General features: G+C 40.8%; 51 protein-coding genes and 5 pseudogenes (2 of these 56 cut by a window edge). 13 read left to right on the top strand and 43 right to left on the bottom strand.

From position 1 onward, the window contains the following. A protein-coding gene (locus B9Z54_RS10605; RefSeq protein WP_113928365.1) for a YifB family Mg chelatase-like AAA ATPase crosses the window boundary here: on the bottom strand, positions 1-965 show its 5' portion. Its footprint begins 562 nt before the window's first position; 965 of the gene's 1,527 nt are visible here — the first part of the coding sequence; its start codon is at positions 963-965; its stop codon lies off the left edge, out of view. Between the two features lie 11 nt (positions 966-976). Then, complete coding sequence (locus B9Z54_RS10600; protein WP_113928364.1) at positions 977-1,525, bottom strand: transposase; 549 nt, start codon at positions 1,523-1,525, stop codon at positions 977-979. 1,738 nt (positions 1,526-3,263) lie between these two features. Between B9Z54_RS10600 and B9Z54_RS10595 the strand changes: the two genes are divergently transcribed. The 6 genes from B9Z54_RS10595 to B9Z54_RS25685 all read left to right on the top strand — a co-directional run bounded on the left by B9Z54_RS10595 (position 3,264) and on the right by B9Z54_RS25685 (position 5,730). Then, positions 3,264-3,548: a hypothetical protein gene (locus B9Z54_RS10595; RefSeq protein ID WP_113928363.1), complete on the top strand. Its 285-nt coding sequence runs from the start codon at positions 3,264-3,266 to the stop codon at positions 3,546-3,548. 95 nt (positions 3,549-3,643) lie between these two features. After that, positions 3,644-4,060, top strand: a complete 417-nt coding sequence (locus B9Z54_RS10590; protein WP_162785172.1) for a hypothetical protein — start codon at positions 3,644-3,646, stop codon at positions 4,058-4,060. A 133-nt stretch (positions 4,061-4,193) separates the two neighbouring features. Continuing rightward, the gene (locus B9Z54_RS10580) at positions 4,194-4,421 is read left to right on the top strand and encodes a hypothetical protein (protein ID WP_113928360.1); all 228 of its coding nucleotides are present in this window, start codon (positions 4,194-4,196) and stop codon (positions 4,419-4,421) included. Positions 4,422-4,692: 271 nt separating this feature from the next. Next, positions 4,693-4,908: a hypothetical protein gene (locus B9Z54_RS25690; RefSeq protein ID WP_240189895.1), complete on the top strand. Its 216-nt coding sequence runs from the start codon at positions 4,693-4,695 to the stop codon at positions 4,906-4,908. Beyond that, positions 4,838-5,494: an ExeA family protein gene (locus B9Z54_RS10570; RefSeq protein ID WP_345840721.1), complete on the top strand. Its 657-nt coding sequence runs from the start codon at positions 4,838-4,840 to the stop codon at positions 5,492-5,494. The genes B9Z54_RS25690 and B9Z54_RS10570 overlap by 71 nt, the downstream gene beginning before the upstream one ends. 83 nt (positions 5,495-5,577) lie before the next feature. After that, on the top strand, positions 5,578-5,730 hold the full coding sequence (locus tag B9Z54_RS25685) for a DUF5348 domain-containing protein (RefSeq protein ID WP_345840723.1): 153 nt from the start codon (positions 5,578-5,580) through the stop codon (positions 5,728-5,730). Here B9Z54_RS25685 and B9Z54_RS26195 read toward each other — a convergent pair. The 21 genes and pseudogenes from B9Z54_RS26195 to B9Z54_RS10460 all read right to left on the bottom strand — a co-directional run bounded on the left by B9Z54_RS26195 (position 5,712) and on the right by B9Z54_RS10460 (position 24,159). Continuing rightward, entirely contained in the window at positions 5,712-5,840 is a 129-nt protein-coding gene (locus tag B9Z54_RS26195) for a hypothetical protein (RefSeq protein WP_275887805.1), read from the bottom strand. The genes B9Z54_RS25685 and B9Z54_RS26195 overlap by 19 nt on opposite strands. Before the next feature lie 186 nt (positions 5,841-6,026). Then, a complete protein-coding gene (gene galU / locus B9Z54_RS10560) occupies positions 6,027-6,893 on the bottom strand; it encodes a UTP--glucose-1-phosphate uridylyltransferase GalU (RefSeq protein WP_240189892.1) in 867 nt (288 codons plus the stop codon). A 98-nt stretch (positions 6,894-6,991) separates the two neighbouring features. Next, on the bottom strand, positions 6,992-8,038 hold the full coding sequence (galE, locus tag B9Z54_RS10555) for a UDP-glucose 4-epimerase GalE (protein WP_113928357.1): 1,047 nt from the start codon (positions 8,036-8,038) through the stop codon (positions 6,992-6,994). A gap of 84 nt (positions 8,039-8,122) precedes the next feature. Further along, positions 8,123-8,545 (bottom strand): HIT family protein, encoded by a 423-nt coding sequence (locus tag B9Z54_RS10550; protein ID WP_113928356.1) that lies wholly within the window; start codon positions 8,543-8,545, stop codon positions 8,123-8,125. A gap of 13 nt (positions 8,546-8,558) precedes the next feature. Further along, complete coding sequence (locus B9Z54_RS10545; RefSeq protein ID WP_113928355.1) at positions 8,559-9,089, bottom strand: KdsC family phosphatase; 531 nt, start codon at positions 9,087-9,089, stop codon at positions 8,559-8,561. A gap of 5 nt (positions 9,090-9,094) precedes the next feature. Further along, positions 9,095-9,844: a KpsF/GutQ family sugar-phosphate isomerase gene (locus B9Z54_RS10540; RefSeq protein ID WP_345840720.1), complete on the bottom strand. Its 750-nt coding sequence runs from the start codon at positions 9,842-9,844 to the stop codon at positions 9,095-9,097. A gap of 38 nt (positions 9,845-9,882) precedes the next feature. After that, on the bottom strand, positions 9,883-10,077 hold the full coding sequence (locus B9Z54_RS26475) for a hypothetical protein (protein WP_345840719.1): 195 nt from the start codon (positions 10,075-10,077) through the stop codon (positions 9,883-9,885). 11 nt (positions 10,078-10,088) lie between these two features. Then, positions 10,089-10,919 (bottom strand): 3-deoxy-8-phosphooctulonate synthase, encoded by an 831-nt coding sequence (gene kdsA / locus B9Z54_RS10535; protein ID WP_113928354.1) that lies wholly within the window; start codon positions 10,917-10,919, stop codon positions 10,089-10,091. After that, positions 10,912-11,643 (bottom strand): 3-deoxy-manno-octulosonate cytidylyltransferase, encoded by a 732-nt coding sequence (gene kdsB, locus B9Z54_RS10530; RefSeq protein ID WP_113928353.1) that lies wholly within the window; start codon positions 11,641-11,643, stop codon positions 10,912-10,914. The genes kdsA and kdsB overlap by 8 nt, the downstream gene beginning before the upstream one ends. A 24-nt stretch (positions 11,644-11,667) precedes the next feature. After that, a complete protein-coding gene (locus tag B9Z54_RS10525) occupies positions 11,668-12,750 on the bottom strand; it encodes a hypothetical protein (RefSeq protein ID WP_113928352.1) in 1,083 nt (360 codons plus the stop codon). Between the two features lie 929 nt (positions 12,751-13,679). Continuing rightward, positions 13,680-14,165, bottom strand: a complete 486-nt coding sequence (locus B9Z54_RS10515; protein ID WP_162785171.1) for an HAD-IB family phosphatase — start codon at positions 14,163-14,165, stop codon at positions 13,680-13,682. A gap of 2 nt (positions 14,166-14,167) precedes the next feature. Further along, a complete protein-coding gene (locus B9Z54_RS10510) occupies positions 14,168-15,349 on the bottom strand; it encodes a glycosyltransferase (protein ID WP_113928349.1) in 1,182 nt (393 codons plus the stop codon). Between the two features lie 5 nt (positions 15,350-15,354). Then, positions 15,355-16,760 (bottom strand): annotated as a pseudogene (wzy, locus tag B9Z54_RS10505) (O-antigen polysaccharide polymerase Wzy). After that, positions 16,750-18,129, bottom strand: a pseudogene (locus B9Z54_RS26185) (lipopolysaccharide biosynthesis protein); the annotation flags it as partial. The pseudogenes wzy and B9Z54_RS26185, both read right to left, overlap by 11 nt. Before the next feature lie 60 nt (positions 18,130-18,189). Beyond that, a complete protein-coding gene (locus B9Z54_RS10490; protein ID WP_113928345.1) occupies positions 18,190-19,200 on the bottom strand; it encodes a glycosyltransferase family 52 in 1,011 nt (336 codons plus the stop codon). 75 nt (positions 19,201-19,275) lie between these two features. Beyond that, a complete protein-coding gene (locus B9Z54_RS10485) occupies positions 19,276-19,794 on the bottom strand; it encodes a glycosyltransferase (RefSeq protein WP_113928344.1) in 519 nt (172 codons plus the stop codon). A gap of 8 nt (positions 19,795-19,802) precedes the next feature. Beyond that, positions 19,803-20,375 carry a glycosyltransferase gene (locus B9Z54_RS10480; protein ID WP_162785169.1) on the bottom strand — a complete coding sequence of 191 codons (573 nt, stop codon included), beginning with the start codon at positions 20,373-20,375 and terminating at the stop codon, positions 19,803-19,805. 148 nt (positions 20,376-20,523) lie between these two features. Further along, a complete protein-coding gene (locus tag B9Z54_RS10475; RefSeq protein WP_481747790.1) occupies positions 20,524-21,141 on the bottom strand; it encodes a sugar transferase in 618 nt (205 codons plus the stop codon). Between the two features lie 715 nt (positions 21,142-21,856). Further along, positions 21,857-22,624 carry a tyrosine-protein phosphatase gene (locus B9Z54_RS10470; protein ID WP_113928341.1) on the bottom strand — a complete coding sequence of 256 codons (768 nt, stop codon included), beginning with the start codon at positions 22,622-22,624 and terminating at the stop codon, positions 21,857-21,859. A gap of 103 nt (positions 22,625-22,727) precedes the next feature. Then, the gene (locus B9Z54_RS10465) at positions 22,728-23,414 is read right to left on the bottom strand and encodes a CpsD/CapB family tyrosine-protein kinase (RefSeq protein WP_113928493.1); all 687 of its coding nucleotides are present in this window, start codon (positions 23,412-23,414) and stop codon (positions 22,728-22,730) included. 1 nt (position 23,415) lies between these two features. Continuing rightward, positions 23,416-24,159 carry a YveK family protein gene (locus tag B9Z54_RS10460; RefSeq protein ID WP_113928340.1) on the bottom strand — a complete coding sequence of 248 codons (744 nt, stop codon included), beginning with the start codon at positions 24,157-24,159 and terminating at the stop codon, positions 23,416-23,418. Between the two features lie 198 nt (positions 24,160-24,357). Between B9Z54_RS10460 and B9Z54_RS10455 the strand changes: the two genes are divergently transcribed. From B9Z54_RS10455 to tagU (B9Z54_RS10445), 3 genes are all read left to right on the top strand, one after another. Then, on the top strand, positions 24,358-25,164 hold the full coding sequence (locus B9Z54_RS10455) for an SGNH/GDSL hydrolase family protein (RefSeq protein ID WP_113928339.1): 807 nt from the start codon (positions 24,358-24,360) through the stop codon (positions 25,162-25,164). Positions 25,165-25,267: 103 nt separating this feature from the next. Further along, positions 25,268-26,203: a polyisoprenyl-teichoic acid--peptidoglycan teichoic acid transferase TagU gene (gene tagU / locus B9Z54_RS10450; RefSeq protein WP_113928338.1), complete on the top strand. Its 936-nt coding sequence runs from the start codon at positions 25,268-25,270 to the stop codon at positions 26,201-26,203. 318 nt (positions 26,204-26,521) lie between these two features. After that, positions 26,522-27,454: a polyisoprenyl-teichoic acid--peptidoglycan teichoic acid transferase TagU gene (gene tagU / locus B9Z54_RS10445; protein ID WP_113928337.1), complete on the top strand. Its 933-nt coding sequence runs from the start codon at positions 26,522-26,524 to the stop codon at positions 27,452-27,454. A gap of 61 nt (positions 27,455-27,515) precedes the next feature. Here tagU (B9Z54_RS10445) and B9Z54_RS10440 read toward each other — a convergent pair. The 3 genes and pseudogenes from B9Z54_RS10440 to B9Z54_RS25680 all read right to left on the bottom strand — a co-directional run. After that, positions 27,516-28,852, bottom strand: a pseudogene (locus B9Z54_RS10440) (UDP-glucose dehydrogenase family protein). Positions 28,853-28,968: 116 nt separating this feature from the next. Continuing rightward, positions 28,969-29,616, bottom strand: coding sequence for an XRE family transcriptional regulator (locus B9Z54_RS10435; protein ID WP_240189878.1), 648 nt, complete (start codon positions 29,614-29,616; stop codon positions 28,969-28,971). Between the two features lie 102 nt (positions 29,617-29,718). After that, a pseudogene (locus B9Z54_RS25680) lies at positions 29,719-29,769 on the bottom strand (hypothetical protein); the annotation flags it as partial. 280 nt (positions 29,770-30,049) lie between these two features. On the opposite strand from B9Z54_RS25680, the gene B9Z54_RS10430 reads away from it, so the two are divergent. The 3 genes from B9Z54_RS10430 to B9Z54_RS10420 all read left to right on the top strand — a co-directional run bounded on the left by B9Z54_RS10430 (position 30,050) and on the right by B9Z54_RS10420 (position 31,538). Further along, entirely contained in the window at positions 30,050-30,262 is a 213-nt protein-coding gene (locus B9Z54_RS10430) for a hypothetical protein (RefSeq protein WP_113928336.1), read from the top strand. A 281-nt stretch (positions 30,263-30,543) separates the two neighbouring features. Then, positions 30,544-30,846 carry a hypothetical protein gene (locus tag B9Z54_RS10425; RefSeq protein WP_113928335.1) on the top strand — a complete coding sequence of 101 codons (303 nt, stop codon included), beginning with the start codon at positions 30,544-30,546 and terminating at the stop codon, positions 30,844-30,846. Between the two features lie 131 nt (positions 30,847-30,977). Then, positions 30,978-31,538 carry a YcxB family protein gene (locus B9Z54_RS10420; protein ID WP_113928334.1) on the top strand — a complete coding sequence of 187 codons (561 nt, stop codon included), beginning with the start codon at positions 30,978-30,980 and terminating at the stop codon, positions 31,536-31,538. A 194-nt stretch (positions 31,539-31,732) separates the two neighbouring features. Here the strand turns inward: B9Z54_RS10420 and B9Z54_RS24805 are convergent, their stop codons facing one another. The 6 genes from B9Z54_RS24805 to B9Z54_RS10395 all read right to left on the bottom strand — a co-directional run bounded on the left by B9Z54_RS24805 (position 31,733) and on the right by B9Z54_RS10395 (position 39,062). Further along, positions 31,733-31,879, bottom strand: a complete 147-nt coding sequence (locus B9Z54_RS24805) for a hypothetical protein (RefSeq protein ID WP_162785168.1) — start codon at positions 31,877-31,879, stop codon at positions 31,733-31,735. Between the two features lie 87 nt (positions 31,880-31,966). Continuing rightward, the gene (locus B9Z54_RS10415) at positions 31,967-32,542 is read right to left on the bottom strand and encodes a transposase (RefSeq protein ID WP_113928333.1); all 576 of its coding nucleotides are present in this window, start codon (positions 32,540-32,542) and stop codon (positions 31,967-31,969) included. 194 nt (positions 32,543-32,736) lie between these two features. After that, on the bottom strand, positions 32,737-33,276 hold the full coding sequence (locus tag B9Z54_RS10410; RefSeq protein ID WP_148955124.1) for a DUF6241 domain-containing protein: 540 nt from the start codon (positions 33,274-33,276) through the stop codon (positions 32,737-32,739). A 211-nt stretch (positions 33,277-33,487) separates the two neighbouring features. Further along, positions 33,488-35,482 (bottom strand): penicillin-binding transpeptidase domain-containing protein, encoded by a 1,995-nt coding sequence (locus B9Z54_RS10405; RefSeq protein WP_113928331.1) that lies wholly within the window; start codon positions 35,480-35,482, stop codon positions 33,488-33,490. 199 nt (positions 35,483-35,681) lie between these two features. Beyond that, a complete protein-coding gene (locus tag B9Z54_RS10400) occupies positions 35,682-36,692 on the bottom strand; it encodes a C40 family peptidase (RefSeq protein ID WP_113928330.1) in 1,011 nt (336 codons plus the stop codon). Positions 36,693-37,793: 1,101 nt separating this feature from the next. Then, positions 37,794-39,062 (bottom strand): HupE/UreJ family protein, encoded by a 1,269-nt coding sequence (locus B9Z54_RS10395; protein WP_240189889.1) that lies wholly within the window; start codon positions 39,060-39,062, stop codon positions 37,794-37,796. 285 nt (positions 39,063-39,347) lie between these two features. Between B9Z54_RS10395 and B9Z54_RS10390 the strand changes: the two genes are divergently transcribed. Beyond that, positions 39,348-46,469 carry a lamin tail domain-containing protein gene (locus B9Z54_RS10390; RefSeq protein ID WP_113928328.1) on the top strand — a complete coding sequence of 2,374 codons (7,122 nt, stop codon included), beginning with the start codon at positions 39,348-39,350 and terminating at the stop codon, positions 46,467-46,469. Between the two features lie 94 nt (positions 46,470-46,563). Here the strand turns inward: B9Z54_RS10390 and B9Z54_RS10385 are convergent, their stop codons facing one another. From B9Z54_RS10385 to B9Z54_RS10345, 11 genes and pseudogenes are all read right to left on the bottom strand, one after another. Further along, the gene (locus B9Z54_RS10385) at positions 46,564-47,817 is read right to left on the bottom strand and encodes a hypothetical protein (protein WP_113928327.1); all 1,254 of its coding nucleotides are present in this window, start codon (positions 47,815-47,817) and stop codon (positions 46,564-46,566) included. Beyond that, positions 47,783-48,328, bottom strand: coding sequence for a sigma-70 family RNA polymerase sigma factor (locus B9Z54_RS10380; RefSeq protein ID WP_162785167.1), 546 nt, complete (start codon positions 48,326-48,328; stop codon positions 47,783-47,785). Before B9Z54_RS10380 ends, B9Z54_RS10385 begins: the two co-directional genes overlap by 35 nt. 904 nt (positions 48,329-49,232) lie before the next feature. Then, positions 49,233-49,970, bottom strand: a complete 738-nt coding sequence (locus B9Z54_RS25675; RefSeq protein ID WP_113928325.1) for an NERD domain-containing protein — start codon at positions 49,968-49,970, stop codon at positions 49,233-49,235. 138 nt (positions 49,971-50,108) lie between these two features. After that, positions 50,109-50,984, bottom strand: a complete 876-nt coding sequence (gene hutG, locus B9Z54_RS10370) for a formimidoylglutamase (RefSeq protein ID WP_113928324.1) — start codon at positions 50,982-50,984, stop codon at positions 50,109-50,111. 57 nt (positions 50,985-51,041) lie between these two features. After that, positions 51,042-52,322 (bottom strand): imidazolonepropionase, encoded by a 1,281-nt coding sequence (hutI, locus tag B9Z54_RS10365; protein ID WP_113928323.1) that lies wholly within the window; start codon positions 52,320-52,322, stop codon positions 51,042-51,044. Further along, positions 52,322-53,983: a urocanate hydratase gene (gene hutU / locus B9Z54_RS10360; RefSeq protein ID WP_113928322.1), complete on the bottom strand. Its 1,662-nt coding sequence runs from the start codon at positions 53,981-53,983 to the stop codon at positions 52,322-52,324. Before hutU ends, hutI begins: the two co-directional genes overlap by 1 nt. A 14-nt stretch (positions 53,984-53,997) precedes the next feature. Next, positions 53,998-55,514, bottom strand: a pseudogene (hutH, locus tag B9Z54_RS10355) (histidine ammonia-lyase). Beyond that, a complete protein-coding gene (locus B9Z54_RS24800; protein WP_162785166.1) occupies positions 55,507-55,662 on the bottom strand; it encodes a hypothetical protein in 156 nt (51 codons plus the stop codon). The pseudogene hutH and the gene B9Z54_RS24800 overlap by 8 nt, the downstream one beginning before the upstream one ends. A gap of 39 nt (positions 55,663-55,701) precedes the next feature. Next, positions 55,702-56,157, bottom strand: a complete 456-nt coding sequence (gene hutP, locus B9Z54_RS10350) for a hut operon transcriptional regulator HutP (protein WP_113928321.1) — start codon at positions 56,155-56,157, stop codon at positions 55,702-55,704. 1,166 nt (positions 56,158-57,323) lie between these two features. After that, positions 57,324-57,485 (bottom strand): YwzD family small protein, encoded by a 162-nt coding sequence (locus B9Z54_RS24795; RefSeq protein WP_162785165.1) that lies wholly within the window; start codon positions 57,483-57,485, stop codon positions 57,324-57,326. 137 nt (positions 57,486-57,622) lie between these two features. After that, positions 57,623-57,671, bottom strand: the end of a protein-coding gene (locus B9Z54_RS10345) for a hypothetical protein (protein ID WP_113928320.1). Its footprint extends 446 nt past the window's final position; only the last 49 of its 495 coding nucleotides appear in the window; its start codon lies beyond the right edge, outside the window — the gene reads right to left on this strand; the stop codon is at positions 57,623-57,625.

Here is a 57,671-nt window from a genome sequence, read left to right as displayed (position 1 = left end):
GAGCCGCTCTCGAGGGGCTGCCTCAACATATCGAGGGTTTTTTTTGAGAATTCGGCGATTTCATCCAGAAACAGAACCCCTCTATGGGCAAGGGAACTTTCACCCGGTTTCGGATTCTGGTCCCCGCCGATGATGGAAACACCAGATGCGGAATGATGGGGATTACGAAAAGGCGGCTGCCGGGAATGTGCTGCATTGCTGGTACTGAGCTGATAAAGGCTCATCACCTCAAGGCGCGCTTCTTCTGTCAGGGGCGGTAAAATGTAAGGAAAACTTTCCGCAAGCATGCTCTTTCCACAGCCTGGCGGGCCCGACATAAATAAATGATGTTCTCCCGCCGCCGCAATTTCCAAGGCACGCTTTGCATGTGAATGCCCAACAATTTCATTAAAATTAATAAAGCTTTCTGCTACAGATTCCTCTTGGATCACCTGCGGAAAAAAAGGCAGGATGTTCTGCCCAGATAAGTGCTGGATGACTTCGTGAACAGACGAAACATAGACTATGCCCAATCCAGCAAACTCTAATTGGGGCAATGTCTGATCAAAAGGCATATAAAGCCTCTTGATTCCCAGCTTCTTGGCCGCCAATATGGCCGGCAGCATCCCTTCGACAGGCTGAATGCCTCCATCCAGCGAGAGAGCTCCGATAAACGCGTAATCCTCAGAGATCTTCACATGGATTTCCTTCATACTGAGGAGAACGCCAAGAGCCATCGGCAGATCAAACAATGGTCCGTTTTTCTTTTGCTCGGCAGGAGATAGATTAATGATGATCTTTTGGTCGGTTAGGGAGTGTTTCATGGAGTGAAGAGCGGCTGCGACTCTCTCTTTCGATTCTTTTACAGAAGCATCAGGCAGCCCTACAATCACAATAGACTCCATAACTTGCATGGCTTGGACTTCTACCCTCACTCGATAGCCTTCCAATCCTTTCAGGCCGATACTGGTTATTTTGGCAGACAAGAATATCACTCCTATTGGTTTGTATACTTTTTACTTTCAACGAAGTTTTTGTAACTTTCTATAAAGGGATCTTGGAAATAGGATTGTGTTTTAGATGGGTGAACATGGGGACTATCAATGAGGCCTATATAGGATGGGTAGCTGCTCCATGGGTAATGGGAAAGAATTTTCACCATCTTCGCTTCCAGAGGATTACGGTGAATGTACCGGCTGACTTCAAGAAAATAATGGTCCGTTTCAATCAACCCCGACCTGTATCTTCCTTGAAAAAGGTGGCCGTCAATACACAAACGGCGATTAAGGTAAATCGCATAACGTGAGTGAAGTTCTTTCATTATGTCTTTGATGTGATGCTGGCTGGTTTCAATTTGTAGGTGAAGGTGGTTGGTCATCAAGCAGTAGGAATGCAAAACAAAAGGGTACATTGCGCGGACATCTTCGAGGATCGCTAAATACATGAGGTAATCTTCCTCCCTGTAAAAAAGGGCAATACGACGGTTCCCCCGTGCGGTTATATGATACATCGCACCAGGATACCAAACTCTTCTCTTCCTGGACATAAACTCCTCCTTATCATCTCTTCTAAAAGGTAAGGACGAACCCTCCTTAAATAAAAATATACTCAATCAACCAGACACCGTCAAGCCGGAATACTATAACCTTAGCAACAAAAAACAGAAAAAAACATGCCAAAACACCAAAGCAAAACTTTCCTTTAACGCTTTAACTCACCGGGGGTTAGTCGCCGATAATGATATTTTGATAAAAGTGGTTCTTACCCTCGCACTTACTGGCTCAGATGACCGCAAACAGTGGCTCAATCCACCGCACTAGTGGCTCAATCTGTTCGCAATGCTCACAATAAGAAAACATTTATTAAAAAGGAGATTCATAAAAGCTGGACTCCTTTACCAAAGGAACTAATCAAATGGCTGATATACCGTGAGGAGCCTGTTCCAATATATAAATGATAGATCAGTAACCACGCACAATCAGTTTCCTAGAATATTAATCTGTAGGGTTTTTTACTTATTGGAAAATATGTTGGCGCAGCCTGGTAAACTCCTTGGCGGAGAGTGGTAAAAAAGATGGCAAGGGTGATAAAATCTCTTGGGTGTATTCAACAAGCAGGAAACCAACACAATAAAGCGCCAAAGGACAAATCACTTTTGCCCTTTAACGTACTAGGGGTCAGGTCCTAATATCATCTTTATCGAGCAGAAAGTGTTAACTTTATCTTAGCGTTTATACTGTACCTGTGTACCTAACAAAAAACCAAAACGCCAATGCAGCAAAACAAAGCTTCACTTTAGCGCTTTAACGTACCGGGGGTCAGGCCCCAATATTACAGGTGATATAAATAACCCAACATCAGGATTAAATGCTCATGCTGAAGGAGAGGGTAATACGGCAACAGGAAGAGCTTCCCATGTTGAGGGTGGTGCCAGAGATGAATCTGGTAATCCTGCTCTAAACGTAGCGAGCGGGGATAGTTCACATGCAGAGGGCGTTGGTACAATTGCTAGCGGTTATGCGGCTAACAAATCCCACCGACTCTTCCCCAATGTCTTAGCGCTTTTTAATGTTCTCTTTATTAAATCGCACTACTGATATTTAGATGCGCAAAATAGGTAGGTTTTCTTTTTTTTTTGGTATTTTCATAATAGTTAGGAGCCATTTTTCAGTGACCTCTACCTGTCCCTTGGTCCCATGACATCACAAAAACCCCCGGCATATACGATTGCGTATATGCCGGGGGTTTCAATGCCAAGAATCCTGTACATCAACAAATTACTTACACCTAAAACAACAACTTCAACCAACCAAGAAAAGATATCCAAAGAGGTATACTCAACAAAGTTCCCCAATATAACCCTTCAAATATATTACCGTCCTCTTGAATCATATAATCACTCCTGTCATTTTAATTCTTGGAGTAGAAATATGTGTTTCCATTATTATAAGCTCGTACTAGTAAAATAATTGTCACTTTAAAACAAATTTATACTGGAATTACATCTGTTTATGTCTTTTCAAGCTAGTTTCTTATATATTCCCTGAAGTTTTTCTCGACAAACTCGTTTTATATTTCCATTCAGTATCAATGTGATGACCATTTGCTTTCACGCTGATTATTGCAGTTGAAATGAGCCACTTATGCGGAGTATTGAGCCAGTCATTGCGGAGAAAAGAGCCACCACCCTTTGAGTTGCCACTATAAATAGAATAGAGAAAGGCCTCCTGTATAATTATCTTGCATGCCAGCAAGCATGACATTATTATACAGGGGGCTTTTTGATGATTAATTACCGTAAGATTTTGGAACTTCACTTTGAAGAAGTCAGTCAAAGAACCATTAGTTCAAGCACCGGGCATTCAAGGAATACAGTTTCAGATGTCGTTCAACATTCCAAAGAACTGGGTGTAGAAAGCTTGAATGACACCATGACCAATCCATGGCTAGAAGCGTTTCTCTACCCAGAGAAACAGGCTGTTGAGAAAGGGTACTTCCCAATTGATTGGGAAAGAGTGCATAAGGAACTACAAAAGAAGAATGTAACCCTGTCCCAACTGCATCACTAGTACTCAACAGAGGCAGGTGAAGGTGGAAAAATTCCCTATGCCTATCGTACTTTTTGTGAGAACTATGGGAAATATACGAAAAAGTATAAATTGCAATGCCTATTCGAAGAAAACCAAGTGAAGTCATGGAAGTAGATTGGGCTGGAACTACACTGAAGATTAATGATCATTCAACAGGAGAAACGCTTCCGGCGTATGATTTTATTGGAGCTGTCCGGCGTTTTCAAAAGCGTTATCGGAATGCCTTATGGCATTCTAATATTAAATACGGACCTTATTTACCGATTGGACCGAACGGTACGAAAAAACAGGTATATATGGTAGCTTTTTTAGACGACGCGACTCGATTTGCTCTTCATGTGGCATTCTACCCTATGCTTGATGCACGTTGCGTTGTGTTGAAGATGCTTTTCGTGAAGCTGTCAGAAAGCACGGTGTTCCTGAAAGTGTTTAATTTAATAGCGGTAAGCAGTACAGCACGAAATGGATGGCCAGAACTTGTTCCAAGTTAGGTAAACGGCTTCTATATGCCCGTCCTTACTCGCCTGAATCGACAGGTAAAGTAGAACGTTTTAATCGCACATTCGAAGAGTTTTTAAAAGAGGTGAAACTAGAAATCCCTCAAACAATTGAAGCGTTAAATCAATGGTAGGTGTATGGCTTGATGAGCAGTATCTTCATAAGCCGCATTCAGCTTTAGAGAAAAACATCACACCGTTAGAAGCTTATCGCAGTGAAGGTACGCCCATTCGTCACGTTTCTGCAGAAGAGCTCGCTCACGCATTCCTACATTCAGAAACAAGGAAAGTCAATAAAGCCGGCTGCATCAGTTTTCAGGATGAAAAATATGAAGTAGGTATCAATTTCGTTTGATGTAAAGTTGAAATTACCTATAACCCTCAAGATACTACTGAATTAACCGTAGATTATCCGGATTTTGATAGTTGGAAAGCAAAAAGAATGGTGATTTCAGAGAGAACAGGAAAAAGACCATCTCTTCCGGAGAAGATGATAAAGGAACCTGCCGGTTCTTCAAGACTTCTTCAAGGAGTTAAGAAACCTAACCAAGCAAGAAAGGCTGCCGCCATTACACCTTCTGTCCCAGCCGTGAGTTTCCGCCATATCAGCAAAGGGGGAACGAGTTTTGTTTGAGTCCTTCTTTGAGATGCGCCATACGCCATTTTCTCGCAACATTCCAACGACTGAACTATATGAATCTACTCAGCTCGAAAAGATTATTGGGCGACTGGATTATGCCGCAGAACGTGAGCTTTTGGCTATCATGACTGGTGAGTGTGGACTTGAAAAAAACGACAGCTATACGCAGATTTACAGATCAACTGGATCGATCGCATTGTAAGCTGAGCTATTTATCAGATTCTAAGCTGACACCACGTCACTTCTATAAAGGAATGTTAGAACAGCTGGGCCTCGAAACAAAGTTCTACAGAGGTGATGCCAAGCGCCAATTACATCGTGAAATCGAATTAATGAAAGGCATTCACAAAATAATGTCTGTGGTTGTGGTCGATGAAGCTCATCTGCTTGATCGTGAAATGTTAGAGGAAGTACGTTTCCTTTTAAACTTCCGTATGGATGCGCAAAGTCCCATGGCATTGATTATGGTGGGGCAGACTGAGCTTTGGGATCGCCTTCAGCTTAAGTCCTTCGCAGCAATCAGTCAGCGCATTGATATCCAGTTTAAGCTTGATCATCTTGACAGAGCAGAAACAGAGCAATATATGAAAAAGCATTTAAGCTATGTCGGTGTTGAACGAGATATTTTTAGTGATCTAGCCCTTGATGAGATTTTCAGCTATTCAAGTGGTGCCTCACGACTGATCAATAAACTGGCGACACATTGTCTTCTGTTCGCAGCTCAAAACGGTTCAAGAATCATTGATGACCGTATGGTCAAGAAGGTGATTGAAGGAGAGCTCGCATGAAGAAAAGCCGTTGGAAGAGTATGTACTTTGATGAGACACTTGATTGTTGGATTATTAATTAGGGAGATCAAAAAGGTTACAAACTGAGGTGTGGCGAATGGTTCGAGCTGAACCTCGGTTATGGCAAGGTGTTGCCATGCCGGCTTGAGCTCGGCAGAGATTGGTACATCACCACCAGCAGTCATGAAGTCCGTTTTTATTTGAAGCAAAATGAAACCTACGAGGTAGATTTATAGATGTTCTGGGGAGGCCTTACAAGCCTCCCTTCTGTATCTTTAATTGGCAATAAATCCGTCAAGTTCAGGACAAAATGAACCGTCAGTTTCAGGACATTATAGAGCGTCATTAACACCCCCTGTTCCGAACTCTAGGTTTTTATAGAATGCATCTTCTAAGCTTGTTTCATTTTCTTTTATTATATTTTGTGACCCTCATGATTCACTATCAAGGTGTCTGTATGAAGCAAGAGAGCAGTCCCCTTGTTACAAAAAAGCCGCCAAACATATTTGGCAGCCTACTAAAGTATAGGAATTTATTTAACCGCTTGCTTATGCGCAGCTACTAGCTCTTCCATATATTCCAATACAGAATCTTTAATTTCTTCATGCTCTAATGAAAAATCAAGAGTTGTCTTCACGAAACCAAGTTTTTCTCCAACATCATATCTCTTGCCAGCAAAATCATATGCATAGACATTTTGCTTTTCATTCAACGTTTGGATAGCATCCGTTAATTGGATTTCTCCACCTGCACCTGTTTCTTGATTTTCCAAAATATCAAAGATTTCAGGTGTCAGTAAGTAGCGACCCATGATGGCAAGATTTGAAGGCGCTGTTCCTGGAACAGGCTTTTCTACAAAGTGTTGAACCTTGTATCTTTTTCCTTCAATCTTTACGGGATCGATGATGCCATAGCGGTGTGTCTGGTTATGGTCCACTTGTTGAACACCGATTACGGATGACCCAGTTTCTTCATATTGCTCAATCAATTGGCGTACACAAGGTGTCTCACTGACAACAATGTCGTCTCCTAAAAGAACGGCAAATGGCTCATCACCGATGAACTTTCGAGCACACCATACAGCATGTCCCAATCCTTTAGGCTCTTTTTGACGAATGTAGTGAATATTCACAAGGTTACTAGAATGCTGAACCTTTTCAAGCAACTCCATTTTGCCCTTACCTTCTAAGCTTCTTTCTAGCTCTGGAGCAGCGTCAAAATGATCTTCAATCGCACGCTTCCCTTTACCTGTAACGATAATAATATCTTCAATTCCAGAAGCAACCGCTTCCTCAACGATATATTGAATTGTTGGTTTATCAACAATTGGTAGCATTTCCTTTGGCATTGCTTTTGTAGCTGGAAGGAATCTTGTTCCTAGACCTGCCGCTGGGATGATGGCTTTTTTACTTTTTTCAAAATCATTCCTCCTATTATAGTAATGATCTTTAACAGAGGTCTTTTGGAATTTAACTAATCGTGTATCAACTCGATTAATTAATTTAAAATCAAGGCACCTTCACCTTTATTTTCCTTCACATATCCTTCTGGGTTCTGAGACTGCCACCTCCATGTATCCTCACACATTTCTTGTAGACCCTTGTCTGCTTTCCATCCAAGTTCTCTTTCTGCTTTTGAAGGATTAGCGAAACATTTGGCAATATCCCCTGCTCGTCGTTCTACTATTTGATATGGAATTTCTTTACCAGATGCTTTTCTGAAAGCTTCTACCATCTGAAGAACACTATAGCCATTTCCTGTACCTAGATTATAGGCTTCAATCCCTATTGATTCTAAGACACTATTAAGAGCCTTAATGTGACCTTTCGCTAAATCAACTACATGGATATAATCTCTAACTCCTGTTCCATCTAGAGTAGGATAGTTATTACCAAATATATTTAACCTATTCAATCTGCCAATCGCAACCTGAGAAATATAAGGCATTAGGTTATTGGGAATTCCATTGGGATCCTCGCCTATTAGCCCACTTTCATGAGCGCCAATGGGATTAAAATATCTTAAAATAGATACACTCCATCTAGGGTTTGAAATGAAAATGTCTCTTAAAATCTCTTCAATCATCAATTTTGAACGACCATAGGGGTTGGTGGCACTAAGAGGAGCATCTTCTGTGATTGGGACCTGTTCAGGTACGCCATAAACAGTGGCAGATGAACTAAAAACAATATTGTAAACACCATATTTCTCCATAACATTTACTAAAGAAAATGTACCTGTTAGGTTGTTACTATAATAATACAGTGGTTTAGTAACAGATTCGCCAACAGCTTTTAGGCCAGCAAAGTGAATGACTGCTTCTATATCATTTTCTAGAAAAACCTTTTCAACAGCTCCTGTATCTAGCAAATCAACTTCATATATTTTAGGTTCGTGCCCTGTAATAGTAGACACCCTTGTAAGAACTTCAGGTTTACTATTTGAATAATTATCAATAATAACCACTTCATAACCAGCCTCAATTAACTCTACTGTTGTATGACTGCCTATATATCCTGTTCCACCAGTTACCAAAATAGCCATATATATTCCTCCTAATTTTTTATTAGTGATTAAAAGTTGCGCCACTTAAATTCTAAAAGTAATAAATTTAATTTAAAATTAAATTTAGTGTAAATATTCATATATTCTATTTAGTAAATCAACATATTTGTTATGTGTAGTTTGTACTGGGTACACTTCACCTTGAGTGGCATGTTCTATTAAATTTATCCCTCTTAAATTACTTTTTCGTTCTCTAGGAATTAGATGAATATGTAAGTGTCTAACTGATTCACTAATTGAAACAGTGTAAACTCTATCTGCATCCAGCTCTTCCTTAAGGAATTTAGATATTTTACTAATTAACTTGCTGATTTCATTAAATTCTTCTTTGGTTAATTCATACCAATTTTCCACATGTCTTACAGGTTCAATATAAAGGTAACCTAAAACACCTTTATTAAAAGGAACAGGAGAAACAACTGAATGTTCCCCCTGATAAACTGGTGTCACTTCTTTATGCTTATCACAAATTTGACATTTCCCCATTAGTACACAACCTTTATTGTAGGACTTTCTCCTTCTTATTTAGGTATTCTAAAACCAACTGTTTATAATCAGTTTGCTTTGTCAGTATTAAATCAACAGCTTCTCTAACGACACCTTGTCCTCCATTTTTACCAATTACATGGTGAGCCGCATCTTTTACTAATTCGACAGCATCGTTTGGAGCAAAAGAAAGCCCCACTATATTTATTAGTGGTAGATCATTAATATCGTCACCGATATAACAAACCTCATTCAGTGAAATGTTAAGAATACTAATTAATTCATAGAGTACTTCTGCTTTACTGCTAATATTTTGATATACGTGGTCAATATTTAGTTCTCTTGCTCTGATGGCTACAGATTTAGATTGTCTACCTGTAATAATGGCAAATTGAATTCCATGATATCTGGCTAAACTTATGCCCATACCATCTTTAACATTAAAGCTTTTATATTCATTTCCATCTGACCCAATCAGTAGCTTTCCGTCTGTCATCACTCCATCGACATCTAATACTACTAGCTTTATATTTGCATTATTCATTTAAGTTACAACCCCAATTTAGTTAAGTCGTGTAGATGAATCATTGCAATTGGTTCATATTCATCATTAACAACGGGTAAAACGTTTATCTTGTTCTCTTCCATTATTTTAAGTGCTTCCGCTGCCAGAATATCTTCTGAAATTACTGTTGGATTGGTATTATATAAACCATCTATGGAATGGTTAAACAGGTCAATACCCTTTGTTAGAGCACGACGAATATCGCCATCAGTTAATATTCCTGTAAGTTTATTATTATTATCCACAATACTACTCGCACCAAGGCCGGAATCAGTCATGTTAAAGATTACTTCTTGTACTTTACTGCCTTGAGGAGAAGTAGGATTTTTATTTGTACTATCATCTACAATGTCCCTTACTGTTAAAAGAAGCTTCTTTCCTAAAGAACCTCCAGGATGGAATATTGCAAAGTTTTCCGGCCGGAAATCTCTAGCTTTTAACAATGCAACAGCGATCGCATCCCCTACAGCTAACGTCAAAGTGGTACTTGTTGTAGGTGCTAATCCTAGAGGACAAGCCTCCTTCACCTTACCAATCGATAAGATTTGATCTGACTTGTTTGCTAAGGTAGAATGACGATTTCCTACAAACGCGATTATTTTTGCGCCTATTCTTTTAATTGACGGCAGAATATTTAATACTTCGTCTGATTCCCCACTATTGGAAAGTGCCAAAACTACGTCAGAAGCAGTAACCATTCCTAAGTCACCATGAAGTCCTTCTGCAGGATGCAAAAAGAATGATGGCGTACCTGTACTCGCTAATGTGGCAACTATTTTTTTCCTATAATACCTGATTTACCAACACCAGTTACTACTAATCTACCTTTACACGCTAGAATCATTTCTACCGTATTATTTATTTCACTATCTAGTGTATTACTGAATTCCAAAATGGCGTTCGCTTCTTCAACCAATACCTCTTTTATAGTCTCAATATGACTACCTTGCTTGATTTGGATAAGCATATAACCCTCCATTATTTAGATTCTTTAACAAGTCTATCTATTTCTACCACTGGCTTTAGAAATTCCTCTAATTTATCAAGATAAAGCATGTTAGGCCCGTCCGAAAAGGCATTATCTGGATCAGGGTGAACCTCGGTAAATAATGCATCAATTCCAACTGCTACTGCTGCTCTAGAAAGGTAAGGAACAAATTCTCTTTTACCACCTGTTGAAGTACCGTTACCTCCAGGAATTTGAACACTATGAGTTGCATCAAATACAACTGGCACATCAAATTCTCTCATGGTTGGCAATGAACGCATGTCCACTACTAAGTTATTATAACCGAAAGTAGATCCTCTTTCCGTTAACAAAATTTTTCCATTTCCAGATTCTTTTAATTTCACTACAACATTTTTCATATCCCATGGCGCAAGAAACTGGCCTTTTTTAACATTAATCACTTTACCAGTATTAGCTGCAGCTACTAGCAAGTCTGTTTGTCTACATAGAAACGCAGGGATTTGAATAATATCCAATACTTCACCAGCTTCTCTTGCTTGACTAGCATCATGAATATCTGAAGTAACTGGTAGGTCAAATTCTCTCTTAACTTTTGCTAATATCTCTAGCCCTTTTTCAATTCCAGGACCACGCTCTGAATGAATAGATGAACGATTAGCCTTATCAAAAGAACCTTTGAATACAAATGGCACATTTAATTTAGTGGTAATCTCTTTAATTTTTTCTGCTGTTTCCATTACAAGTTTTTCGCTTTCAATCATGCACGGTCCTGCAATAAGAACAAATGGATTGTTTCCTCCAAATGTTACTTTGTTATTTAGTTGAATTGATTTAGTCATTGTATTTTCCCTCCATTATTAATTCTACTTTAGCTATATCTTCTGGCGTATCTACACCTACTGCATCATAGTGGGTTTGCAACACTTTTAACTTGTAACCATTTTCTATAAGACGCAACTGCTCTAGAGACTCTGCTTGTTCAAGTGGGGATTGAGGTAAATTCACATATTCTTTAAGAATGTGTTTTGGATAACAGTAAATACCTAAATGCTTATAGTAACTAATGTCAGTTGTATTTCTTTGGTAAGGAATAGGTGATCTAGAAAAATATAATGCTTCGTTTTTTTGTGATGTTACAACTTTTACTACGTTAGGATCATCAATCTCTTCTGTAGACTCCAACTTGGTGCAAGCAGTAATTACATGATCAGGGTTTTCTTCTGCAAGTTGAATTATTTCGTCAATTAGTGATGGATGTATTAAGGGTTCATCTCCTTGTATATTAATAAAAATGTCTCCTTCTACTATTCCGGTGACTTCAGCAATTCGATCTGATCCTGACTCGTGCTCTCTACTAGTCATTACAACTCTGGCACAGAATTTTTCTGCCTCTCTTACTATTTCCAAATGATCAGTAGCGATAACTACCTCATCAATTTTCTTCGACCTTTTTACTTGTTCGAAAACCTGCTGAATCATTGGCTTACCTTTTATTATTGCTAAGGGTTTTCCCGGGAATCTAGTTGATCCGTACCTAGCAGGAATCACACCTACAACTTTCATATACCTCGCCCCTATTCAAAATAGCTATTTGATTTTATATCGCAGTTTCCTAAATATCTTCTTCTTTTTCAATCCTTTATATAGTCTTCTTGCTAAATATTCAAGATTAAAATTCAGCCTTGACTCTAACATATTTTTTAAGTTTTTATTCACAAATATATCGATATCATTATTTCTGCTATTTATTATTTCTGAATGAATTGCATCCTCAAAAACTTCACTGGGAGTATTTTGAACTAAGTACTGTTCTAGTATATTATTCTGGATTTTCAACCTATCTTCTTCTTTTTCTAACATACTTTTGATAGTTTTCCCTATTGGATATGATCCTGATATCACCCATGCAGACTGTAAGTATATTGGTAGGTCTCTATACTGCAAATGTGCAACTGGCCTATTATGATACATTGCGTTAATAGAGATGCTACTTGGCGTGGTAATAACATAATCTGCATTTGCTAAAGCCTGCTCAAAGCTGCCTTCAACTTGATTATTAATTGGTTTAACGTTTAGTGCATTTATTATATTTTCATCAAAAATTCTAAAGAAATATTGATGCCCCTTAGAATCTAATTCCTGGATTATCCTCTTCAAAATGCTTATCAATAATTCCTTTTCCGTTTCATTAAAGTAAGCTGTATTTGCAGTAGTTATTAAAATTTTGTTGACATTGGGTAGAGGAATACGCACCTTAGTATTAATTACTTTTTTAGGTAAAAACTGGATAGCCCTGACCCCCTTGCCAAAATAATTCTTCTCTTGTTTTCCAACGGATAAAAAAATATCATGTATTATTGGATGAAACAGCTTTAATCCATATTTTAATTGCATACGGTTATTAAAAGCGTTTGAGAAATCAAACACTCCATCACTTATTAGGATGGTCTTAATATTTTGTTGCTTAGCTTTAATAATAATGAAATTAGAAACTGGATTGGTATAAAATAACGAAACAACACAATGATATTTCTTTAATTTTTCTATAGATATTTTATACTTTCTTATCCCATTAAATTCAAGTGTATAATTTTTATTATTGTCCACCTTTTCTAGGATGCCTAAGTCTTGATAATAAGATTTATCTTCTAAGAAAAGAATTTTTTTCATCTCAACCTCACTTTTTCCTTAAATAAATAATAGTTCTATAAATGAGCAGGTACAAGGTTATAATTAAGTATTCTCTTAATCCGAGGATTAGTATAAATAAGAAGACAACAAAGTAATAGACGGTACGAAACCTATAAATTTTTTTAATTGGCTCGGTGCTTTTATATTTCCTTTTTAGTTTTGAATTTAATTTATCATACATTCTGGGTATCGCTATAAGGAAAATAACGGAAATTAAAACACTCTTAAGATTTATATTAGAAATCAAAGTGAATGGAGTAAAATAACGCAAGACTGTTAACAGAAAAAAAGTTATATACGTTATTTTAGATCGTAAATTATTATGGATGAGATAAGTTGCTTCGATTAACACCAAGCAGATTATGAAGTATTTTAAATCCACTTCTAATAAATATAATATTGTAACTACCATAAGAGTATAAAGATATTTCAATAAAACAATACCTTTAAAGCTATTGATTATGTTTTCCCTTTCAGTAATACTGCATCTTAATTTGGGACTCTTCTCCTTCTTAATAGTAACAAAATCGTTTCTTAAGTACCCAATTTCATATATTGAAATCATGCCAACAAACCCTATAAACCATAGCATCAATGTTGTGATTTCCACTTTAGTATAAGTAAATAGTAAAATTAAACCAATAATAAAATAGAACGCTACATATTCTAGTATTTGTGCTTTGCTTTTAATCCTGCTAATAGTAGTGTAATAGAATGGGATTGAATACTTCACTTTTACCAATCCTCACAATAATAATTTGCATTATTCCCAAAAATATTTTTCCAATATATTAAGTCAGCCTTTTTGCATATTATTTCTCGTTTGTCTGCAATATTAAGTAGTGGCAGGTCAGTCTTATTATCAGTGTAAACAATAAGTTGGTCATAATTTTCGTTTATATTTTGAATTAATTCTTTTTTATTTTTAAATTATCTCGTTCATATTTTCCTGTGTATAATTCATTATTAAGTTCCATTAGTGAAGCTCGAAAGTGCCTAACATTTAATTGAGTTGCAATTTCCCGAATTAAAAAATCATATGATGCTGAAACAAGAATCACATCTTCTCCTAAAGCCAAGTGATTGTCCAGTTTGTTTTTTATTGGAGTAATCATTTTAGTAGTTAAGAATTCTTCATAAAAAACTTTTGACTGCTTTGAGACATCATTCAAACTTTGCCCTTTCAACAGGCGTGTCAATAATAATCTAAATAGATCAAGGCCTAACAACTTATAAGACACTTTATTAATTACTCTTCCTAAGAAGCTTTTCTTTAGAGCTAGAATCTTTTTGTATTTATTGTTATCTGAAAAAATAAAATCTAAAAAATCCATACTAGTATTGGACTTAAAAAGTGTTCCACATACATCAAAAACTATTAGGTTATTAGTCATAGTCAGTCTATTAAGTTCTCCCATTTTTTTATTAAATAATCCTTATCGAAAAATTCACTTCTTTTTAGTGCTAATGCTGAATATTTCATTAATAGGTCTGGATTAGATAGAATTTCCGAAATTTGGTTGGCAAAAGATTTTTCTTCTTGACTAAGAATCCTATCATGAAAGTTTGGCGGTTTAACTTCCATTGGGTTACCAAGAAAGCCATATTCCATAATTATTTCTTCGTAGTCTAATTTTTTCATTAAGTCTACTGAGGGAGCTAAAATTTCTCTTGGACCTGAAATACAATCTGTAGATATAACTGGCACACCAAGAGACATTGACTCTATAAGAGTCATTGGATAACCCTCATATAGTGAAGTTGATACGAATAAATCAGATCTGAATAGAAATTTATATGGATTACTTTGAAATCCTAAAAAATGGACATTTTCTTGAATCCCAAGTTTAATTGCAAACTCTTTCAATTCGGCTTCTAGTGATCCTTGTCCCAGTATAAGAAGATTTACATCATGAACCTTTTTAATCTCACTAAAAATCTTCAGAAGATGGTAATGACCTTTTTGATTTTCCAACCTCCCAATATTAATAAGGACTTTTCTATTAAAAATTGACAAATATCGCGCTTCAATATCTTCTTTTGCAAGACCTTGTATTCTAGTATTATCATTAAAATTATTTATAGTTAAGACTTTTTCATTATTAATCTTTAATTTTTCTTTTACATATGCCTCACCAACTTTAGAGACTGCAACCACATATGAGGACTTTTTCACTATAAATCTTAGTAACCCTTTCATATTTCTTGAATAATCTTCTTCTATATTATTATGAATTGTCGTAATTACTTTTTCATTTTTTCTTTTAGTCAAGGAATTTAATAAGTCCAGTAAGGGTAAATGACTTATAACAGTATCAAATTTATATTTTCTTTTAACTACTAGTAATTTGATAAACAATTCTATAAGTGTTATTACCTTTCCTATTTTTCCTTTTTTGAAATTCACCCTTAAATTTATTAAGGATGAATTATAATTATAAGTATTAGTAACGTTATTATTGAAAACAATAATATATTTTTCATATTTTTCATTACTAAGACTTACTGATAAATTTGCTGCAACTTTCTCAGCTCCACCTATGGAAAGGGATGGGATAAACTGAGCTACTCTCTTCATTTAAATCACCAACTTTGTTTATTTTTCCTATCTCTGTTTTTCACTTTGCTGAACAAGCTTGCAGCAAAAGTAAAGAGTAGATATATTAATATGATCTTTAAAGGCTCTAGTTTAAAGCCTAGCAATGAACTCCTTGGCATATAGTATAGAGAAATTAAAATCGGAATAAAAATTACTATATATATCCTTCTAACGCTCATTAATTTGACAATTTTACTAATTACAGGAAATAACAACAGATGAAATACTATTACTGCTGTTATGCCTCCAAATCCTATTAGCTCGGCAAGATAATTAGAACCCACTCCCCAACCTTTTAAATAACCATCCGGGTAAAGGAAATACATTAGTTCATATCCTAGATAATTTGAGATATCTAACAATTCTTCTGTTTGCCCTTTCGAAAAAACTTCAGGGTACCTTATAGCATTTAAACTATCAATTAATGGGGCGAAAAGATATGGTACCCCTTCTCTATTAAGTAATATTGAATTCTCTATTAATAATCCAGGTATCAAGAAGGAAACCCCTTGTTGTCTCATGAATTCAAATATTATATTATTTTCGACAAATTGGGCATTTTCCACACGTATACTTCTTATGAATTGTGAAAAGAGCATAATACTAATCCCTAAAAATGAAATAACTCTTACACTTATTTTCTTATTGTAGAAAAGGTAATAAAAAGTAAGAACTAGTAGCAAACTTAAGAGAAACAGTGCTCTTTGACCCTTCAAACTGCTAAGAAATATTAGGAGTAGATAAACTGATGAAACAATTTTAAATCTTTTTTCTGAGGGAACAGTACTTAAAAACAGATAATACCCATATAACATTAGACTCCCTGAACCCTTTGTCCAAAAAGGATAATTAATGTTATTTCCTGTAAATATACTTAAGTATCCATGTTGTTTTACATAAATTAAATCAATAATGTATCTAACTAACGTGCCAGGGACACCAAGAAAAAAATCATGGTATATATTTTTTCAAAGGCTTCATTATTTCTCAACTCAAATTTTACAATTGTTTTACTAGTGTTGGAATATAACAAATAACCAAGATTCAAACATAAAAGGGAAATCAGGTAAACATTCAAGAGTTTTAATAAAGTATTATTACCTAATGCTCCCCCTAAAGCGAGATCAACAATCTCTAAATCCCAATAACCAACCAAATCCAATACTATCCTGGATAAGTTAAACAGGAAAAAAGTTCCTAGAAAAATTATATAAGGATGGAACCAGCTTAATTTTAATTTAGCACAGAATATTGACCAAAAATAGGTTACAATTATCATTACCTTAAAAATTTCAATCAATAAACTTTCATTATGAATAAAGACCGTTAGGGATAAAGAGGCTGCTATAAGGAAGAATTGTACTGAAAGAAGAATTATATTACCTTTCATTTTTTATAAACTCCTTATAGAAAATTTTAAAAGCAAATAGACACACAATAATAACTTTTATAATTATTAGGAAGAGGCTACTAATATTTCTTTCTAAAATAAAGACCATAATTACTAACGCCATATACACTCCTAAATTGGAGAACAAACTTATTAGCTTTATTACTTCACCTTTTTCTCTAAACAGTCTTTTGCTGCTAAGATAATGTAAAATGAATAGTAATATATAAGCTGCAAGTGTAGTCCATGCTGCAGCAATGTAACCAAACTTCGGAATAAAAATCACATTGGCAACTATATTAAATAACGCAGCAATTAATGTATTAACAGCTATCGTTTTAGTCTTCTTTAAATAATAGGAATAGTTTATATAGATAGAATAATAATAGACAAATATATTCCCAGTAATAATTATTGGAAGTATTTTTATTGCACTATAATATTGAGGAGTAGCCATTAAATATACTATTTCCTTACCAAATATTGAAATAATTAAGGAACTAAAAAGAATAACATTTGAGAGTTTCTTCACTTTTTTATTTAAAATATTATAATCATGATGGTTTAATGACTTATAGAAAAAAGGAAGCCAAGAATTATTCAGAGCATTAATAAGTACAAATGAAATAATCCCAATATTATACGCAAAGGAATAAATTCCTACTGTTTCGTACCCTATATACTTACTTATAATTACTCTATCAGATTGCGCCATAATAAGATGCGCTCCTGCATGGAATATTAAAGGTAATCCAAAAAACATTGATTGTTTAATATAGCCCGGACTAAATTTCCAATAATCAACCATTTTTATAAGTAGAAATAGAGAGATAAGTGCAAATATAGAGAATATGAATAACTGGGAATAAACCCTCCCGTAAAACTTTTCATCAGTTAAAATACTCATTAGCGAAAGAGTAAGAATAATTTCTGAAGTTCTTTGAATGATTACTGTCTTTGTATGCTTTACACTATTTTTCTTTGCAATCAACAATAACAAATATACATTTACAAAGGTGGCTAAAGCTGAGATTATAATAGCAAAAAATATTATGTCTCTAGATATATTTAAAAATATCGAAAATTTATTAATATTCAAAAGTACTAGCATTGACATAAGAGCTAACACAAAAGGCAGTATAATTAAATTCGTACTAAAGAAATCAGGGAAATCATTTTTATTCTCCATATATTTATGCTTAATTGCAGTAGGGATATTTAAATTTATAAATATGTCAAAGATATTTACCAATAGAATAAATATAGCCATCTTACCATAATCTTCCGGATCTAATATCCTTGTAAAGAGAGGTATCGATAAAAAATTCAATCCTTTTACAAAAAAACTACCAATAATATAGACTATAGACTCTTTTAAAAGTAAATTTTTTTAATTTTTCTAATATTTTCATTTCACTTTACCTTCTTGTTACTTCTTTAGATCAACAATTGTTGAGACATTTTTATATAGCTCATTATCATAATGGTAACCCAGATATACTTTCTCTTTAACCTTTTTTAGGTTATATAAGGCGCTAGAGTCTATTGTTACTGCCTTGCTAAATTCTGCATCCTTTATAAGGGTTAATATTTCAAGAGGAAACTCTTGTGGTAATAGCGTAATCTTATGGCCGAAAACCGCACTATAATTTGTATTTTCTCTCGGATGGGTTTTAATAAAAACTTGATGTCCTTCCCCATGCTCATTTAGTATCTCTTCATATAGCTCTATCTTCTTTTCCTCACTAATCCAATTGTTTTCTGATAAAGGTTGTGTTATTAATAACATTTTCTTTTGGGATTTATCAAATGAAATTTGCTCTTTATTAATAAAAATTGAGAGAATATTATCTTTTTGTTCTTGCTTAAGATCTTCAGTTATCTTATCTAAAGGGAACTTTTTCGACTTAAATATAATATCCTTCGGAAGTTCACTAGGATTTAAGACTTCAATTTCTTTGATTTCCTTATGTCTTCCGTATGGTGAATCCAATTTGTAGACTAAATTCTTAACTCTCTCTTTAATTGTAATCTTTGGTACCAGGTATGTGAATTTACCATCCTCCATTAAAGTGATTTTTCCTCTATTTACATAAATCGCCAACGCACTCAAATATCTTGTATCTAAGAACAAGAAGATATGATCCTTCTCAAGTCTTTCAATAATTCCAAATTCGGAGAACAGATCTACTAGAAGCGCTTTTCTCTTGAAGATTTTTTTATATAAAGACTTATTATTCAGACTGTTAGTTATTTGCATTTCAGGCACAAAGATTACTTTATGAAATATCTCTGCTTTTTTTAAAGTTTCAAAAAAGAAATTACTATGTTTCAGATGATCTGTAATTATAATTGTATTTTCCTTTTCATTTAATTCTATAGACTTTAAAACAGCTTGATAAATGTGATAAGGGGTATAACATATAAAAACCTTTCGCACTGAATCCGCCCCCTAATATATTGGACCTTTTGTCCATATAATTTAATATAAATTTCATATTCCTGCGAAAAAGTATTAATAATATTTTTTAATTTCTTCATAAACATTAAAAGTTTTATCTAGCATGACTTTAGAAGTAAACTTATCCCTAAACCTTTTATAACTTTCATCTCCCATTGAATTCCTTAGGGCTTGGTCACTTATTAAGTTTTTTATTTTTTCGGCAAGTTGATCGCTATCTTTTCTTCTAACTAGGTAACCATTTTTGTTATCAGCAATAAGCTCATTTACCCCTCCTACATCGGTAGCTACAACTGGTAATCCTTGAGACATTGCTTCAATAATACTAATAGGTAATCCCTCATAATTAGTTGATAAAATAAAGACATCTGATTCTCTTAATAAATCTATAACATCGTTTCTTTTCCCCAAAAATTCTACCTTATCCGATAGGTTTAGCTGCAAAACTATCTGTTTAATCTCTCCTATTAATTCCCCATCTCCTACTAACCTGACTCGGAAGTCACCTTCCACTTTAGTTATAGATTGAATTAGTGTTTTATAATCTTTCTGAGCTGAAAAACGTGCTACCATTATAAGTTTTAATTTTCTTTCTGTTTATTTTCTTTCCTTTGTTGTCGTGCTACATAGGGTATACCATTATGAATAGCAACTAATTTCTGATCTGTGGAGACTTTATACCTAATTGCTAATTCCTTATCAAAGTCCGAAACGCATATAAATTTGTCAGTTATATTCGCCATAAGTTTCTCTACTAACAAGTATATTTTTCTCTTCATGTCGCCTACACCCTCTGTAAAGGACCATCCGTGTACAGTGAAAACAACGGGTATTCTAGTGATGCGTGCAGCAATTCTTCCTACTATTCCCGCTTTAGAAGAATGTGCATGAATCACTGAGGGACGTTCCCTTTTGATAACCTTACACAATTCCCAAATTCCTTTTATATCTGTGAGTGGGTTAATTTCCCTCAAAAGATTTTTAAGAATAATGACCTTTATATCTGCATCTACAAGCCTTTTTTGAAGATCACCACTTTCTCCTATAACTACTACACATTCATTGCCTCTTTTTTTAAATTCATTTACTAAGTCAAAAACATGGGCTTGAGCACCACCCCATGTTGACCTAGTAATTATATATAATATTTTCAAAATCAATACTCCCTTAAAGTTTTTAATGACTATTCCCCTGCTTATTACCTTATACTTAATTATTATTAAATCTCAATTAAGTTAAGACAATTAGTATAAGTAAATCATTGTATTTATCATATTCCTACGAGGAGAGAGTAAAGTATACTTACCTAGCTCCCTCTCCAGAGAACACCACTTTAATGGTATACAAAAGAATCTTGCAATCTAAAGCCAGGTTCATATTTTCAATATAATACAAATCAAGCTCTAACTTCTCATTAGGAGTAATTTCGTACCCCCCGTTAATTTGAGCCCAACCTGTAACTCCAGGTTTAACTACTAAACGCTTCACAAAACCTGGAATATCCTCGTTGAATTGGGCAGTAAACATTGGTCTTTCTGGACGCGGTCCAATCATACTCATATCCCCATGTAATACATTAATCAACTGAGGGATTTCATCAATCCTTGTTTTTCTTATAAAATTACCTATCCTCGTTATACGAGGGTCATTTCTTTCTGCCCATTGCGCTCCTTTTTTCTCGGCATCCATTCCCATCGAACGCAGTTTAATCACTCTAAAATACTTACCGTTATGCCCCACTCTCTCTTGTAAGTAAAAAGCAGGGCCTGGTGTCTCTAGCTTAATTGCTAAACAAAAAAATATGAGAATAGGGAGTGTTAGGATAAGTCCTATTAACGCCAATATAACATCCATTATTCGTTTCGAAAAATTGTAATAGGAGTTAATATATGTAACTTCTTTCTCTAATACTCTATCTATAGCTTCTGAAAACTCATCATATATGTTATTATTAACCTTTCTGAAAGACACTTATTTCACCTCTTTATAACTTGTTCCGTATTTTTCGTTTTCTTAATATTGGTATTTTTCATTTCTACCTTCAAACTAGCTTATCTTGTAAATATTTTTATTTTGTATTTCTCTCTTTACTAATTATGACTTAATGGGATATTTCACCTTTAACTAATGCTTTCTATTAGAATAAAGTTCTATATATGGAATCACGTTTAATTATTTACCGAGATATATAATATGATGTTCAATAAGCTGACTGCCTACTATTATTATGAAAGTTGTTTCCCTTAATTTCCTCAATCACTTTAGCGAAAATCTGGAGTCCACTTTTAGCAGAACGTATGACTTTATGTTTCAGAATTCATAACAAATCTACCCTTACTTCTGTATATCTTTCAATCTTTCTAGCGAAGCATGCTAATTAAGTGTATCTCACTACCTTCTGTTTATTTCATCATTCTGATTTTGTTAATTGATTTATTACAATGACATTTGGATAAATAATTAAATGGCACCCATCTAGTAGTCAGTTTACAGCATGGTCGAGTGCCTCCAACGATAGCGGGTAGGAGACATAGCCGTTACTTTCTAACTTTTATTACAATGTTAAGAAATTGTTAAAATTTTCACAATGTCTGTATGCATAACAAAAACTAGCTTGTAGGCTAGTTTATTTGTTTTAAAAAAGGCCCAGGAACTTCTTCTTTTTGATTGGCTCCGGGATTTCCCGGTAGACGGTTTTGTGATCGACCAGCAATTCGGCGTTTTCCGTAAAGTAATAGATCATGTCCACTCCGTACCTTTTTTCCATATCATTCATTGCTTCTTCCATCTTGAAGGTTCTTGAAGTTGTATTATGGGCATCCGAGGCGATGAAGTGAGTCAGATTCGACTCAATCATCTGATGAGAGAACTTCTGGATCTTCTTTCCGAAGTATCCTGTCAGGCTCGCTCCGGTCACTTGTGTAAGTGCCCCGTTCTTCACCAGCTTATAGAGCTTCTCGGGCCTCTCGATCAGTTCAGCATTCCTCTCGGGATGAACGATGACAGGTGTAATCCCTTCCTGCTGAAGATCAAACAGCAGCCTGTCCGCGTAACGCGGAACAGAACTTGATGGAAACTCGATAAAGAGATAGGAAGTGCTCTCTCCCAGAGTCAAAAGCTTTCCTTCTCTGTAGTCCTCTACCAATTCACCGTAAATTCTCGTTTCCTGTCCAGGAAGAACCTTCAGCGGGATACCCTCTTTTTCTATTTCTCTATTCAGCTCCTCCACTAATGGAAGAATTGTTACTTTGTCATTTTCATACTTTCCATTCATGTGGTGAGGAGTCGCAATGATGGTCGTAATTCCCTCTTTCACTGCCGCCTTTGCCATTTCCAGGCTGTCATCCAGTGACTTTGCCCCATCATCTATTCCCGGCAGTATATGGCTGTGGATGTCTATCATCGTTGTCCTCCTCCAAATGACTTACCCGTTCGAACTTTCGACATATTCCAATTGTAATTTTCTTTCTAGTTAATGACAACAGGGGAAATTTGTCGAATCGTGGTTAATTTTTTCCATAATAATAGTAATAATTGGTAGCTTCCAACTTTCGGTTATTCAGCACAACACCGACGATCTTGGCTTTGGCTGAATCCAGCAGTTCCTTCGCTTTGACAGCACCCTCTCTGTCAGTCGTACCGGAACTGACCACTAGGATTGTAGAATCACATAGATTTGCCAGTACCTGTCCGTCCGTTACGGTCAATACCGGCGGTGTATCGAAAATGACTAAATCAAACTGGCTGCCTGCCTCTGCCAGGAATTCCCTCATCGCATTGGAGCTCAAAAGCTCAGCCGGGTTAGGCGGCACAGGTCCACAAGTCAGCAGGTACAGGTTTTCGACATCCGATTCTACTCTTGTCTCCTGAAGTGACTTTTGCTTCGTCAATACTGTCGTCAAGCCAAATGTATTATTGAGGCCGAATGTATAATGAGCAGTCGGCTTTCTCATATCACCATCCACCAGCAGAACTTTCTTCCCCTGCTGGGCGAATACGACCGCTAAGTTAGCTGCCGTTGTCGACTTTCCTTCACCGGGACCAGCTGACGTGACCATGAGAGTCTTGATTTCCCTGTCTACTGCCGAAAAGTTGATATTGGTCCGGATCGTCCGGTACTGTTCGGTGATCGGTGACTTGGGACTTGTTTTTGTTATAAGCTTTCTCTTCGTATTCAGCATTTGCTTCTTCATTTTATTTAGAGCCAACGGATTCACCTCTTCCACGGGATTTTCTATCAGTGCGGCTTGAAATTTTCTCCGCTTCTTCATCATTAATGGTTGTAATGGATCCCAGTACAGGAAGCCCGAGGATTTTCTCTACATCCTGCTCTGTTTTAATTGTATTGTCCAGGTATTCTAACAGGAAAGCCAAGCCGACACCAGCCATAAGACCTACGACCATAGCAATAGCAATGTTAAGAACAGGCTGCGGTTTGATCGGAGACTGATTCTCTCCTACTTCTGCCTGTGCAAGTACGCTCACGTTATCCACATTCATGATGTTTGGAATTTCCTCTTGAAACACTGAAGCTACTTCATTGGCGATGTCTGCTGCCTCATTCGGGTCTGGGTCTGTTACTGATACGGTTAGTACCTGTGATTGATTCTCGCTCACGACGGTGATCTTATCGTTCAATGTCCCCCGCTCTATATTCAGGTTCTCTGATACCTTATCCAGTATGGCCGGGCTCTTGATAATAACGTTATAAGTATTGATGAGTTCCAGGTTCGTTCGTATATCATTCACATCAAACGCCGGCTGGTCGCTCTTTGACTGGTTAACCAGCAGCTGTGTGGAAGATTGATAGATTGGCGTTAAGAGAAAGAAGCTGACCGCCCCGCTGACGACAATTGCCGTTAATGTGATCAATATGATCAAACGGATGCGCTTCTTCAGCGTCCCCATTAATTCCTTTAAACTGATTGTTTCTTCCATTCGTATCCTCCTAAAAATAAAAATATGAAGTATTATAGCATATGCTATTGTTTTCTTTGTTGTTTCTTGTCATAATTTTAATATAATTGTCATGTTTTAACACCCTTTCAATTAAACTACATTTTTTTGTTAAATAATAGGGTTAATCTCAGTTTGGTAATAATTACTTATATTCTTATATAGAAGGAGATCCTTATCGTGAAAAATTTCTTTCTCATCATTCTCACCATCTTTTCCATAGCTTTTCTTGTGTTCGGCTATGTGCATTATCAGCATCGGACGGCTGTTTCTCCCCTCGCCAGTGCGGTGGAAGCAGAAGGAACGTCTGACGCACTTCAGGAGAACTCTTCTCAGGAGACTGAACCGGAAACCACTTCAAAACATTACTCTGACCTTATTGCCAATTGGCCTGAGGAAGGAAAAGCTCATTTCATCAGCAAGACCATGTCTAATGAACCATTTAAAATGGCTGTAGTAGGATCTTCTGCTCTCGGCGCCGAGGACGGAGGATGGAGCGAACAGCTGAAGACCAATCTTCAAGAAGCTTATGGCGATCTGTTAGAGGTTGAGCTATTCGAATACGATACCACTTCCATTGAATTCATTAACAGCTCACAATCGGAAGAAGTCCTGGATTTTGCTCCTGACTTGATTTTGTATGAGCCTTTCTCCCTCAATGACAACAGCGGCGCAGTAGCTCCAAGTGACAACCATGACAGTATAGACATTTTCCTTTCCAACCTGCAGGCGGCTAATGAAGAGGCTGCTCTTATCCTGCAGCCGACCCACCCTATCTTCGGGGCAACCTATTATCCTATCCAGGTGGGGGAACTTCAAGCATTTGCTGAAAGCAGCTCTATTCCTTATTTAGACCATTGGACTGCTTGGCCAGCCCTTGAAGATGAAGAACTTAAAGATTATGTTAACTCTTCCCAAGATGAGCCCAATGAAAAGGGACACGAAATCTGGGCGGATTTCCTGACGTCTTACTTTATTGCAGAATAACCTTCACCAGCTGAAGGTTATTTTTTTATCTTACCGTCTATCTATTTCTCCATTAATTTGCTATTCTGTATTTTAGTCCATTAAATTAAGTGAGGTATACGTGATGAGAAGCAGTAAACGAGCAGGCAGAAAGCGCAAATGGCTTATGATCACCGGAGTTATCCTATTGATTATGCTGTTCAGCGGCGGAGCCTATGCCTATAGTGTCTATCATTCTATAAATAAAGCAGTCGAAACGATGCATAACCCCATTGACCGTGAGAAATCCACCAAAAGAACAGAGGATATTCAGTTTAACTACAGAGAGCCTTTTTCCGTCCTGCTGATGGGTGTGGATGAGAGGGAGAATGACAAAGGACGTTCAGATTCCATGATTGTCCTGTCTGTCAACCCTGAATTGAAGTCCGTCAAGATGATCAGCATCCCAAGAGATACCCTTACAGAAATAGTCGGAAAAGGAATAAAAGACAAAATTAATCACTCCTATGCATTTGGGGGAGTGGAAATGGCGATGGACACTGTTGAGAATCTTATTGATATCCCGATTGATTATTTCGTTCAGATCAATATGGAGGGCTTTCAGGAAATCGTCAATGCAGTAGGCGGGGTTACTGTCCAAAATGACCTGTCGTTTGAATATGAAGGCTTTACATTCCCTGAAGGTGAACTGACATTGAATGGAAAAGAAGCACTGGCTTTTTCCCGTATGCGTTATGAAGATCCACGCAATGATTTCGGAAGACAACTGAGACAGCGTCAAATCATCCAGGCAGTCATTAAAGAGGGTGCCAGCGTCTCAAGCTTATGGAATTTTGATAATATTTTCGATGCCCTTGGGAAGAATATTAAAACCAACCTGACATTCGATGAGATGGTTGATATCCAAAAGCATTACAAAGCAGCATCCGCTACGATCGATCAAATTCAAATCCAGGATGGATCCGGGACCAAGATTGACGGAATTTATTACTATGTGATTCCTGACACAGAAATCACCCGCATTCAAGATCTATTTAAAGAGCATATGAAAATTGATTAATGAGGCTTCCCGGTGGAAGTCTTTTTTGGGGCTTTTTCTTAAGGCTGCTTAATATGATAGCGGGAAGATAACGACGCCATAGTACTCCGTCGATATCTGATATACTAGCCTTATAATGAGAACCTTAGTATGCAAGGGAAATTTGATTATTGAAGTTTTTCCAAGTGAGCAATGTAGATGTAAACAGCTTTTTCACCTGCAGCTCTAGAGGCTTCTCAAGAGTAATCCTTTTAGGATAAGGGTAGTATGAATAGTAGAGAGTACGATTGGAGATCGACTGCAGTAGATGTTCATTACGATAGCGAGAGGGTTTTTTATATGAGAAGTGAGAAACACCGTAAACGGAAACGGCGATGGCTTCGTATCGTAGGAATGATTGTAGGACTATTCCTTATTATCGGCGGCGCCTATGCTTATTATGTCTACCACACCTTAAATAAAAGCGTGGAATCCATGCATTCACCGATCGACCGTGAGAAGTCCGATAAGAGGCAGGAGGATGTGGCGTTTAATAAAAAAGACCCCTTTTCCGTGCTCCTCCTCGGAGTCGATGAGCGGGAGAACGACGCCGGCCGTTCTGATTCACTCATTGTTTTGACTGTTAATCCCAAGCAGGAGTCCGTCAAGATGGTAAGCATCCCCCGGGATACCTTGACCGAGATTGTCGGCAAAGGATTCAAAGATAAGATAAATCATGCCTATGCCTTCGGAGGTGTAGAAATGGCTATGGAAACGGCTGAAAATTTTCTTGACATCCCCATTGATTATTATACGACAATCAATATGGAAGGGTTTCAGGAGATTGTCGACGCCGTGGGAGGAGTCACGGTCAATAATGATCTGTCTTTCTCTTATAATGGCCATGACTTCCGCAAAGGTGAATTGGAGTTGAACGGTGAAGAAGCCTTGGCTTTCGCAAGGATGCGCAAGGATGATCCGCGCGGCGACTTCGGGCGTCAGCTGCGCCAGCGGGAGGTCATACAGGGAATCATCGACAGAGGTGCCAGCGTCTCCACCCTCTGGAAGTTTGATAATGTGTTCAAGGCTTTAGGAAATAACGTCAAAACCAACTTAACCTTTGAAGAAATGGTCGACATTCAGAAGCATTATAAATCAGCTGCCAAGGATATTGAACAAATCAATATCGATGGTGGTTCAGGTGAAACGATTGAAGGCATTTGGTATTATGTCGTACCCGATGAAGAATTAATGGAAATACGGGAACGTATGAAAGATCACTTGGAGTTGTGATGGCCGGTCACCAGTTCGCTTCATAAATGAGGCAGCCAGCCAAGAAGGGCTTAGAACCCTTTCATTGGCTGGCTGCTTGTATTTTCGAGTAATTAAGGACTTTGGGTCTGCCAATGGATATATAGTCCGCAATCACCCCTCGTGCTTCCTCCAGACTGAAGCAGTTCCTTCCATCCAGGATGACGGGTGTCTTCATACCTTTGATGAGGCTTTCCATTCTTAATGTCCTGAATTCCTCCCATTCCGTCACAATGAAGACAAGGTCCTTCTGGTACACAGCCCCCATTGGATTTTCCGCATAGCTGATCTTGTTTCCGAAAATCTTCTTCACATGGTGCATGGCTGCAGGATCATATACTTCAATATCAGCTCCATGGTCCAGTAATTCTTGAATCATCTCAATGGAAGCTGCCTCCCGGATATCATCGGTATTAGGCTTAAATGACAGTCCCAATAGAGCAATTTGTTTTCCGTTCAATCCGCCCAGGTGCTCAATCGCACTATCCACCAGCTTGGTTTGTTGTTTGGCGTTAACCCTGATCACCGATTCCAGTAATTCAAAGTGATGCTGGATCCCTCCTGCGAGTTGGACCAGGGCATTGGTATCCTTAGGAAAGCAGGAGCCTCCGTAGCCGATCCCCGCCTTAAGAAAGGCAGATCCGATCCGGTGGTCCATTCCCATTCCTTTGGCCACCTCTTCTATGTCCGCATCCAAACTTTCGCACAGATTGGAAATCTCGTTGATAAAGCTGATTTTGGCAGCAAGAAAAGCATTGGAGGCATACTTAATCATTTCGGCACTTTCTATTGAGGTTTTTACTATAACGGTCTTGAATGGCTGATAAAGTTTTTCCAGTTTGCCTGCCGCTTCTTCAGATGAAGCACCAATGACAATCCGGTCCGCCTCAAAGGTGTCCTTAATAGCTGACCCTTCTCTCAGGAATTCCGGGTTGGAAACGACATCGAAGTGAATGGTTTGTTTTAACTCTGCCGAGATCCATTCCTTCACTTTCCTGTTGGTCCCCACCGGAACCGTGCTTTTGGTTACAATCAGCACGCCTTCCTCATCTATATAGTGTGCTACGTTTTCTGCAGCACTTTTAATGAAAGAAAGGTTGGCTGATCCATCAGCATTTGGAGGGGTCCCTACAGCTATGAAAATGATCTCAGCACCTGAACAGGCTTGCCTGAAATCGCTGGTGAAGAAAAGACGTCCTTCCTTCAGGTTTCTCTTCAGCATCTCTTCCATTCCGGGTTCGTAGATCGGGGATCTCCCGGATTGCAATGTCTTAATTTTTCTTCATCAATGTCCATACAAGTGACCCTGTGACCTATGTCAGCAAGAGCCGCTCCCGTTACAAGGCCCACATACCCAGTTCCGATTACCGTAACCTTCAATATCAATGCCTCCCCTTATATAAGAAGAAATGGAAACTCCGTTTACTTCATTCTATCAGCTAAGAGGCACGATGATTCTTCCGGTAGAGTAACTTAACAAATCCCTTACAAATCCCTTACTTTGGTAAAAGATCATTCACTTTTTGCGAAATGAATTTAATATATTTTTCATCCTCTTGAAGTTCAAAGACAATTTTGGCTTTCTTCAAATATTTCAAGGCTTCATCCTTATTGCCCCTCAACTCGAAGTTATAGCCTATCTGATAATGAAGTTCTCCAAGTAGATACATATTGTCTTTGTTGATGCAGAAGTGGATGGCTTCTTTACAATACGTGGTTGATTCTTCGATTTTCTTTAACCGCGTTAATACCCTGGCGATATTATAGTAAAGACGGGTTTTGATAGTATAATCAGATAAATAGGGCAGAAGATGTATATGCTCTTTGGCTTCGGAGTATACTTCCAGCGCTTTTTCCAGCTCATCGACCTCTGAATAGATCACACCAGAGGTCAGCAATATCTCTATTTCCCTCTCCGTCCATACCTTATCTGATGTATGGGTGAGATGGATAGCTGACCTCAGCGTCGCAATGGATTCATCCACTTTCTTATACAGCTCGAATTGGTAGATTCCCCTGTGCCATAGCAGCAGCTGAAGATTCTTCTTATTATTCATGAAGAGCGGGTTCTCCATCTCCGTCTCGACAAGGTCCTTGACATCCTGATACCTCAAAGCTCTTCTCGCCAGCTTAAGCTGTTTCATCACTTCTTCCACATAATCGAGGCGGGGAGTCATACCAATATCGAAGAAATAGTTGACGTCGACTCCCAGCTTTTGCGAGATCTGATATAAGGTGGAGGCGTACGGATAGACGTCACCCTTCTCTATCTTACTGATTTGCGCCTGTGTACATATTCCTTCAGCGAGTTCTTCTTGAGATAATCCGATATTCTTACGTAATTCTTTAATTTTTTTCCTACAGCCGAAAAGTCCATCTTAAAAACCCCTTAAAAATATTCCTAAAGTTATATTTTTTGTAGAAAACAAGAGAAATTACTTAATATGTAGTCTTAAATTGGTTATAAAGGCTCGAGACCGATAAAGCATGCTAATACAATTTGTGCTTTAATAATACTATAAATGATATCATCATTTTAACGAAAGAATTTGAAATAGACAAAGGGAGGAAGTACCCATGAAGAAAAAACTTATTGGTTTATTAGCCGCTTCGGTTTTAGTTTTAGGATTTGCAGCTTCCAGCTCTGCAGCCAGCACTGCTCTAAATAAAGTAGAACTTCCACCAGTATATCAAGCAGAACTTCCACCGGTTTATAAGGCCGAACTTCCGCCAGTATATTCAGCGGAGCTTCCGCCAGTATATTCAGCAGAACTTCCACCGGTGTATTAATCGCATAAATGACATACAGTTGAGTAAAGGCACTTCCAAATCGGGGAGTGTTTTTTATTTCACTTAACGGTTTGATTGACCTTCTCCTTCCATTGTACCTCTCTTTCCTACTAACTAATTATTCTTTTAAGAATATGCCCGAAGTTATAATAATACAAGAAAATGAATGTTTTTCATTCAAAACCGGCCTTATTTACTTCCTTTTCCTCCTATAGAGCCAATCCTCTTTTTCCGGAAATTTGTTAATCTATTTATATCAACGAAACAGGGAGGTAAAGTAAATGAGTGAGATTGAAATGAAGGTGATTCCGTCCTATATTGATGATGAATTGGCGATCGTATTCCACTTCGAGTTCAAGACATCACAGATGAAGGTTGGAGAAGCAAAAGTTTACACATATAAACTCACAGACTCCCCCTTAAAAAACACTTCCGATGGCCCTAAAAGCTTCAGGAGAAACAAATACGCTGTCCTAAAAGAGATTGATATTTTCGAAGAATATAGATACTTAGCACTAAATAAGATATCTCATTTTCTTAAAATAATTGGAATTCCAGCGGTAGCACAGGATCTTATAGCTTAAAATAAATTTCTGTGAAGACGAAATCCTTTGTGCCAATTTTTGGTACAAGGGATTATTTATTTCAGCGGACCCCTTCCTATACTATACTATCCTTAGGATGGAAATTTTTCCACGAAAGGAGGTCATTTTATATGGAGCAGGAAAATTCTACTATAGCCGGAGATTCCCTTACAGTGAGTGGCACGATTTCAAAGGATGATTTTATTAACCATAACCGCTACCATATCAAGAAGTTCAACCGAATTGTCTTACTATCGGGCTTCGTCACTTTCCTAGCCATTTTTATAATAGGCACCTGGAGTATCAATCAAGATCTTTGGGATTGGACGTTTGCGATCATATTGGGCTTGATATTCGCTACGGTCATTTCTTCCGTGTTATTAGTGTTTGCAAAAGTGTTCACCAAATTTCGGGCGGCCAAGGAGTATAAGAGCGACCAGCTTCTGAAGAATGAAATCACCTACATATTCTCTTCAGATGAAATTCAGCAGAAGATCAGGAAATCGACAAACTATCTTGAATGGAACGACATTCTCAAGGTACGCGAGCATCCGGATATGTTCCAAATGTATATTTCAAGAAATAAGGCGATTTTACTTCCCAATTCCTATTTCAGTTCCAAGGCTGACAAGGAGAAGTTAAAACAGCTCATTTCTGAAAATGTCAGTAAGGAGAAAGTGAAATTCCTTTAAAATTGTTAGGAGCCGACTGTGAGGATGGCTCTTTTTTTCATATAAATCAAGCCATCAGCCTGGAGTGGCGGTTTGTTCTGCTGAAAACAACCGGGGCGTGACTGTCACGCCCCGAAATATGTCGAAAAAAACACCGGCTTTCTCCGCTCCTTATGGGCAGTGAAAGCCGGTGTTTTCATTATAGCTTTTAGCTTTTATATTTTACTCAGGAATTTTTCATTGTAATGATCGAGGCTTTCCAGATACTTCACTTGCTGCTCTACGATGGTTCCGTCGTAGCAATCGAGTATATGGAGGGGGCTGAAGAATGTCGGGTAAGGAAACCGGGGTGTGACTGTCACGCCCCGAAATATGTCGAAAAAAAACACCGGCTTTCTCCACTCCTTATGGGCAGTGAAAGCCGGTGTTTTCATTATAGCTTTTAGCTTTTAAATTTTACTCAGGAATTTTTCATTGTAATGATCGAGGCTTTCCAGATACTTCATTTGCTTCTCTGCGATTGTTCCACCGTAGCAATCGAGTATATGGAGCGGGCTGAAGAATGTCGGGTAAGGAAGGGACAAGTTGTGGAAGTACTGATAGGAGCTCCAGCTGTACTCAGCCGGATCACTCACCATGTTCGCCCTCACCGGGTTCATATGGATATAGTGGCTTAGATGGATGTTGTTGATGACGCCAGGTACCTTGTCAGAAAAGAATCTTTCTTCATAGGCGTGTCCCGTTAGATTATACCGAGTATTGTAGTAGCTGGAATATCTTCGGTTAATCATAGCCATCACTTTGGACATATCATACTGGGAGGATCGCATGTGTAAATGATAGTGGTTGGTCATCAAGCAGAAGGAGGCCATTTCAAATGACGTCTTTTCGTGGACTTTGGTGAGGATGGATAAGAAAGCGTCGGCATCCCTCTCATCCTGGACGAGGGGATCTCTTCGATTGCCCCGGGTGACAATATGGTAAAAATGGTCAGATGACCACTCTCCCCTTCTTTTTCTTGGCATTATTTCACCTGCCTTTCTTATTAAGCTATTACTATTATTCTACCTTTCTAATGAAAATCCTTCATAAAAAAGACAGTCATCGACATTTTTCGGGTCGTGACTGTCACGAGGAGGGATCGACAAATCGACAAAAACCGGGTGGTGACTGTCACCACTAAAAAAACAGGTGCCGCCAAACTGCACCTGCTCTGCTTTTATCGTTTTTCTCTTTTCTGTTTGTTTAAGTACGCCTCTTCTTCTTGTGGGGCAAGAATTCCTTTCGCTGCGCCCACCGTTCCTCCTTGCAGACTCCAGACTTCGTTGTGGTCATGGTCCACTTCACTGAAGTTTCCTTCCTGCCATTTCACCAGGATATCTCTGTAGACGTGCTCGTGCTCGTAATCCCCTTTATCAAGCTCTCCTAATAAATAGAGAATTCTTTCGTCTGTCATTTCATAAAAGGACCACTTTTGCTTTGCTTCAACCTTCTGGTGGCTCATTGCATGGATATACTGCTGCATTACTGTTTCATCAATAGGTGACAGGAATGGTTCACCGAATGGGTTTTCTGTGCTGGTTTCATTCTGCGTTTCCTCTTCGGTGTATTCTTCCGCTGCATCCCCCTGGGTATTGGCGTCATTAGTCATCTCCCTGTTTCCCTGTTCACTAAAATAAGTATAAATCGAGCCGGCTGAAACGGTTCCTAATAGTAGAAAGATTAATATAAATAGTGCGGTTTTCTTAGATTTAGACATTTTGGGCATGGTTGTAGTTTCCTCCCTCTAGGGTTAGACGACGTATGGAGGTAGGGCGTCTCAGAATTTATTTTAATTTTTCCCGGTTCTTGTTTTTATTCGACAAAAACCGGGTGGTGACTGTCACGCCCCGGATAATCTTTATCCTAACTTACAACAAGCTAGCAATTCATTCCATGTATTCCTGTCGACAAATTTCGGGGCGTGACAGTCACCAGCTCTCGTAGAATCGCTTGGTGACCTCGACGGTATGCGTACTACCGCCGCTCTCTTCCACATTTTCGAGCAGCATCGCCAGTACAAATTCCGGGTTGTTCTGATCATAGCTGACGAACAGGCCATTTTCGCTTCCGGTTGTACCCTGTTCTGATTTAATTTCGGCAGTGCCTGTTTTTCCGGCAATTGCCTTGCCTTCTACTGCGGCTTTACCCGCGATTCCCTCTGTCACTACTTTTCTTAGGTCCGTTTTTAGCAGTTCGGCATTTTCCTTGGATAGAAGGTCATTTTTCCAGACTTCTTCTTTTGCTCCATTTATAAGGAGCGGTTTCATCATGATTCCATCATTAATGATGGCTCCGTATGAGTTGGCAAGGTGAAGGACACTCATTAAAATCTGTCCCTGTCCATATGCCGAGTCGGCAAGCAGGATTTCCTCAGAGATCGCTCCATCATTGGCTATCTGCGAGGAAGTGATTGGATATTCGAAAGGTACTTCCTCGCCGTACCCGAAGTTCTTCAGTCCCTGCTGGAAGGAATCCGCTCCCATATCGAGTCCTGCCCGGGCAAAATAAATATTGTCTGAGTACTTAAGAGCACTTTCTAAATCTACATTTGTATCGTTGTCAAAGACTCGAGTAACTTTGTATCCTCCCCATGATTTATCTTTCTGCCATTGCTTCCCTTCAATGGTATAAGCTTTTGATGGATCCAGCTTTCCTGAATTTAGCCCGATTGCTGCTGTTATTCCCTTCATGGTAGATCCAGGTGAATAAGCATTGACAATGCGATTGGTCAAAGGATTGTCCGGGTTATCCTGGAGCGCTTTATAATCCTTAGAGGAGATGCCCAGTGCAAATTGATTTGGATCAAAGGATGGGACACTCACCAATGAGAGGACCTCACCTGTGTTTGGATTCACTGCTGCTGCCGTGCCTGCTTCATCCTTCATTTGTTCGTACAATCCCTTTTGCACCTCGGCATCGATGGTCAGAGTGATTTTTTCACCGTGCATAACTTCTGATGAAGCCACATCAACCACGGCTCCATTTTCTTTTTCAATATAAATCACCTTGCCATCTTGCCCTCTAAGCTTTTCTTCGTACAATTCCTCAAGGCCTCTTTTTCCTATAACAGCTTGTTCGGAATATCCTTTTCCCTTCAATTCCTCGTATTCTTCAGCAGTTATATTGCCTGTATGTCCGACTAGATGAGCCAGTGCTTCCGCATACGGATACTCACGTGCCTCCACTTTTTGATTGAACACACCTTCTATGGACGTCAATTCCACAGCCAGCTCCCTGTTGGACATCGGTATTTTCTTTAAAGGAACGAAATGTTCAGGCTGCACCCAGCTTTGATTCATCTGCTCCTCAATGAATTCAGGTGTGATATCGAGTAATTCAGCGGCTTTACCGGTATTTGCTAATTCAAAATTTTCCGGAACTACGCCTATTTCGTATGCCTGTCCATTAATTGCCAGTGCCCTATCATTGCGGTCATAAATTTCCCCGCGGTTGGCCGGGACCGTTTGTATCCTTACTTTGTCATTCTGCTCCAGGTTTGGAAGGATCAACTCAGGTGTCCAGTTCAGGAACCAGTTTTCCTGGTCATCTTTTGATTCTTTTATAAGTTCTACTTCTTTTTCATACTCGATATCTCCTGCCAGAGTGGTCATTTTTATTACAACCGGAAACTTTGCTGACTCCTGATCTTCCCACTCTTGTTCTTCTTCGGGCTTTTGATAGGTTACTTCGAAGTTCTTCACGTCAAAATCCTGATAAATCTTTTGGGCTCTGTCCTTAAAATCTTCTGTTGAATAAGTTTCCTTGGTACTTTGAGTGAGATAATCGCTGTACATTTTTTCATATTCCTGATCGTTCCACAGCTTTACATAAGTTTCAAGGCGTTCATCGGGCTGTGGCTGTTCTTGACATCCCGCAATAAAAATAAGTGACAAAAGGACGGATAAAAATACGAGTTTCTTCAATAGTTATTCCCCTTTCGTATGCTATTCCTCTATTGTATGTAGGATATTGACTTTTATTTTACAAGTAATTACAACTAATATCGAAAGTTTTTGCTTTTTTTAAAAAAATATATAAAAAGTGGTTTAAGTTGTTTTGGAGGGGGTAGTTATGGAGTAAATAGAAAAACCCTTCCTGGCGGGGAAGGGTTTGAGTCGGATATTAATAGCTAGTGTAGCCTGTGATTTTAGTTTTCCAGTAGCTGTTGCTCAAGGAAGTGACTTCAACGCCTCTGTTGCCAGAGTGAATGAACTCATTATTGCCTAAGTAGATTCCTACGTGAGAAATTCCTGCTTTATAAGTATTGCTGAAGAATACTAGATCTCCCGGCTGTGGATTGCTCACACGTGTGGTTTCGTTCCACAGTCCAAGTGCGCTTGTTCTGCTTACATTCATGCCTGCTTGCTTATAAACATAGTAAATGAAACCACTGCAGTCAAATCCTGATGGAGTAGAACCACCCCATACATATGGTGTTCCCAGATGTCTCTTCGCTTCATTTATTACGCCTACACTGTCGTTTGACGAGCTTGCTACTTTCGTTGTAACTTGCTTGGCAGGTGCTGCTTTAGCTGTGTTTGTTGATTTTCCAGAGATTGATAGTTTTTGGCCAACTCGGATAAGGTCGCTGCTCAAACCGTTATTAGATTTGATTTGCTGAACGGATACACCATGTTTTTTAGCGATATGGCTCAGTGTGTCACCAGATACAACTGTATATGTGCCGCCTTGTGAAGGAGCAGATGTTGTTGTTTTAGCTGGCGCAGATGCTACTGGAGCTGATCCGCTTGCACTTACTTTCAATTTTTGGCCAGGGTGGATTATGTCACTGCTTAGTCCATTCCAGCTTTTCAGGCTGCTGACTGATACGCCGTACGCTTTACCAATCTTAGATAGGTAGTCTCCGCTTTTCACTACATACGTTTTGGCACTTGTGCTTGCTTTTGCAGGTGCTGCAGATTTTCCGCCTACTTCCAGGCTCTGGTTTACGTAGATAAGATCTGAATTCAAGTTGTTCCAGTTTTTAATGTCCTTGACTGATACGCTATATCTTTTAGCCAGATGAGATAGTGTGTCTCCTGACTGTACTGTGTGACTCGCTGCTTGTGTATATGTTGAAAACCCCGTTGATAACATTGCGGCAGTTGACAAAGCAATAATTGTTTTTTTCATAGTATAGTTCTCCTTTGTTTCTCTGCAAGATTTTTTGCTATCAGATTCGCTTGAAAGCTGATAACGAAATCTATTGTATCGCAGGAAAAAAGGAATTTAAGTGGAAAAGTTTTCCGACTTAATTACCAAATTAACCCTCAGAAGGGGTTAAAATCTATGAGCCTTAGATACTACTGGAGTTTGAGAGATTTTAGTAATTAAAATTATTCAGATAGTTATACTTTTTGGTTAATTTTACTAATATATATGGGGTTGAAAGTGTAAATATACACTTAAAAACGTTGATTTGACGCCATTTTGAGGGGTTTTTAGTATTTCAGATAGAATAATAGTGTTACTATACTGTGATAGCTTTGTTACAAATATTACAGTAGTTTTAGTTTGATTGCAAACGTAAATCTTCATCCCAGATTCTATGGTCTGTGGCTTTTTTATTGGGGTTTTGCTTTAGCGCTTTAAAGTGTTAAGTGATAAGTTTCTCCTTTTTATAGTTTCTTGGGTGCTTATTTCTATTGGATGTGATCGTTTGGTGAGGGTTTGGATAATGAGTGGCTCGGTTTTGGCTCTCTTATGTACCCACTCGGCCTGCCTGGATACACGAGTGGCTCGGTTTTAGCTTACTTATGTATCCACTCGACCGCTATGGCTACATGAGTGGCTCAGTTTTAGCTTACTTATGTACTCACTCGGCAGCGGTGGATACACGAGTGGCTCAATTTTGGCCTAGATATGTACCCACTCTCCCTGCCTGAATACACGAGTAGCTCGATTTTGGCTCACTTATGTACCCACTCGGCCTGCCTGGATACACGAGTTGCTCGGTTTTAGTCTACTTATGTATCCACTCGGCCGCTCTGGATACATGAGTAGCTTGATTTTGGCTTACTCATGTACCCACTCGGCCCCTCTGGATACAAGAGTCGCTCGATTTTGGCCTACTTATGTATCCACTCGGCCGCTCTGGGTACATGAGTCGCTCAATTTTGGCCTAGATATGTACCCACTCTGCGACCTAATACTGTTAAGCACGAAGAGGGACTGCCCACCTTATGCGTAAAAGCAATAAAGTAAACAGTCCCTCAAGGTTTTTTATGAGAAAAATTAAATTAATCGTTCAATGAGCCAGTAGAGGCCGAATAGACTGACAAGTGCAGAGGCACTGTACATGATTTGAGTTTGGTAACGCAGTTTCCTCATGTACCAGATGATAGGAAACAGTATTGCAAGAACGACAATTTGACCGATTTCGACTCCGAGGTTGAAGGATAACAATGGCAGCACGAATGCGCCTTCAAGTTTACCTGCAAGGAATCCGGCAAATCCAAATCCATGGATCAACCCAAAGAAAAGGACCACAATCCATCTCCCTTTGAAGCTGGCATCTCCTCTTTTCTTCGCTAATATGTTTTCAATTGCGACATATACAATGCTTAGGGCGATGAGTGGTTCTATGATGCTTCCAGGGATGATGAAGATTTCCATGGCAGCCAGGCCAAGCGTCAAGCTGTGTCCAACCGTGAATGCAGTAAGGATTTTAATGTAGTCCTTAACCGATCCTCTCATTAGTAAGAGACCCACGATAAAGAGAAGGTGGTCGATTCCTCCCCAGATATGAGTCATCCCAAGTACAAGATAGTCAACAAAACCGGTAGAACCGTTTCCGTTATCACCTGATGAGCCTGAATCTGTTGATACTGCTTCTTCTGTTTGCTCTTCTGTCTCTGATCCTCGTGATTCTTCATGTTCATGCTCATGTTCATGTTCTTGTCCATGAGCAACTTCAGTTTCATCCTGATTTGCTGCATGACCGGATTCCGATTCTGTTTCAGCAGCTGCTTCCCCATTACTTCCTATTTTGCCTTCTATCATTTTATTATTCGCTGTGATGACATGTTCAGAGGCTGATCCGCCATGCTGTACAGTCATAAAATTTTGGTGGTTCATGTCGATTCCGTCAAAAAAGATTTCATACTGAATGGCGTATTCTGTAACCGGCTTGTCGAACTCAAATTCCATGACAATGTTGAACATGGAATAGTTCCACCGCTCGGCTGTTTTAATTTCTTTTACTGTTACTTCAGGTTTTTCCCCGTTACTTGTGATATGAAGGTTATCCACAATCAGTTTTTTAATGGAATCCTTCGAATGATTGAGTTCATCTTCTGTCATATATCCATCCTGGTCTTTATCTATAGCCAGCAGCCCTCCGACCAGGTCGGCAAGCAAATAAAGGTCATAGTCGATTACATTCTCTTCAACTGTTATCTCCGAATATCCGACAGAGCCGGAGTGGGCACTGGCTTGGAATGGCTGCATAATTATGGCTACTCCCATTAAAATTACAAGTGTTTTTGTAAAACGTGCTAACATCTTCACTGCATTTCCCCCTTGAGTTTGTTTAACACGTTTTATAGTAGTGTATATATGTAAATTTAATATCAACTTAAATTAAAAAATATAAATATTGTAAATTTTAAAGTAGAAGATTCATAGAATAAAACCATCTATTTCTAGACACGAAATAGTTTGGTGTGTAAATATTCTTACAAATTTCGACATAATTCGTGTCATTTTTTACCTGAGTTAACATTTAAGTAATAACTAAATTACATTTACTAACTATTATGGAATGGAATCATAAAAAAGGAGGATATTATGCAAAAGAGAAGATGGAAGAACTCGTTGAAGAAACTATTCATCTACGTATGTATGGTTTCAATTGTGTTGTCAAACTTTTTGACGACGGTATCTCGCGTTTCTGCTGAGGAGGGGACGGTTACAGCGGTCCCTAAATCCGAGACCGTGAAGGATGAACAATCCGAGACTGCCGATAATGAAGCCCAACCCGTTCCGGAAGACAGTGGTGAACAACCTGCTGAGACGGATGAACAGTCTCCAGACACCGAGACTGAAAGTTCCCAGCCAATTTCCGAACCTGCTGCTGATTCAAATGAAGCGGATGGGACAGAACCCGTTCAAGAACCTGAAGCTGCCGTGCAGGAAGAGCAGCCTTCAAGCGTAACTGAAACTGAGCCTTCTCCGGAAGAAACCCAGTCTGTCGAAAAGAAAAACGAAACCGAACAGGCTCCTGAGACTCCACAAGATGCTGCACCTGACGCCAACCAAGAAGCAGCATCTGTAGAGAATGAGCCTGCGGAAGATTACGAGAGTTTTCCTGAGCTTTTAATTACAGAGCTCTCTCCTAATTCAGATGGAGTGGATGACTATGAGTACTTTGAGCTCTATAACAATACTACCCAGCCTTTGAATCTTGCAAACTATGCTTTTATTTACACTTATACAGATGGAAGTTATGCCGACAAACTTTTCTCGGTACCTGCAACGGTCATACAGCCGCAGGAAAAGCTTGTTTTCTGGTGGAATAAAAGTGAAAAAACACTTGCCGATTTCAATGCTAAGTTTGGCTTGTCACTGACAAGCAGCCAGGTGATTGACTTCAATCATAGTAATTTCCCCGGCTTTGCTAACGGCGGAAACCGTGAATTGATCATCACGGACAATACTGGCACTGAAGTGGTTTCAGCCGGCTACCTTCCTGGTGAAACAGGTAACGATGGAACCGTTGTACAATACAATTACCCTGAAACAGGAACAGAGATGGCTAAGTTACAAGTATTAGCTGCTCCAACTCCAGGAACTATGAGTGCAGACCAAGTTCCTGCCGCTCCTGTGACTCTCGACGAAATTCCTGAGGATACGGAAGCTCCTGCCATAAGCCATACAACTATCACGGAAAGCCAGCCATATACGGATATTGCTATTGAAGCAGTGGTTTCAGATAACATGGCTGTCCCAAGTGCGACTTTATTTTACAAAAAGAAAGAAGATGCAGATTATACAAGCGTGCCAATGTCAGGGAATCCTGATGATCTGACTTATTTTTCCGCTGTCATCCCTGGCACAGAAGCCGATGCTGACCTCACCTATTATATTGAGGCAGAAGCCGGAGGACTTTCGGATGCCACTGAACCATCCGTTATTTCAATTAGTATGCCAGAGGAAACGTATAGTGAAAGTGAAATTCTTATCACGGAAATCTCACCTGATTCACAGGGATACGATCACTATGAATATTTTGAGATTTATAATAATTCCACACAAGCATTGAATCTTGCAAACTATTCATTTGTTTATCATTATGTCGGGGACCCTGATAAAGATACGATTCTTCAAGTTCCTGGTGTAACTGTTGCTCCTCAGGAAACCATGGTTTTCTGGTTTAATTCACAGGATTTTCCGCTCGCTGACTTTAACAGCAAGTTCGGAGTGAACCTGACGGAAGGACAAGTCCAGGAGTTTTCTGGATCTGGGTTCACTGGTTTCTACAATGGCGGAGACCGAGGCCTGATCATTAAGGATAATGAAGGAAACGAAGTCGTCTCTGCAAGCTATCTGAAAGGTGAATCCGATAACACAGGGGCGGTCATTCAATACCTTTTCCCTATGACAGGTACGTCCATGGAAAAGTTTGCTGTAATGGCATCCTCTACTCCTGGAGCCTTTGATCCTGCACAGGTTCCGACTGAGCCGGTTGTCATTGATGAAAAGCCGGAGGACACGGAAGCACCGGTTATCAATCATACTGCGGTAACCGACAGCGAGGCCTTCACAGCCATTTCAATTGAAGCATCGGTCACTGATAATATGGCCGTTCCATCCGCACAGCTTTTTTATAAAAATGAAGCTGATGCAGATTTCACTTCTATTGACATGGCAATGGATACTGAAGATACCAGCCGTTTTACTGCAGAAATTCCGGCTTCCGCTGCTGATGCCAATATCACTTATTATATCGAAGCATCTGATGGCAGCCTTGTAAGCAAGACGGAAGAATATACTATAGAAGTAAATGTTCCGGAAGAAACCTACAGTGACCTTCCGCTTTTGATCACTGAAATTTCTCCGAATACAGCCGGCGGCGGGACAGATTACTATGAATTCTTTGAGCTCTATAACAATACAAATCAACCTATCTCTACTATTAACTATTCATTTGTCTACAAATACACTGATTCTGGTAACGAGTTGCTTTTCCAAGTTCCAGAAGTAACGATTGAGCCTCAGGACTCTATGGTATTCTGGTTCAACAACGGTGGAAATACAAATGAAGATTTCAACAACCAGTTCGGCACAGCACTATCCCAGGGTGAACTCACCTCTTTTACAAGTATTTTCCCCGGCTTTGCAAACGGCGGCAACCGTGCGCTGATCATACGGGATAATAAAGGGGCCGAGATGGTTTACGCTGACTACCTGGGCAGCGACAATGATAATGACGGTGGGGATATCCAGTATATCTTCCCGGAATCTGGAACAACCATGGACAAGCTTGAAGTCCTTGCTTCTCCTACTCCAGGAGTCGTTTCAGGTGCACAGGTCCCGGCAACACCGATCGATGCTGAAGAAATCATTGATGAAGAAGCACCTGTGATCGACCATACACCTGTCACAACTGCAGATGCCTTTGCTCCGCTTGCCATTGAGGCAAGTATTACGGATAACATGGCCGTGCCTGCAGCAACACTTTTTTATAAGAACGAAGAAAGTGATGACTTCAAGTCCCTTGCCATGTCAGCAAGCTCCGAGGATCTTAACAGATACTCTGCAGAAATACCGGGGACAGACGTAAGTTCAACTATTACGTACTACATTGAAGCTTCCGATGGGACTTCTACAATTGAAACTGAACAGTATGAGGTTACAGTGAATAAGAAAGACGTCGATTACAGCGAGGTTCCAAGGTTCCTTGTAACAGAAATCGTGCCAGATTCTACGAATGCAGGCAGTGCGGATGGTTATGAATTTGTAGAAGTATATAACAATACCGATAAAGATATGAACTTCAAAGATTACAAGGTTCAATACCGCTATGGATCAGATCCCGCAGGCGATGTCGTATGGGCTTCCGTGCCGGATGACTTCGTGCTCCCTTCACAGGAAACGGTTGTTTTCTGGATCATCAACTCTCAAAACGGAGACAAGACGGTTACTGATTTTAATGCAAACTATGGAACCAACCTTGTTGAAGATGAAGAAATTGTCAGGATCTATAGCGATGGTATGGCTAACGGAGCAATGAGGGGATTGGTCGTAGCCACAAATGCTAAAGAAGAAATTTCTGTTTCTTACTACAATGACCAGACTGGAATTAAAGATACTTCTCCTAATAAAGGGATCCTTTATAAGTATCCGGAAGATGGTTCTACTCAATCAGTGAAAGTGAGTGCCGGTATTGAAGATGCCACTCCTGGTTCTGTGGAAGCATTCCAAGTGCCAGGCACACCTGTTGAAATTGAAGAGGACACCGTCAATCCGAATATTGAAAACAGGACAAGTGTTACAGAAGTACAACACACAGAAGATATTTTGATTGAGGCGGAAGCAACTGATAATGTTGAGGTCAAAACAGTAAGACTTTTCCACCGCACAAACGGTGAAACCGACTTTCAAGAAGTGCTTCTCCCGCTTAATCAAGAGACAAACTTGTATGATAATACTATCTATGCAGCAGACTTGATTGGAAAAAACAGTCTCGAATATTACTTCATGGTATCTGACGGTTTCAATGAAGTGGAAAGCGATCTTTATACGATTAAGATCAAAAATAATCTGGATGACTCGACTCTTCGTTTGAACCTGGAAGATCAAGAAATTGTTTCAGGAACAAAAGTAATCAAAGGGACATCCAAAGAAGACTTTGCCCAAGATGTAAAATTATTCATTGATGACACCGAGGTTGAAAGCGAAGCCTATAATGCTTTGGAAAATGAAGCCTATATTGCCCTTGAAGCGAATGGATTGAATACGTATTTCCAAAACGCGGTTACTATGGGCGATGACATCCTTTACCTTATGGATAAAGATTGGCTGACGTATTGGAAGACCTTCACGATTCCAGTTGAAGCGGACAGGCTGCAGGTCGGTGAAAACATCATCACTGTGCGCGCAGGTAATAAAGCTTCCCCGTTCCAGCTGAGTGAAGATGAGGAAAACCGCGATGATTACAACCTGAGAAACGTCCGGTTGATCCTGGCTGACGGAACGGTCATCAGGGATTTAGAAAAAAATGATCCTGATAAAGTCTATGATATGGGAGATGACGGAACGTTTCGTCCTTTCGAAGATTTTACTTTTACATTGACAGAAGAGCATGCCCAGGCAAAAGCCTACGCTTGGGATACAACTGCAGTTGCTGACGGTGCCCATACAGTAAAAGCACAAGATCAGGATGAAGAGATTCAAACGGTTGTCCAAGTGGATAATACTGCACCTGAAATCACAACCAATATCGAAGACAGTAAATCTTATAAAGGCGCTTTCACAATCGAAGCAGATGCCACTGATGAGATTGCTGGCGTCGAATCTGTCCAGGCGATGCTTGATGGAGAAGAAATTACAGTTCCTTATGAAACATCTTCTTCTCAATTAGCAGCTGGAGAGCATGTATTGAAAGTAACAGCTATTGATACTGAAGGTAACCAATCGGAAAAGGTGGTTCATTTCTCTGTAAACAACGAGAACCCTGACAAACCAGAATTGGTATCACCTTCTGACGGTTCTTCCACTCCTGTAGATGGTGATCCTAAGTTGAAGGTAAAAGTAACAGACCCTACCGGCGATGATATGGATGTTTCCTTCTATGAAGGTTATCAGTATACAGCGAAGAATGCTGGCAGCGTGAAAGCTTATAAAAATGTCGCGGATATTGAGCCGCCTAACATGATGGCTCCTCCAGGCGAAGAAGCATTGACAAATGAAGAGATTTCCATGGTTTCCGAGGAAGATGGCAGCTATCTGACTTCCGATTCCTCCACAGGATTCCCTTACCATCGTTTTGATGTGACACTGGATCCTTCAGTGGATGAGAATGACAGTGTAGAACTTCTTTGGAAAGGACAGTCTCTTGAAGGAAGAAAGGTTTCCATGTATGCATGGAACCATGCCAAAGAGAAATGGATTCTGCAGACTTACAAGATTGCCGGTACAGAGGACTTTGAGTTGAAATCAAATATCACTATTGGTGAATATATGAAAGATTCAAAGATCAACGTATTGGTTCAAGATGAAATCCCAAGTTCTCCTGAAGAGTATGATTACACATTCGTTTGGATGTCGGATACTCAATATTACGCAGAGAGCTATCCATACATTTTTGATCAGCAGACAAAATGGATTGCACAGATGAAGGAAGAAATGAAAATCAAGTACGTCTTCCACACTGGGGATCTTGTCGATGAAGCCGATAAAGTCGAGCAATGGCAGTATGCCGACGAATATATGGGTACTCTTGAAGACAGCAATATCCCTTACGGAGTGCTGGCAGGAAACCACGATGTCAATCAATTGACAAATGACTATACCGAATTCTATAAGTGGTTCGGTGCAGACCGTTATGAAAATGAAGACCACTATGGCGGTACGTATAAGAACAACAGGGGACATTATGATTTGATTTCCTCTGAAGGAAACGATTTCATCATGCTTTATATGGGCTGGGGCGTGCAAGATGAAGATCTTGATTGGATGAACCAAGTCCTGCAAGAACACCCTAACCGCAAAGCGATCCTGAATTTCCATGAGTATCTACTCGTATCCGGGAATCGCAGCCCGCTTGGCAACAGGATTTATAACAAAGTCGTAGAGCCTAATGAAAATGTTGTTGCCGTATTGAGCGGTCACTATCATGATTCCGAGACACTTGTCAGTGAGATTGATGATAATGGAGACGGAACAGCAGACCGCGAAGTGTATCAGATGCTTGGCGATTACCAAGGCGGACCTGAAGGCGGCCAGGGTTACCTGAAGCTGATGCATTTCGATCAGGACAACGACAGAGTGATGATTAACACATACTCACCATATCTTGATGATTACAATTTCTATGATCCTACTGAGTTCCCAGGCAAGGATGAAGTTATCATGCCTATGGACCTCTCTCTGGAAGAAAAACGTGTTGCTACCGATTATTTCTCTGTGAACGTTTATACCGATACGGTGATTGGTGAACAGGAAGCCGTTGAAAGCGGCGGCACTGCTGAAACGGTATGGGAAGGGTTGGAGGAAAACGAAACCTATTCCTGGTATGTAACAGCTCAAGACCAATTCACTGGAGGAGTCGTTTCTGATATTTGGACATTCACGAAGGGCGAGGATGAGGAAGAAACTCCTGTCGATCCTGAAGACCCTTCTGAAGGCGGAGGAAATGATGAGCCTGAAAATCCTTCAGACGGAAATGACAATGACGGAGGAAATGATGATTCAGAAAATCCTTCTGACGGAAGTGACAATGACGGAGGAAATGATGATTCAGAAAATCCTTCTGACGGAAGTGACAATGACGAAGGAAATGATGATGCTGAAAATCCTTCTGACGGAAGTGACAATGACGAAGGAAATGATGATGCTGAAAATCCTTCTGACGGAAGTGACAATGAGGGCGGAAATGGCGATGGAAAAGATAATGGAAATGGCCAAACCCCTCAGGACCCAGCAGATGATCAAGATGAAAAAGACAACGAGGATACCGATACTGGCAGCGGATCTGATCAGGATTCCACTGATAAGAATGATGGCGGTTCCGATCAGCGTGACACCGATTCAAGCCAGGAAGACAACCAAGCCAAGGACAAACTAGGCTCCAATCTTCCTGACACAGGTACAGCTTACTACCTATACCTTACTTTAGGAATCATCATGGCAGCTGCAGCGGCAGGCATGATCTTCTTGAGAAGAAGGAAGAAGCAGTTAACACATTAATCTAATCAATAAAAACCCCCTGTTCCTTTTAAAGGAATGGGGGGTTTTGTTTTTAGTGCTTTAAAGGGCGAAGAGGGACTGTCCCTCTTTTAAATTATTTGATGTCGATCCATTCCATTTTAGGGTTTCCGTCTTCGTCATATCGGTCTTCGTTTTGCTGCAGTATTGAATTTGAGTAAGCTTTCCGATAGGCCTTCTCAGCTTCAGGGTTGTAGAAGTTGATTTCGAAATCGACGTACTGTGCTATCGGGGATTCATTATTATTCTGCAAAGCCACTGCTATTTTCCGGGCTGTTTGTTCTTCTTCTTTTCTACTAATTTTTCTATTCAATTTTACATTTACATTAATGGGGGCCACTTCATTTGAAGTATCCAGGCCAATTGAGCTTATAACATTTTTCCACTCATCATTTTCTCCAGAAAGCAATTCTTTCAGGATTGGGGTAAGGTTTTGGTCTCTACTCATTTCATACTGAAGAAACATTTGGTTAGAATCACTGATCCCTAAAGAAACTTCATTATAGTGGAATTTCCTGTCCTTCCATTCTATCGCTTTATCTCCTTTTTGATTCTTCCCTTCAAAACTCAGCAGGATGCCGGTTTCTGGATGGATTTTTGCCTTAAACTCCTTCAAACTGAGCTTCTTGTTATCTGTAAGTCCACTGACTATTATCCCGTGTTCCCCCTCCTCAATGATTTTCCAGGTGTATTGATTACTCGCAATATCCTCTGGAAGCTTAGCGGGATAATAAGGATAAGACATAATGATAGGTTCATGGTCTGCCTTCAGATAGGCTGATGGAGCAGGAATAGCTGTAACGGTTGCAGGCTTATCGATTTCTTTATAATATAAAAGGTTGTCTTCCAGTATGACCCGGGAGTCATTGTTAGTGTTTTGCTGATTGATACTGGGGATTCCATCACTTCTGTATTCAACTCCTGTATCGATGCTATATTCCTTTCCATCCACCTTGAAGTCCGCGAGTAAATACATAGCTCTAAAGTTCAGCCTTTCTTGCTCCCATAACGAGGAATAAACTTTTTTGATCTCGCTGGCTTTCGGTGTCTCTTCAATCTTTTTCTTTGAGGGTTCTGTCACTTCCTCGGGGTTTGTGTCCAATAAACGGGGGAATTGTTCCAGAAGCACAGGTCCAATCAGTAAAAACCCTATCAACGGAATGGCCAGTGCTGCTATAACAGGAGCCCACTTTGGCCTTTTCTTCTGAGAATTTGTCATCCCTTCACGCGCTTCTTTTAAAATGGCGTCTTTCCTGCTTTTTAACTTCTGCTTGTGAAATACTTCTTCATCCAATTCAGCTTTTAAATTTTTCAGCGGGTCTCTGTTCAACCTGATCCCTCCTTTTGCTTAGCGATTGGAGTTTATGGCGGGCCCTTGCCAGCCTGGTTCTGATGGTGGATGAACCGATGTCCAGCAATTCGCTTATCTCCTCTGTTGTCAATTCCTCATAATAGTAAAGAATGATGATTTCTCTGTATTTTTCCGGCAGCGAGAAGACATCCCTTGAAATTCCTTTCATCTCTTCCATCCGGATGACTTTGTCGGCCGTGTCGGCTTCGCTTCCCTTAAAAATACGCGCCACTGATTCTGTTAGAACGTTTCTTCTGAAGTAGGCGGAGCCCAGCATATCCTTGCATTTATTGACGGTAATTCGATATATCCAGGTTTTATAGGCCGAATTATGTTGAAAGGTCTCCAGCCCATTGAATACGCTGATGAATACTTCCTGAGCGATATCTTGAGCGGTTGACCAATCTTTTACATAGGTAAAAGCCAGCTTCGTGACTGATGCTTCATGTTCATCAATCAAGTCTTCTAAGATTTTAATTCTATCTTCCAAACCCGCTGCTCCCCCCTTTTTCTGTGGTGTGTTTATGTATTCATGGTTTAGACGGTGTTGGTTGTTGGTGTGTTTCAAAATTATATTTTAGCTAGTTCTGTGAAGATTAATTCCATGTTGTCAGCCTGCTTCGTATAGGGCGGTTGTGATCCGGTCTATGCCAGCGGCTTTGGCGGGTTCCATTTAAGAGCAGCAATCTATTAGAAAAGCGAAATCGTTAATGAAAAATAAGGGGAGTTTTTCCCCTTATTTGCAAATTTGGACTCATTTTGTTGGTGAATAGCGGGAGTTTTTCCCCTTATTTCAAAAAAATCACCAATTTTCTAGTATCTTGAGTTAAATAAGGGGAATTTCTCCCTCTATTTAAGCTGTTTTTGGTGCTTTTCAGTAAATAAGGGGAATTTTTCCCTCTATTTTGCTAGTCCAAGTACTAAAACCTGATTTAGGGATTGTGCGCTGGACCTAGACTACGCCTAGTCCCCCAGTAGATCGGCCGCCTGCAACAAAGCTCCCTCTATTAAAAATAGAATGAGGGAACATGGCATTCAAAATTACAAATTAGGCCGGGGTGACCGATGTAGCCGTAACTTCGGACGGGAGCGGTCCCCAAAATGCGCGGGACGACCGATGTGGCGGGAACTTCGGTCAACAGCAGCCCCAAAAATGCGCAGGGTGACCGATGTAGCGGGAACTTCGGACGGGAGCAGCCCAAAAAATGCCCGGGGTGACCGAAGTGGCGAAAACTTCGGACGGGAGCGCCCCAAATTATGTGCGGCGCGACCGATGTAGGGGCAACTTCGGTCATCAACGGTACGAATGATGCGCAGGTCGACATTTTTGTTTCGGTAACTTACACTATTCGGCTTTTATAGGTCTGACTATAGTTGTGTCCCAGCCTCTTCATTTACGCAGTATACCGGCACTTAGGATAATTCGAACACCCTTTAAATCGGCCATGCCTTCCTCTTCTTTCAAGAAGTTTCCCATCACATTTTGGACAGACATTATTATGTACTTTTAGTTTAATTTGTTTTTGGTCTTTTTTTATCTGGGTGACGTGGCTTTTGACTGCTTCTTTGCCTTCAATTGCTGCTGATTTCAAGCGGTCATGTACTGCTTTTGCGTAAGGTGTGGAATTTCTTTTATTTTGGTAGAGTTCTATTGTTTTCTTTATTCTTGTGTCATAGGTGACATGAATGTCTGGCGACGAGATGTTGATTTTTTTCAAATCTGCCCTTGAATTAAAGGCGATGATGGAGACATAGGGGAGCTTCACCTGCTCTCCTAAGACATATTTGATCGCTTCGATGTGGCCGTGGTTCTGATGTATGGGATTCTGGAACTGCTGCTTGTTTCTATAAATCTGCTGTGTCCACTTCTTGCTCTTTTCACTGCCAAAGATCCAGCCATTATAATTCTTGGTTTCTATCACAAAAATTCCATACGGTGACACGACGATATGATCGATTTGAGTCGTTTTTCCATTGTGGCCAGGCAGAAGGATATCATGCAGAAGAAAGTAGCGTTCAGGATCCAGCTTGCTCAAGAAAAACTTCACCCAGCCCTCTCCAATTCTTCCTTTCACCTGGGGAAGGCCGAGTACTGCTGCACCGATCACTAACAAACTAAAAAGAATGAGCACGGGTTTACCTCCGAATAGATAATCTCTCTAACAGAATACCATAAAATGACAATATACTACTTTTATTTTATAAAAATAACTTCATTTAATCGCGTAAAAAGGACAGTCCCCCTTTTGATCCGGGACTGCCCTTTTGTTTTATATTACTGAAGTTCGGTCTTTCAATGTATTGAGCAGCAGGTGCGCCGCAATCCGGCTGGTCATGTCACGGATGTCGAGGGTCGGGTCGATTTCGACGATGTCCATCGCGGCTGTTTTTTTATGCCGGCAGCCGATACTGACGGCTTCCATTAAGGTGCCGCTGTCCATTCCGCCTGGTCCGATGGCCGGACAGCCAGGTGCAAAGGCCTGATCGAGCACATCCATGTCCACGGACAGGTAGATCGTATCGACTTTGTCAGCCAGCATTTTCAGGGATTCCTGCATGATATCCCCGATGTTTCTCTCGCGGACTTCCTTCATTGTATAGACGCTCACATCGTTTTTCATGGCGAATTGATAGTAAGCACCCGCGTTCGAGTAGTTGCGGATTCCGATTTGCACCAGATCTTCTCCTCTAAGCAGGCCTCTCTCCAGCAGCCTGCGGAATGGCGTTCCGTTCGTTGGACCCCCATCCTCGACATTCCGCAGGTCGTGGTGGGCATCGAACTGGATGACCCCGATTCTTCCTTTATGTTCTGTGAGTGCTTCTATGGAAGAAGTGGTGATCGAGTGGTCGCCGCCCAGCACAATGGTGAAGGGTGCGGCGTCCTCCCTCCAAACCTCTGTAAGAGATTCATAGATTCTGTTTTGTGATTCGACGATGGAGGTCGGGTGCATCAGGATATCGCCGAAATCGACAAACCTATGTTCTGCGAGCTCCCGTTCTTCCTCTATGGCGAAGGTTGAATAGGAACTGAGGCAGCGGCGGATGGCTTCTGGGGCAAATCCGGCTCCCGAATGGCTGATGGACGACTTGGAAAGGGGCGCGCCTATGAGGGCGATATCCCCTTTCTTACCTTCTGTCCAAGGCATTAGCAGTTCATGGGCTTTTTTGTGAAGCGGTCCTGAAACTGCGCCTTGCCTGCTCCCCTAAGATGTGTAAACCTGTTCATCCTTACGCTCCTTTCCATAAACTAGCTTGCCTGCCTTCCACACCGTGTTCACATGATTCACTCCGTAGTGGTACGGTACGTAATGGTAGTTGGGAACGTCCCACAGAACGATATCCGCTTTGCGGCCAGGCGCGATCTTGCCCGCGCTTTCTCCTCTATTGATCGCATAAGCGGCATTCACCGTGACTGCATTCCAGATCTCTTCTGGCGTCATCTTCATTTTCAGCGCTGCCAGATTCATGATGAGCTGAAGGTTTTCCGTCGGTGAACTGCCCGGATTGAAGTCAGTCGACAGGGCAACCGCAGCGCCCGCTTCAATTATTTCCCTGGCTTTCGCATAGCTGTCTTTGTTGAGGTAAAAACAAGTGCCGGGAAGCAGAACCGCAATGGTTTCCGATGTTCCGAGCATTTGTATTCCTGTGTCCGAGGCACCAACCAAGTGCTCCCCGCTTCTCGCTCCCACTTCGACCGCCATCTCCGTTCCGCCCAGCGGATCAATTTCGTCAGCATGAATTTTCACATCGAAGCCCATTTCCTTTGCTTTTAAAAGATAGGTCCGTGCCTGTTCAACAGTGAATACGCCTGTTTCACTGAAAATGTCGACAAATTCCGCAAGCCCTTCTTTTTCGATTTGCGGAAGAAGGTTCAGCATTTCCTGTAAAAAAGCATCCGGGGTTTCTTTATGTTCCGGTGGAATCGCATGGGCTCCTAAAAAAGTGGAAACTAAATCGATCGGATGCTGTTCGTTTAATTTTTTTACGACTCTTAACTGCTTCAGCTCTGTTTCTTTTTCCAGCCCGTAGCCGCTTTTCGCTTCCATCGTGGTGACTCCATAGGAAAGGATGCGGTCGAGGTGGAATCGTGCTTTTTCCAAGAGCTGTTCTTCCGTTGCTTCCCGGGTCGCCTTCACCGTCGACAGAATTCCCCCTCCCCTTTTAAGGATTTCGAGATAAGGGACACCCTGCTGTTTCAGGGCCATTTCGTGCTCGCGAGATCCGCCGAACACGAGGTGTGTATGCGGGTCGACGAGTCCAGGAGTCACCAGCCTCCCTTCCGCATCAATCGTTTTGTCTGCTGTAAAGGAAACTGCTTCTGTTGTTTTCCCCATCCAGGCAACCTTTCCGTCTTTAATCGCCAGAGCTGCGTTTTCGATCATTGGTGCCTGGGTCATTTTTTCACCTCTGACAGGGCCGTCTCCATGATCCATCGTCAGCAGCTGTCCAATATTTTTAATCAGTACATCGTATTGTCCGGTCATTATTTGTCTCCTTTCATCGGTACATTGATTCCCCATTTATCAGCGGTTTCTTCCGCTTTTTCATAGCCTGCGTCCACGTGGCGGATCACACCCATTCCCGGGTCGGTTGTCAGGACGCGTTGGAGGCGCTCATGCGCAAGATCCGAGCCGTCTGCGACCACGACCATTCCGGCGTGCAGCGAATATCCCATTCCCACTCCGCCTCCGTGATGGAAGCTGATCCAGGATCCGCCCGCGGCTGTATTGATCAGCGCGTTGAGGATCGCCCAGTCGCCCACCGCATCGCTTCCGTCCTTCATGGATTCTGTTTCACGGTTCGGCGATGCGACGGATCCGCAGTCGAGATGGTCCCGGCCAATGACGATTGGTGCTTTCAGCTCACCATTCTTGACGAGCTCATTTATGGCGAGACCCATCTTCACCCGCTCGCCGTATCCCAGCCAGCAGATTCGTGACGGCAGCCCCTGGAACGCGACTTTTTCCTGAGCCATATCGATCCACCTCAGCAGCTCCGTGTTTTCCGGGAATAGTTCTTTGATGAGACGGTCCGTTCGGTGTATATCAGCCGGGTCGCCTGATAGTGCCGCCCAGCGAAACGGACCTTTTCCTTCGCAGAACAGGGGCCTGATATAGGCAGGGACAAAACCCGGGAATGCGAAGGCATCCGCTATTCCTTCGTCCTTGGCGACCTGGCGGATGTTGTTTCCGTAATCGAATACGATGCTGCCCCTTCGCTGGAAATCGAGCATCGCCTCGACATGGTTTGCCATGCTGGTTTTCGAAAGCTTTGTGTACAGACTTGGATTTTCTTTTCTCAAAGCATCCGCTTCTTCCAAGGTGCATCGTTCCGGAACATAACCGTTCAGCGGGTCGTGAGCCGACGTCTGGTCAGTCACAATATCGATTTTGGCGGAGGTTTGTAACAACTTATGATGAATTTCCGCCGCATTCCCCAGGAGGCCGATTGAAAGAGGCTTTCCTGCTTCCTTCGCTTCGTACGCCATCATCACTGCTTCCTGGAGCGAATCCGTTTGAACATCGAGGTACTTCGTGTCGATGCGCTTTTGAATTCTCGCTGGATCGACTTCGACGGCGAGGCACACCCCGCCGTTCATGGTCACGGCTAAAGGCTGAGCCCCTCCCATGCCACCGAGTCCCGCGGTCAATGTAATCGTTCCTTTCAGTGATCCGTTAAAATGCTCCCGCGCTACAGCAGCAAAGGTTTCATATGTTCCTTGTAAAATTCCCTGCGTGCCGATGTAGATCCAGCTTCCCGCCGTCATCTGTCCGTACATCATCAAGCCTTTCTGGTCGAGTTCGTGGAAGTTTTCCCAATCTGCCCACTTTGGCACAAGCACCGAATTCGACAGCAGGACGCGCGGTGCCGCTTCGTGTGTTTTAAAAACGCCGACCGGTTTTCCGGACTGCACCAGCATTGTTTCATTATTTTCCAGTGTTCTCAGCGTGTTGACAATGGCGTCAAAGGACTCCCAGTTCCGGGCTGCTTTCCCGATTCCTCCATACACGACGAGGTCCTCCGGCTTTTCCGCCACCTCCGGATCGAGATTGTTATACAGCATCCTTAAGACCGCTTCCTGCTCCCACCCTTTGCATTCGATTTCCAGCCCTTTTTTGGCTCTGACTATGCGTGTTTTTTCCATTAATAGTTCCTCCCTTATTGGGTGATTTTTTTGGTTGAATTGTAATCCTGCCAGTTCATTTCCTGCAGCCAAAGCTGTGTTTTTTCTATGTCCTTTGCGAATATGCGGTCTTTCGTGATAGATGGAACCTGCTTTCTGGCCGCCTTGTAAAACCGGTGAGTAGCTCCTGCCATTTTTTCGGGCCCGCGGTACTCCACCGCCTGCAGGGCGCAAATGAGTTCGACCGCCAGGACCCTTCTGGCATTTTGTAAAATTTGATACGCGTGGCGCGCCCCGATCGTTCCCATGCTGACGTGGTCTTCCTGGTTCGCCGAAGATGGGATGGAATCCACGCTTGCCGGGTGCGCAAGGGTTTTGTTTTCCGAAACGAGAGACGCCGCGCAATATTGCATGATCATCGCGCCTGATTGAAGCCCTGGTTCCGGACTCAGGAAAGGCGGCAGATCATTGAGCTGCGGGTTGACGAGCCTTTCCACTCTTCGTTCGGAGATGTTCGCCAGTTCGGCAATGGCTATTTTCATGAAATCCATTGCGAGTGCGATTGGCTGTCCATGGAAATTGCCTCCGGAGATGACTTTTTTCCGTTTTGGAATATGAGCGGATTATCTGTAGCAGCGTTCATCTCGATTTCCAACTTTTCTTTTACATAGTCGAGTGCCTGCCAGGATGCCCCGTGAACCTGCGGGATACACCTCAGTGAGTAGGCATCCTGCACTCTGAGCTCGCCTTGTGAGGTGGTGAGCCGGCTGCCGTCGAGATGATTTCGAATTCTTTGGGCGGTATCGATTTGCTGGGGGTAGCCCCTGGCGATATGGATGTCTTCGTCGAAAGCGTCCGTGATTCCCTGCAGGCCCTCGATCGTGATGGCGGCAATCATTTCCGACTGATAGGCGAGCTGTTCGGCTTCGATGTAATTGATAAGACCCATGGCTGTCATGGCCTGCGTCCCATTTATAAGCGCGAGGCCCTCCTTCGCCTGCAGGGTGATCGGCATGATGTCCTCTTTGGAAAGGGTTGTCAGCGTCGGCTGAATTTCACCTTTGTAGAAGACCTCTCCTTCTCCCATCAGCGCAAGCGCCAGGTGTGAAAGCGGCGCGAGATCCCCGCTGGCTCCAAGCGACCCCTGCTGCGGAATGACCGGGTGGATGCCTTTGTTTAGCAGTGCGATGAGTGTTTCGATGACGACCGGTCTCACCCCTGAGTAGCCTTTAAGAAGCGCATTGGCTCTGAGGAGAAGCATCGCTCGTGAGACTTTTTCCGGGAATGGGTCCCCGACTCCGCAGGCATGGGAATGGATGAGGTTCAGCTGCAGCTCTTCGACATGCTGCTGATCAATGAGTACGTCGCTGAACTTTCCGAAGCCCGTGTTGATTCCATACACGATCCTTTGTTCGCGGACAATTCTCTCCACCGCCTCCCTGCTTTGGTTCACCTTGACCAGGCTTTCTGGGGAGAGCGTCACTCCTTCCTTGTCATAAATAACCTTCTTCGCTTCTTCTACTGTCAATGTATGTCCTGTCAGTTCAATCATTCTTGATCACCCTTTTGATTATTAATGTGATTGGCGTGTGTGGTGTGTGCTTAGTGGTTTCAATCGCTGAAAGGGACTGTCCCTCTTCGCGCTTTAAAGTGATTTTGAAAAACAAAAAGAGGCTCGACGACAAATAAAGCTTTGTCATCGAGCCTCCTGATTTCTAATCACTATAGGCTCTATCCTATTAAATATGGTTAATTCCAAGGCCGATGGTTTCATGCTCAAGGCCTTTGATAGGTGCACCGATGGTTCCGTACAGCGCCACGGCGATCCATTCGCCTTCTTCGGCGATTTTATAAGGTGTCCCCCTGACCACAGCAAACCTGAGGCCGACTGTTCTAAGAATTTCCCCCAGCTGGGTCTGTCCGCGGGTGACTCCCGAGATGGCTTCCATGGTCGCATGGTAAAGCGAGTGCATCTCCCTGTAGAGATCCTCCCTGACAATACCGTTCCGCTTCGCCGCTGTTTCAATCGCGGCAACAATCTTTTGAACGTTCATCGAACCGACCTTGCCTGTGCAATACTGCCAGTTCAATTGTTTGAATTGCTCGCTGTACGCCTCTTCTGTTCCGTCTGTTTCATCCATCAGGAGAAGAAGCAGCGCACTCTTCCCTATGCGGTGTTGATCGACTATTTTCATGGCTTCGCACCTTTTGATTTCTGAATTCACTAATAACTTAGTTTCATTGTATGGGTATTATTATAAGCGGTCAATATATTATAGGTAGATTTTAGAAACTTAGATTGTTAACGCGTTAACGCGTTGAGAGGTGTGTGCCTGGGTTGACGAGTTGGATTCATGAGTTACCTGTTTTGAGGGTGGATGTGTCATCGCGGTGAGGCTTTGGATACATGAGTATGGCGGTTTGAAGGCAGATGTGTATCCAGCTCCGGCGGGTGGATACATGAGTGCGGCAATTTGAGGGCAGATATGTACTCAGAGCCGGCGAGTGGATACATGAGTGGGGCAATTTGAGGGCAGATATGTACCCAGATCCGGCGGGTGGATACATGAGTGCGGCAATTCGGGGGTAGACGTGTACCCAGTGCCGGCGGGTGGGTACATGAGTGAGGCAATTTGAGGGCAGATATGTACCCAGATCCGGCGGGTGGATACATGAGTGCGGTAATTTGAGGGCAGATATGTACTCAGAGCCGGCGGGTGGATACATGAGTGCGGCAATTCGAGGGTAGATATGTATCCAGCGCGGACGAGTGGATACATGAGTGGGGCTATTCGAGGGCAGATATGTACCCAGAGCCGGCGGGTGGATACATGAGTGCGGCATTTTAAGCTCAGATGTGTATCCAGAACGAGCGGGTGGATACATGAGTAAGACTTTTAAGCGTAGATATGTACCCAGGGCGGGCTGGTGGATACATGTGTGAGGCGTTTCGAACGCAGATATGTATCTAGAGCCGGCGGGTGGGTACATGAGTGCGGTAATTTAAGAGCAGACGTGTACCCAAGACGGGCGGGTGGATACATGAGTTACACGATTTGAAGGTAGATAAGTACCCAGATCCGGCGGGTGGATACATGAGTGCGGTAATTTAAGGGCAGACATGTACCCAGGACGGGCAAGTGGATACATGAGTGGGGCAATTCGAGGGTAGATATGTACCCAGAGCCGGCGGGTGGGTACATGAGTGGCGGCGATTTGCAGGGGATATGTATCCAGAGCACGATACAGAGGAATTATTGAACAGCAGATATATAATAAAGCAGCCAAGAACAATTTTATAGCCCCAAGCAATTAAAGCGCTTACACAAAAATTAAAAAAGCTCTTTGGACTTATTTTAGCCTAAAGCGCTTTTTCTTTTACGAATGTATATTCACTTTTCAGTTCTTTTTGAAGCCAGTTTACCATTTTGGAAGCATCCATGTTTCCGTTTTTTGCTTTGTCAAAGGCTTTTTGCATAAGGTTGAGTAACTGCTGCTGTTCATTGGTTGAATCTTGTTGCAAAAGATTACCTCCTAAAATACTTTATCTGTAGTATTGTATTTACCTGTCTGGCGAATTGTTAAACTTAATGAATATACATACTCTACCAGAAAACTACAAGTTTCGTAAATACAATTTTTGGATAATGTGTGAACGTTCTAGGTGAGGAAGGTTTTCTTTACAATTTTGACAGGTTGAATGTCAGGA

It is taken from the genome of Bacillus sp. P14.5 (assembly GCF_003316765.1).
Taxonomy (GTDB): Bacteria; Bacillota; Bacilli; order Bacillales; family Bacillaceae_B; genus Rossellomorea.
This window is presented reverse-complemented; position numbering and strand designations above follow the sequence as displayed.

What these genes read in the sequence shown, in the direction of transcription:
- hutI (WP_113928323.1), bottom strand. Translation starts at nt 52,322, where the DNA reads ATGACCGGACAATACGATGTACTGATTAAAAATATTGGACAGCTGCTG.
- B9Z54_RS10550 (WP_113928356.1), bottom strand. Translation starts at nt 8,545, where the DNA reads ATGGGGAAATGTCAAATTTGTGATAAGCATAAAGAAGTGACACCAGTT.
- B9Z54_RS10590 (WP_162785172.1), top strand. Translation starts at nt 3,644, where the DNA reads ATGCCTATTCGAAGAAAACCAAGTGAAGTCATGGAAGTAGATTGGGCT.
- B9Z54_RS10525 (WP_113928352.1), bottom strand. Translation starts at nt 12,750, where the DNA reads ATGAAAAAAATTCTTTTCTTAGAAGATAAATCTTATTATCAAGACTTA.
- B9Z54_RS24800 (WP_162785166.1), bottom strand. Translation starts at nt 55,662, where the DNA reads ATGACAAAGCTTTATTTGTCGTCGAGCCTCTTTTTGTTTTTCAAAATC.
- B9Z54_RS10485 (WP_113928344.1), bottom strand. Translation starts at nt 19,794, where the DNA reads ATGGTAGCACGTTTTTCAGCTCAGAAAGATTATAAAACACTAATTCAA.
- B9Z54_RS10410 (WP_148955124.1), bottom strand. Translation starts at nt 33,276, where the DNA reads ATGTCTAAATCTAAGAAAACCGCACTATTTATATTAATCTTTCTACTA.
- B9Z54_RS10545 (WP_113928355.1), bottom strand. Translation starts at nt 9,089, where the DNA reads ATGAATAATGCAAATATAAAGCTAGTAGTATTAGATGTCGATGGAGTG.
- tagU (WP_113928337.1), top strand. Translation starts at nt 26,522, where the DNA reads ATGAGAAGTGAGAAACACCGTAAACGGAAACGGCGATGGCTTCGTATC.
- B9Z54_RS10465 (WP_113928493.1), bottom strand. Translation starts at nt 23,414, where the DNA reads ATGAAGAAGCAAATGCTGAATACGAAGAGAAAGCTTATAACAAAAACA.
- B9Z54_RS10460 (WP_113928340.1), bottom strand. Translation starts at nt 24,159, where the DNA reads ATGGAAGAAACAATCAGTTTAAAGGAATTAATGGGGACGCTGAAGAAG.
- B9Z54_RS10425 (WP_113928335.1), top strand. Translation starts at nt 30,544, where the DNA reads ATGAGTGAGATTGAAATGAAGGTGATTCCGTCCTATATTGATGATGAA.
- B9Z54_RS10415 (WP_113928333.1), bottom strand. Translation starts at nt 32,542, where the DNA reads ATGCCAAGAAAAAGAAGGGGAGAGTGGTCATCTGACCATTTTTACCAT.
- B9Z54_RS10390 (WP_113928328.1), top strand. Translation starts at nt 39,348, where the DNA reads ATGCAAAAGAGAAGATGGAAGAACTCGTTGAAGAAACTATTCATCTAC.
- B9Z54_RS10395 (WP_240189889.1), bottom strand. Translation starts at nt 39,062, where the DNA reads ATGTTAGCACGTTTTACAAAAACACTTGTAATTTTAATGGGAGTAGCC.
- B9Z54_RS10430 (WP_113928336.1), top strand. Translation starts at nt 30,050, where the DNA reads ATGAAGAAAAAACTTATTGGTTTATTAGCCGCTTCGGTTTTAGTTTTA.
- kdsA (WP_113928354.1), bottom strand. Translation starts at nt 10,919, where the DNA reads ATGACTAAATCAATTCAACTAAATAACAAAGTAACATTTGGAGGAAAC.
- B9Z54_RS10470 (WP_113928341.1), bottom strand. Translation starts at nt 22,624, where the DNA reads ATGATAGACATCCACAGCCATATACTGCCGGGAATAGATGATGGGGCA.
- B9Z54_RS10600 (WP_113928364.1), bottom strand. Translation starts at nt 1,525, where the DNA reads ATGTCCAGGAAGAGAAGAGTTTGGTATCCTGGTGCGATGTATCATATA.
- B9Z54_RS26475 (WP_345840719.1), bottom strand. Translation starts at nt 10,077, where the DNA reads ATGCTTATCCAAATCAAGCAAGGTAGTCATATTGAGACTATAAAAGAG.
- hutU (WP_113928322.1), bottom strand. Translation starts at nt 53,983, where the DNA reads ATGGAAAAAACACGCATAGTCAGAGCCAAAAAAGGGCTGGAAATCGAA.
- B9Z54_RS10515 (WP_162785171.1), bottom strand. Translation starts at nt 14,165, where the DNA reads ATGACTAATAACCTAATAGTTTTTGATGTATGTGGAACACTTTTTAAG.
- galE (WP_113928357.1), bottom strand. Translation starts at nt 8,038, where the DNA reads ATGGCTATTTTGGTAACTGGTGGAACAGGATATATAGGCAGTCATACA.
- tagU (WP_113928338.1), top strand. Translation starts at nt 25,268, where the DNA reads ATGAGAAGCAGTAAACGAGCAGGCAGAAAGCGCAAATGGCTTATGATC.
- kdsB (WP_113928353.1), bottom strand. Translation starts at nt 11,643, where the DNA reads ATGAAAGTTGTAGGTGTGATTCCTGCTAGGTACGGATCAACTAGATTC.
- B9Z54_RS10435 (WP_240189878.1), bottom strand. Translation starts at nt 29,616, where the DNA reads ATGAAACAGCTTAAGCTGGCGAGAAGAGCTTTGAGGTATCAGGATGTC.
- hutP (WP_113928321.1), bottom strand. Translation starts at nt 56,157, where the DNA reads ATGAAAATAGTCGATCAACACCGCATAGGGAAGAGTGCGCTGCTTCTT.
- hutG (WP_113928324.1), bottom strand. Translation starts at nt 50,984, where the DNA reads ATGCCTTGGACAGAAGGTAAGAAAGGGGATATCGCCCTCATAGGCGCG.
- B9Z54_RS10595 (WP_113928363.1), top strand. Translation starts at nt 3,264, where the DNA reads ATGATTAATTACCGTAAGATTTTGGAACTTCACTTTGAAGAAGTCAGT.
- B9Z54_RS10580 (WP_113928360.1), top strand. Translation starts at nt 4,194, where the DNA reads ATGGTAGGTGTATGGCTTGATGAGCAGTATCTTCATAAGCCGCATTCA.
- B9Z54_RS10400 (WP_113928330.1), bottom strand. Translation starts at nt 36,692, where the DNA reads ATGAAAAAAACAATTATTGCTTTGTCAACTGCCGCAATGTTATCAACG.
- B9Z54_RS10510 (WP_113928349.1), bottom strand. Translation starts at nt 15,349, where the DNA reads ATGAAGAGAGTAGCTCAGTTTATCCCATCCCTTTCCATAGGTGGAGCT.
- B9Z54_RS26195 (WP_275887805.1), bottom strand. Translation starts at nt 5,840, where the DNA reads ATGACGCTCTATAATGTCCTGAAACTGACGGTTCATTTTGTCCTGAAC.
- B9Z54_RS10420 (WP_113928334.1), top strand. Translation starts at nt 30,978, where the DNA reads ATGGAGCAGGAAAATTCTACTATAGCCGGAGATTCCCTTACAGTGAGT.